Origin of the sequence: Baia soyae (assembly GCF_004341445.1) — a bacterium.
GTDB classification, from domain to species: domain Bacteria; phylum Bacillota; class Bacilli; order Thermoactinomycetales; family Thermoactinomycetaceae; genus Baia; species Baia soyae.
In genome coordinates, this window is the sequence record NZ_SLXV01000010.1 from 1 (window position 1) to 57,671 (window position 57,671).

Below are 57,671 nucleotides of genomic sequence, written 5' to 3' on the forward strand. Positions count from 1 at the left end.
AGCTATCCCTCCATGTAGTCGATTCTATATAATTAGAATTCGACAAAAAAGACCGCAAACCTTGTCTATAAAATAGACTTTGTCTGCGGTCTGAAGTATGTAATACATAATACATTTTCGAGGAGGATTATGATGAGATCACTAAGCCTTGTAGAAGAAATAGTACTTTTCTGTTTGGATCGGAGAGCTCAGCGTTTTAAAGGAAATGATCAAACATATAAAGAGCTGTATACGATAGGTAGTGTTTTTATTGAATTATGGTTAAAAGAGCTGATCCAAATCAATGAAGATGGAAAAGTTCGATTGGATCATTCCTACTCTACTGGAGTTGATTACCTAGATCAAGTCATCCAAGTGATTTCGGAATCTCCGAAAGAAAAAACAATCAAAAAGTGGATCACCTCCTTTTATTACAAGAGGAAGGATCGAAAAAAGATATATCAAACTATTTTAATGGATTTATGTCAAGTTGGAGTAGTGAGAGAGGAAAATGCTAGATTGCTGGGTGTTTTCTCGAGACAAATATTTGTCGGATCGGGGCAGGAGCAAGAACGAACGGTTCGACGAATTCGCGCTGAACTGTTGGGAAATAGCACTGTGGAGAAGCAGACGGTTGCTTTAAGCTTGTTTTTGAAAGAAATGAGAGTGCTAAAGGAATACTTTTCGAATCATGATATGAATCGATTGAAAGAAAAAATGAAGGAACTGAAACAGGACGAAGTTTTTCAATGGATCAAAGGAATTGAAAAGGCTATTACTGCAATTAAAGCCTCCGCTCATAGTCATACTCCTGTTATGTAGCTTCCTCGCGATGAGAGAGGTCGCATAAAAGAAAGAAACCGCCGATTAACTCAATCAGCGGTTTTTTTACATTAACGCTAGACTACCTTACTTCTTAAGGTTTACTTTCGTTTTGGTTTGGTTTCCAGCGTCATCTGTGGCGAGGATGGTCATGCTTGTCTTGCCTGAATCAAGCCATTCTTGCTTGATTTCGATCTCCATTTTTTCTTCATCAAGCGGAACGCGTACTCGATCGCTTGTTCCTTCAAGAATATACTCTACTTTTACGAGATCATCTTGGGCTAAGCCAAACATCTTGAAAAAGTAATTGTATTGCATTAAGAAATCTTCGATCTTCAGGTTCATCTTAGTGCCTTCTTCATTGAGGTTCGCTGTGATGACAGGTGCGGTCTTGTCCACTAGTACGAGAGCTGCAGTCGAGCTTTCTACCTCGTCATCGGAAGCTACTGCTTGCATTTCATAAATTCCCTCAGGTACTGCTTTTTTATCTACTGTGTTTCCTGTCCACTTCTGTCCATGCCATCCGGATCCAACATTTTCTGCTTGATGAATGAGGCTTACTTTACTTTCATCATCCAGATTTCGTAGATAGAAGTTTAGATGTTTGGCAACGGTCGGGACGTAGTAGGAAAGGGAAGTAGACTCTTCTTTACCGTCTCCATTTGGTGAGAAGATAAGGTCGCTTACACCTAGGTAGTTCACACGGTTGTAGCTGGCAGGGTCGATGCTAAATGTAAATGGAACTTTTAACTCTTCTTTACCTTCTGTTAAGTAGAGATAGCCGGAGTAGACGTCACGAGGCAGGGAGCTATCTACTGTGATTTTGACAGTAAGATCTTCCTGTCCATTTGCACTAACTTCTACTTGATTTGGAGCTTGAACTTGAATCCCTGTGTTTGTAGCCATTTCAACACGGCTTGTATAGGTTTTGCTCGCTCCACTTGTATTCTTAATGGTGAGTTTTTTCTCAAGCTTTGCTTCTCCACTGTTTGGTTTTACGAGGCCAAATGTGAAGTTATTTGGAGTGACGAGTGTAGTAGCCTGAATTGCTTTCGGAATATCAATTCGACCTGAACCTTGTGTCATCACATCATAGCGCTTTCCAGTTATGTCTGTTAAGGTCTTCGCTGTATTGGAAAGAGATGCTTTTACATCTTCAGGTGTCCAATCAGGGTGCATTTGACGGAGTAATGCGGCTGCTCCAGCTACTTGAGGGGCCGCCATGCTTGTCCCATCGTATTCTGCATATTTTTCTTCACCTGGCACGGTACTTTTAATAGCTACACCTGGAGCTACAACGTCAGGCTTAACGGCCCATGTTTCATGAACAGGTCCACGTGAACTAAACTCTGCCATAAATTCGTAAGGCTTATATTCTTTCAAGGATGCAATTGCTTTACCAGCTTTTAGTGACGCTTTTAGAGCTGTTGCATCTTTTGCTGCTAATTGTACGGCAGGAATTTTGTTTTCTAAGCTAGCCTCGATACTTTGTAGATCTGCTTGCTCCTGTCCTTTCGCATATAAAAGAACTCCTGTTGCGCCGGCTTTCTGGGCATTTGAAACGTAGATGTCTTGCTTGGCTGCTCCTTGTTGGACAATTACATATTTTCCTTTTACATTCACTTTCTTGTAATCAAGTGGGGAGCCAAATCCGACATCAACCATTTCAAACTGAGAGTTGCTAGGGAATTTCATCTTGGTGAGTTGAGCCCCATCAAAGGAGGTCTCCGTTCCTACCACTTCGAATTTTGGGAATTCTTTCTCCAGAGTGGAAGCACCTACAGAGATTACCTTATCGGCAGTTGCTGGAATCCCAACTGTCCATGCATCACTCCCCGAGTTTCCGTTTGCAACTGCCACAGAAACACCGATCTTAGCTGCATGATTTAGTGCCGATACGAGAGGATCATCAGGGTAGTTAGCATCTGCACCAAGTGAGAGGTTCATCACATCTGCACCGTCTCTGACTGCCATCTCAATCCCAGTTAAGATGTCGCTTGTCGTTCCACCTTGTTTTCCTAATACGCGATAAGCTAGGATAGAAGCTTCGGGTGCGACTCCTTTGATCTCACCGTTTGCGGCAATAATCCCTGCTACATGGGTACCATGGCCGGCCTCGTCCTGAGGGTCATTATCCCGATCTACTACATCATATCCTCCGATGTAATTGCTTTTTAAATCGGGATGTTTGGAATCGACTCCCGTGTCAATTACGGCTACTTTGATTCCTCTGCCATCAACAGGAAGGCCTTGTGCATCTTTCATTCTCCAGACTTCGGGTGCACCTACTGTAGAACTACCGTTACCTAAGGCTTTATACTTTAATGTAGGATAGACTGCTTTTACCTCAGGCATTGCGGCTAATTTATGGATTTGATTCGCAGGTACGGAAACAGCAAAACCAGAAAAGACGGTATCAAATCGCTGCTTCACTTTTACCTTTGAGTTTACTTTTGTGAGTTTCTTCTCAGCTTGATTAAGGGCTTCTTTCATCTGCATTTGATAGTCTTTAGCTGGTGAAGACTTCAATTGCTTGTGATTTTTCACCACTTCGCCAACTGGTTGTTGATTCATCTGAACGATTACATCAACGGGCTTGCTAGATTTCGTATCGATATATTTCGACACTTTGTTCTTTGCTAATTTGGCAATCTTTTCTTCCATTTGCTTAGGCAACTTTTTTGATGTAGCTGCCTGTGCGCCGGGAGAGAGCCATCCTAGGCTAGAAACAGAGACGGCAAGCAAGGTACTTAGCACAATGGTTCCTGTTTTTCTCAAAAGACTTCCTCCTCTAAATGCTTGAACTTAATTTAATACATGTAAATTGTAACATAATGAATTGTATATTTATATAAAATTTTCTATTTTATATGATTTTTTAGTTTTAATAGGAAATGTAACTGATAATTTCCTTACAATAGGTATTATTCGATAAATTTTAGCTAAATCACCTTGATAATATGGTTTTATTTGTTTCGTGATTTTATGGTAGTATGATTCTTTAGGTATTTATTATAATTTCACCTGTTAACGGAGAATGTATATGAAGGCAAAAGTGGAACGGCAGATTACGAAAATGATGATACCATTTGCCTACAACGCTCCTTATCAAGAATTAACAAAAGATTTGGAGGAAGAAGTTGGTAGGGAGACGGATGGGAAGGTATGGAGAGTAAAAAATATTTCGGGCAAGCGTTTGTTTCATCACATTGATCGACTGATACAGTCAGATCCAGGCGGTAATCAATCGATTGGATCTCGTTTTGTGTTAACACAGAACGGTTGCGCTGAATATGATCTTCCAAATAAAAATCAGATCATCTCTTTTGGACATAAGGATTATGAATACGAACTCTATATACATGAAGTAAGTCTAATTTTGTTTGAGACACAGATTGGGTTTTTAACTTTTTCGATTGCATACCCCAGAGGCCAGGATTTATCTGACCTCATTCAAAATAATTATTATGTAAAGCAATTTCTCCAAAACTCTGAACGGTTCGTACGAAAGCTACGGAAAAATAATCAATATCCAGTCCAATGTAATCTGGGTAGATGTATGCATCAGCTTTTTAAACAAGTACAGGTAGCAACCTTATTTGAATCCAGATACGGATCCACGAAAAATGTTCTGGTGTATAATGCGATTACATTGGAAGAAATGGATCAGCCTTCGGATCATCGGGAGTTTATGAAGAGCTTGTATTTGCTTAGCAGAACTTATCACGAGGTACATAATCCTCCACGAATCGAGTTACATGAAGATGAGGAGACGATGAGGATTTTTCAAAATAGCTACTGGCGCGTATCAGTAGAGGGAATTGCTCACGTGTGCCATTTAACAAATAATAAGGATTCAAATGAGTTCCTATTAGGAGAAAATCAACAAAATTTAAATAGTAATTACTTTTATATGTATGTATTAACGCTACACCAATTTTACTCGCTTCAATATTTTTCGATTCTAGCCTCGCATCTACCTCATCAATTGGATGGGCAGGAGAAGCAGGCTTTTGTGGAGGTACGGGAACTAAAGAAAAGAATGGTTTTCTTTACGCTGAGATGTTCCTTTAAGCAGGTAAGCCGAATTACACATATTGCTCGTCTGTATGAGATGGTTCGTCGTAGTTATCGAATAGAAGAACTAATGGATGAGCTTCATTTGGAACTAGATGCGATGACGACGATGTTAGAGATGGAAGAGAGTAAACGAAGATTAAAGTTAGAGCAGATGGTCCTTATTTTTAGCTTTTTCTATATTATGATTTCAACGATTGCGGATGGATGGGATATTGTTAAAAACACATTGGCCTTTCAAGTAATGGGGAATTATTGGATTGCATGGATTGAGGTTGGATTATTACTCGGAGTGATGGTAGCGGGAGTTTGGTCTATTCTGTCCTATTATGTACGGGAAAAGAAGCGAAGATAGTGATTTAGACTATCTCCCGAAGTTCTAAAACCCAAATAAAGTTGATATAGATGGACTATATAAAAATTTGTGGATCGAAGAGGAACTGGAGAGTAAATGTAGAATAGGATAAAGGTTGTTATTCTATCATTTACTCATATACGAACATGTTTTCTCAAATTCCTCGTACTATTGATCCTCTTATAAGGGGAGGATATATGGGTACGGTTTTTATTTTTCATGCACTTTCTTCCTTTGAACGATCGAAGTCTGTTGAAAAGGTGCTTCACAAATTTTTGGAGACATATCAGCTTGCATGCCCTGAAGATCAATTTATTTGGGGTCCTTCCACTTCTTCTGTAGTACACTCGCATGCTCTCCTTCAGTCAATTCCACACACCACAGATCAACCTGTTCACTTACTTGATCAAAAACCAGATGAATGGATTCATTCATTTTTAGAAGCAGATCGCTATCTTTTTGTGACAGATGAATATCATGTCGATCTCCAGGCGAGTCTTATGAAACTTGGTGCGGCTATTCATAACTTTTTTCAGGACGAACACCAAATTCAAAACTATTTTTCCGGGCGAGAAGTTGTCCATATTACAACGGGAAATCGTTATCACTTAGATCCATTTCAAGAGCCGTACACGGAGTCTAAAATGGATAATGCGTTATGGCGTTTTTTGCAATTATTAGGCTTTATCAATTATGAAGTGATTACCATTTGGAATGTTGATGATGAGGAAGAAGCGTATATCAGCTTGTATCAAGCGATTGAGCATGCTAAAACAGTTGCCCTTTCTTTCGCATGGGAAGGTCGAGTTTTGGAGCGCCGTTTTGGATTTCAATGGTTGTAAAGGTCGCGAAAGTTGTGAAAAGGGTTTGAGGGGGTTTTTTGACTTGGGTCACGTTTTGGATGTTTCTCAGTGTATGGCCATACAGGACTTGCTGGAGATTCAGTCTGGAAAGATTTCGTTGGAAGAGTTTAAAGAGAAGTGGTCAGAGTATGTCACGGATGATAGAAAGTCAGAGCGTAGTTTATGGTAAAGAAAGCTACTGGATCCACGGATGATCCAGTAGCTTTTTAATTTGCGTTCTTTTTGTGTGATTGATCTTTTAGTTCGTGTAAACATTTCTGACAAACCAATTGATTTGAACCGTTCATATACGTGCGGGCTTCATATTTTGCCGTTGAGTGACCACATTGTTCGCACAAGTACATATAGTTTTTCATAATGAATTCCTCCCTTTCTCAATAGATGTGTAAATCAAAAACGTTTTTCAAAATAGGATGAAGGTAGCCGGACGGGTAAGATGATATACATCATTATATACCCTGGTATATACATAGTAAACAGGTGGATCATGGAAATGAAGGGAGGAGTATTTGGGTCTGTTTTGAAATAAAAAATTGTCAAAATGGAATCTATTTGCTCTAATAAAATGGTAAGCATTATAACGTGAAGGAATGAAAGCAGATGAATCTTCGAATAGGGAAACTTCAAAATTGGTTACAAGAACAACAAATTGATTTTGCTTTTATTAATCATTCCCGAAATATCTATTACCTAACTGGCTATGACTCAGAGCCTCATGAGAGACTATTAGGTTTAGTCGTTCCAGCACTTCATGATCCAATTTTAATCTGTCCGAAATTAGATCAAGCAGCCGCTCAGCAATCAGGTTGGAGCGGAGAAATGGTTACTTATGATGATACGGAGGATCCATGGGTTATTCTGCAGGATTCTTTGTCAGAGAAATCTTTTACCGGGCCAGCTATGAAAGTGGCAATCGAGATGGATTCGATTTCCTATTCACGTGCTCTGCGAGTACAATCTCTCGGACAGGAGATATCGTTTACGGATCTTGAGGCACAAATTAACTTCATGCGCCAAGTAAAAGACGAACAAGAGCTACAAATTTTGCAAGAAGCGGCTAAGTTGGCTGATCTGGGTGTTGAAATAGGAGTAAAAGCGCTTCAAGTAGGAATCACTGAGACAGAGGTGGTTGCTAAAATCGAGTATGAGCTAAAGAAACAAGGAATTCAGGGCATGTCCTTCGATACCATGGTACTTTTTGGTGAGAAGTCGGCCTTGCCACACGGAACACCTGGAGATCGGAAGCTGAAAAAAGGAGACCTAGTCTTATTTGATCTAGGAGTGGTGTGGCGAGGGTACTGCTCTGACATTACCCGTACCATCGCATTTGGTTCCATTACATCTGAACAAGAGCGAATCTATCAGACTGTTTTAGAGGCAGAATTGACCGCTATTAGCCGAGTGAAGGCTGGCGTTCCATTAGGAGAGATCGATCGCGCTGCACGTGATGTCATTCGCCAAGCAGGATACGGCGATTACTTCCCACACCGCATTGGCCATGGACTGGGAATTAGTGTTCATGAATTTCCTTCCATCACCGAAACGAATCAAGATTTACTAGTAGAAGGCTTCGTATTTACGATTGAGCCTGGAATCTATCTACCTAATGTAGGTGGTGTACGGATCGAGGATGATATAGTAGTTGGAGCGGATGGTCCGGTGATTTTAACAGGCTTCCCAAAAGAATTATTAATAGTAGAAGAGTAAGAAAGCGGTAGTAAATGTGCTTATATTGGTCTCGTATCACGGGTTAATATAAGCACATATTTTTATCTATAAATTGTCCGAATAAACAGGGATTTAACCTCTCGGTTGGCGAATTGTAAAGGGATGGGTAAAGATGAAGGAGAGAAAAGAAAATGAGACATACAGAGATATCGTATGAAGGGTTGATAGGTGATTTTGTCATAGGCTGGTCTTATTGTCGATTTGTACCTGAGTCTCGTTTAGATAAGCTGGGGCCGATGAAGCATATCGTATTCGGATCTCCGGTTTGTAATCGAACAAATGAATTTTTTGTCACTCATTATGACTTAGCCGAGGGGCTTCAAATGCTTCATTCGAGTCAATTTTATGAGCCGCATCGGTTGACTGTTTTTGAGCAAGGAGAAGGATTTGATTTAGATTCATTTACAGAACAATATGGTTACACCTTTAAATATAAAGAGTACTTAATGACATTAGACTTATCCTCTATGAATGAACCAAAATCAGATTTAGTCTCTCTCATCCGAGAGCCTCGTGAAGTCGTATTGGTCAATGATAGTTTCCAAAAAGAGATTGTGGATCCAGAGAGAATTGAGGATAAGCAGTTGTTTACCTATTATGTAGAAAAAAATCGTCCGGTTACACATGGGCGTTTTTCCTTAATTGGAGATACAGCGTGTCTGGATCATGTGATTACATTGGAGGAATATAGAGGAAAGGGGCTCGCAAAGGCATTATGTAAGACGATGTTGATGGATGCGAAAGATTTTGGGGCTGGGACCAGTGTTTTAGCGGCAAGTTTGACAGGATATCCTCTCTATGTTTCCTTGGGTTATCGAGAGGTAGCAAATATGTATATTTTTGAAAAATAAGTTGTTTTGTCAACCTAGCGGGTAGACTTTGCGTCATCTTTTACAGATGTGTTATAGTTATGCCAAAAAGACTTGTAGGGTCGGTTGACCTTACTTGTTTTTGCTACAGATTGGACGGGATGTGAAGTATGTTTCGTCGATTGATACCGTATTCTTATGTTCCTTCGATTTACCATATCAATGTGGAAGAACTAAGAGGACACGGCGTAAAAGGGATGATTTTTGATTTGGATAATACGTTAGTCGAGTCAGATCGTCCAGATGCAACCCCGGAATTATTAGTATGGTTAAAAGAAATTACAGAACAAGGCATTCAAGTGATCATTGTGTCTAACAATAATCATGTAAGGGTGCGAAAGTTTGCTGAGCCGCTGGATATTCCGTTTATTCATGCTGCCCGCAAACCTTTTTCTAGGGCATTTGTTAAAGCGTTATCACTATTGAACACAAAGCGACATGAAACCGTCGTCGTAGGTGATCAATTGTTAACGGATGTGCTAGGTGGAAATCGAATGGGGCTAAAGACGATTTTAGTGGTCCCTGTGTCAAAGCGTGAGGGTTTCTTCACAAAGGTGAATCGCTTAATTGAACGAGGCGCATTTCGCTGGATGAGGAAACGTGGTTATCTAGGTTAGGAGGAACTTCGTTGATCGAGACAGAACAGCATCATTGTGAAGGTTGTGGGGTGCGCATCCAGACGGAAGATGAAAGCCGTCCTGGTTATGCGCCTTCTTCTGCGTTAAAGAGAGAACATATTGTTTGTAAGCGCTGCTATCGAATTCGCCACTATAATGATATTGCGCCAGTGGAGCAGGATCCAGGTGTCTATTTACAAAAGTTACAGGAGATCGCTCACACGGACAGTTTAGTGGTCCTGGTAGTGGATATCTTTGATCTAGCGGGTAGTTGGATTCAAGGGATCCATCGTCATATTGGGAAGAATCCACTTCTATTGTTGGCGAATAAAATTGATCTATTTCCCAAGTCTGTTAAGTGGGGGAGATTAAAAGATTGGGTGCGTGCAACGGCGAAAGAGCTGGGTGTGGATCCGATCGAAATCGCGCTAACTTCAGCTGCTAAGGGAGAATATTTCCGTCAAACGGTGGAAGCGATCGAGCATCATCGAAAAGGAAGAGATGTCTACATTATTGGCGTGACGAATGTAGGGAAGTCTACTTTTGTGAATCGCTTGTTAAAAGAGTTTGGTGAAGAGGATGAATATATCACAACTTCTCCGTACCCAGGTACGACGCTAGACTCGATCTATATTCCACTCGAGGATGGAAAAGCGATTATCGATACTCCAGGAATCGTGCGGAAAGATCGCATGAGTGAGTGGGTAACACCGAAAGAGCTACAGATCGTCATGCCTCAAACGGGAATTAAGCCGAAGGTATTCCAATTAAATGAGCAGCAAACGCTGTTTTTTGGTGGGTTAGTACGATTTGACTTCTTGGAGGGAGCGAAACAATCATTTGTTACCTACCTTTCGAATCGATTGTATATTCATCGGACAAAATTGGAAAAAGCGGATGAGATCCAAACCAAGCATCGTGGTAGCATCCTTACTCCTCCAGAAGATCCAGCTCAACTTCCTAAATGGCGGAAGCATCGGATTCAGCTAAACGGGAAGGAAAAGCAGGACATCGTGATTGCTGGATTGGGTTGGATTGCTTGTGGACAAGATCGAGCTGTGATTGATGTGTGGGCTCCGGAAGGTGTGCAGGTGGGGATTCGGCCGGCGATTATTTAGGTTGCTAGGGGTTTAACAGAGGGGTGAAGAGATTGAGATTGGGGTTGATTGGAGATCCGGTGGGTCATTCTCGTTCGCCACAGATGATGCGAGCGGCGTTTGCTCATATGGGCTTGGATGCTAGCTATGAAACGGTAGCAGTATTGAAAGAGGAGCTATTCCAGGATGTTGGTCAGGAGCCAATTAGCGGCTGGGATGGTTTTAATGTGACGATTCCGCATAAAGTGGGAATCATGGGTTTATTGGATGATGTAGATGAATCTGCGCGGACGATTGGTGCTGTTAATACGGTGGTTGTGCGAGATCGGAAGCGGATTGGATATAATACGGATGGTGTGGGATATCTTCGTTCATTGAAACAAGAGACGGGGATAAATGTGCCTGGTCAATCTGTTGTGATATTGGGGGCAGGAGGAGCCGCACGAGCTGTGGCTACGATTTTGGCTAAAGAGGGCGCTACCCGCATCCAGATCCTGAACCGTACTTACTCGAAAGCGGAGGAACTGGCTAATCATCTAGGCCGATGGACAACAGCAAAAGCTTGTTCATTGGGAGATGGGAAGGAAGCTATTAGCCAAGCTACCTTGCTAATCAATACCACATCCATCGGGATGCACCCACATGTAGACCAACTGCCCATTCCAGAAGAATGGATTTCGCCTCATCTGTTAGTAAGCGATCTAATATACAATCCCAAAGAGACTCCTCTGATCCAAAAGGCACGTCAAAAAGGTTGCGAAGTTCATTACGGCCTAGGCATGCTCGTCCATCAAGCGGCGTATGCACTCGAGCTATGGACAGGTCAAAAAGCGCCTGTTGAAGTGATGCGACGTGTATTAGAAGAATCATTGATTGTGCAAAATACATAAAACAAAAAAACAAGCTATTGGGTTATCGAGGGCAGGAGAATCCTAATTTATTTGTTAATCAATAGATCTGATATATGAGTAAATTTATCATGATCAAGCAAATGAATATGGAATAGGGGCAATGTGTCAGACCACTGCGATGTTAGTGAGTCTGCTTAGTGTAGTTCTTCGAAGCAAGGGCGTTTTGTGGCAATGTTTGAGCGTTCTTTGCGAGTTTTGCCACTTGCCCGAAGCTTCGATGGACGAAGCGGACATACCCTACATCTGTGTAGGCTCACTATTTGAGCTGTAGGCTGATACATGCCCCGAGCCCACTTAATAGCTGATCATTACAGCTTTGATAGTAATTCAGCTTTCGATTAACAAACCCGACACGAACAAACGAGGTGACATCGATGCGAATTGGTATCATGGGCGGAACCTTTGATCCGATACATCATGGACATCTTTTAATCGCTGAACAAGCGAGAGAAGGAATGAACTTAGACCAAGTATGGTTTATCCCTGCCGGTGACCCACCGCACAAAAGGCATAAAACCATTACTTCAGCAAAACATCGCCTACATATGGTGCAGCTAGCAACTGAAAATCATCCATACTTTCAAGTCAAAGATATCGAAATCAAAAGATCTGGTCCTTCCTATACCCTATTAACCATTCAGGAATTTACGGAACAATATCCCGATGCCCAATTTTTTCTGATAATGGGTGAGGATATGGTGAAAAATTTACCCGAGTGGTATAAAATAGAGGAAATACTACAATATGTGCAGATTATTGGACTACATCGACCAGGCACGAAGGCAGACGATATACCAGACTACGTAGATAAGCATGTTTGTTGGATAGAAGATGCGGTTGAAATCAGATTGTCTTCTACTTTCGTTCAAAAACAAGTGCGTTTGGGAAAATCAGTTCGTTACATGGTACCTGATTTGGTGGACCAATATATAAAGGAGCAAGGCTTGTATGGATCTTGATGTTTTATTGCAAGCTACCAAAAAGCAGTTAAAACCAGAACGCTTTGAACATACTTTGCGTGTAGTGGATACCGCAGTTGAATTGGCCAAGCGGTTTGGTGCAGATCCACCTAAAGCAAAGATTGCCTCCATTCTCCACGATTATTGTAAGTTTTGGTCTCGTGAACAGCTAACACAATGGATCAAGCGGTGCCAATTGCCACTCGATTTGCTGGAGTATCATAAGGAGATTTGGCATGCTCCTGTTGGTGCAGAAGTGGCCCGAGAAGAATTTGGCATAGTGGATGAAGATATTTTGCAATCGATTCGATCACACACGGTTGGAAGGCCTGGGATGTCCACTCTTGAAAAAGTGGTCTATCTGGCTGATTACATCGAGCCGGGAAGAAGGTTTCCGGGGGTAGATGAAGTGCGTAGATTGGCCGAGATCGATTTAGATGTAGCTGTATTACAAGCAATGGATAATACGATACTGTTTTTACAATCACAACAACAACCGATTTATCCACTGGCGATTGCCGCCCGTGATGAGTTGAAACGAATGTTGTCTGGAAAGAGACTAAGGGAGGAATCTGTTTGAATTTGTTGCATCTAGCACAACTAGCAGCCACAGTTGCTGAGGATAAAAAAGCTCATGGTGTTACCATTTTGGATATTCGCGGCCTTTCCGTTTTTGCCGACTACTTTGTGGTCTGCCACGGTAACTCTCAAACTCAAGTTCAAGCAATTGTAACTGGCATAAAAGAAAAAATGAATGAAGAAGGAATTCACATCCGTGGAGTCGAGGGCTTCCAAGATGCACGTTGGGTGCTTGTGGACCTTGGTGATGTAGTGGTTCATGTGTTTCACAGAGACGAAAGGGATTTCTACGATCTCGAACGCCTCTGGGGAGATGCTCCAAAAATCGATCTAGCTCAATAATGTTGCGGGCCAAGTAGATTGACAATCCGAGTAAGGTTGCCTATAATGGCAGATAACTATTTATAGACGAAAGCTATGATAAAGAGTAGTAGTAAGAACGTTTGTGTCTTTAGAGAATTGGCGGTTGGTGCAAGCCAATATGCAAACCCTTATGAACTCGCTTTATCGCTCTGTAGGTGAACCTTTAGTAGCTTATGGCGTCTGTCCGCGTTACGGACAATGAAGTGAGGATTGTTTTTGTAATCCTAACTAGGGTGGTACCGCGAGAAGAGAACAAACCTCTCGTCCCTAGCTTAATCAAGCTAGGGACGAGAGGTTTTTTGGTGCAGAAAGAAATCAGTGAAGGGAGACTTAAAAATGGACTACATAGCAAGAGAGATTGAGCCTAAGTGGCAAGAGAAATGGAAAGATGCGCAGTTATATAAAACGGATGAGAATCTATCGAAGCCGAAGTACTACGCTTTAGAGCAATTTCCGTATCCTTCAGGTGAGGGGCTTCATATGGGGCATATGCGGGTTTATTCGATTGGCGATGTAGTGGCTCGTTTCCGTCGCATGAATGGATACCGTGTGTTGCACCCTATGGGAGCGGATGCATTTGGCTTACCAGCAGAAAATGCAGCTATTGAACGGGGAGTTAATCCAAGAGAACTAACCATCCGCAATATGGAGAAAATCCGACGTGAGCAGGAATTAGTAGGCGTTTCATATGATTGGGATCGTTATCTAGGTTCCTGTCTGCCTGACTACTATCAGTTTACGCAATGGCTATTCTTGTTGTTTTATGAGCGGGGCTTGGCTTATCGCAAAAAAGCATCTGTCAACTGGTGTCCAAAATGTGCGACCGTACTTGCCAATGAGCAGGTTGAGGATGGTTGCTGTTGGCGTTGTGATTCAGAAGTGACGAAGAAGGATTTGGAGCAATGGTTCTTACGCATCACAGACTACTCTGATCGTCTGATAGAAGGATTAGATCGTCTGCCAAAGTGGCCTGAACGGGTCCGTACCATGCAACGAAATTGGATTGGGAAGAGCGAAGGAACACATGTTACGTTTACCATTCCAGAACTGAATGAGGAACCCGTTACGGTATTTACCACACGATCGGATACCTTATATGGCGTTTCGTATATCGTACTTGCTCCAGAACATTCGTTAGTAGAGAAGTTAGTAGCAGGAAAGCCGCAAGAAGCGGAGATCCAAGACTTTGCCCAGCAGATGAAGAAGGCAACGGAAATCGAGCGTACTTCTACGGATGCAGAGAAGACGGGATACTTTACAGGATCGTATGCGATTCATCCGCTAACTGGAAAACAGGTACCGATTTGGGTGGCCAACTATGTGTTGATGGATTACGGCACAGGAGCAGTTATGGGTGTACCTGCACATGATGAACGCGATTTTTCGTTTGCGAAGAAGTATGATCTGCCGATTCAAGTCGTCATTGAACCAGCAAAAGAGAAATGGGAGCTTCCTCTGCAAGAAGCATTTACAGAAGATGGTTTGCTAGTGAACTCCGATCAATTTGATGGTATGGCGAATCGTGATGCGATTAAGGCGATTGCCGATCATTTGGAAGAAAAATCATTGGGTGGATCGACTGTAAACTATCGTTTGCGCGATTGGTTGATCTCACGTCAACGTTACTGGGGAACACCGATTCCGATTGTATATTGTGATGATTGTGGAGCTGTTCCGGTACCGAAAGATCAACTACCAGTCGTATTACCAGAGGATGTAGTATTCGATGGGAAACGAAATCCGCTAACCACATCAGAGACGTTTGCCCATACGAATTGTCCGAAGTGTGGGCATGAGAAGGCACGACGTGAAACGGATACGATGGATACGTTTATGGACTCCTCTTGGTACTATTTGCGGTTTACTGATTCAGCTAATGACATGCTTCCGTTTGACTCGAAAAAGGCAAACGAATGGATGGGTGTGGACGAGTATATTGGCGGTATTGAACATGCAGTGCTTCACTTGTTATATTCTCGCTTCTTTACCAAAGTATTATTTGATGCGGGAATGGTGGATCAGGATGAGCCGTTCCACAGCTTGTTGACACAGGGGATGGTGTTAAAAGGCGGCTTCAAGATGTCGAAATCCAAGGGGAACGGAGTTAGCCCATTGGAAATCATTGATAAGTATGGTGCAGATACGGCTCGCCTCTTTATCCTGTTTGCTGCCCCACCTGAACGTGACTTGGAGTGGAGTGATAGCGGAGTAGAAGGGAGTTATCGTTTCTTAAACCGTGTGTGGCGTCTGGTTGTTCAGCATCTTGATTTGTTTAAGCAAGAGATTGCGGTTTCTCCTGAGCTAAGCGGACAGGCAAAAGAACTGCGACGTTTGTTACATGCGACGATTAAGAAAGTAACTCATGAGATTGGGGAACGGAGCCATTTTAATACAGCAGTTAGCTCCATTATGGAACTTGTGAATGGCATCAACGCATACCCGGCTGATGCGGATCGTGCTGTATTGAAGGAGTCGTTGGAGGCTATGGTGGTCTTGTTGGCACCATTTGTCCCGCATATTACGGAAGAGTTATGGCGATTGATCGGGCATAGCGATAGTGTGCATCTAGCCACATGGCCGAAAGCAGATGAATCGGCACTCGTTCAAGATGAGGTCGAGATCGTCGTTCAGATTAATGGCAAAATGCGTGGCAAGATTGTGGTTCCAGCTGGAGCGGATCGTACAGAGATCGAGAAACAAGCGATGGAGCATCAAACGATTCAGATGTGGTTGGAAGAAACAACGGTACGAAAAGTGATCGTCGTGCCTGGAAAATTGATTAATATTGTAGCCAATTAACAACAATAGACCTAGAGGGAATTTCTCTAGGTCTATTTTAGTATGGTTAACAACTCTTTCTAAAGTGTTGACCATAAAACCACCAAATTTCATCTGTACAATGGGATTATGAAAAATAAAGGATGTGTTTCTCATGCAACATTCTATTTTAGTTGTTGATGATGAACAGAAGGTACTTGATATTATCTGCCCATATTTAGAACAAGAAGGATTTCGCGTCTCTTCGGCTACGACTGGAAATGAGGCGATTCAAAAAGTAGAGGAGATCAAACCCGATTTAGTGGTGCTAGATTGGATGCTCCCAGAGAAGAGTGGCCTTGATATTTGTCGAGAAATTCGAGGGATTTCTGGCATCGCGGTGATTATGCTGACGGCGAAAACCGAGGAGATGGACCGGGTACTAGGCCTGGAGATGGGCGCCGATGATTATATGACGAAGCCATTTAGCCTGAGGGAGCTTTCGGCACGGATTCGCTCTGTTCTTCGGCGCGTAAGTAGCAAAAAATCAGAGGAAGAGATTTTGCAACGTGGTGATCTATTCATTGATGTGGAAAAAGTGCGTGTGTGGAAGAATGAAGAAGAGGTTTTTTTAACAGCTGGCGAGTTTCAAATCCTATATACATTGGCTAAACGTCCGGGAGTGGTGTATAGTCGACTTCAATTATTACAAGCAACGACAGGGGATGCCTACATCAACTACGAACGAAGTATTGATAGTCACGTTAGCCACTTGCGTAAAAAAATCGGTGATGGAGAGAGCGGTGTCCGCTATATTCAGACGGTTCATGGGCTAGGCTACCGTTTCCGAGATGACCGATGAAAGTACGAACAAAGTTACTCGTTTCGTTATTAGCTCTCATCGTTTTTATGGGAACTGTTTATTATGGGATTTCCTATCTATATTCTAAAAATCTATTTTCCCAGTATGTGCAGGAGAGTCAGAAGGATTACGCAAAGCAACTTGCCAACTACTACAAGAAGAATGAATCATGGGCGGGCATTGAAAATTACATCAATAAAAAGCTCTTAGGTGAGAAGCAAAAAAGTTCATCTGAATGGGTTCGTGATATTAAAATTTATGATGCCCATGATCATTTGCTGGTATCGACAAATGTACCAAACCGTTCGGTGGAGGGTAAAGTACAAACAGATCAATATCCCATTCTTTATGAAGGAACACAAGTCGGGGTTGTAGAGATTACAGGGACGACACCAATAGGTCTTTTAATGGCGGAACAACAGGTCTTTCGTACGATCTCATTTGGAACACTGACCGGAATCATATGTACTTCGATGATTGCTTTGTTACTTGGAGCTTGGCTCACCAAAATTTTCACGAGACCTCTTGGGACGATTTTGCAAGGGATTCAAAGGGTGAAAGAAGGAGACTTGCAAACGCAATTAAAGCTGGATACACAGGATGAATTTGGAGAGGTGGCCAATTCATTTGATCTAATGACACAAAAGCTATATAAAACGGAGCAGGCAAGGACTCACCTCGTGGCGGATGTGGCTCATGAGCTTCGGACTCCCCTAACGATTATCCAAGGACAGCTTGAATTGATCCAACAAGGAATTAAGCCAGCCGAGCCTTCTACCTTGCTACCTATTCAAGATGAAGTGGCTCGCTTAACCAGGCTAGTTCAAGATTTGCATCAACTATCGTTGGCAGAAGTTGGAAAGCTACCACTGGAGAAAAAGACTGTATCGTTGCGCCAATTACTTGAGCAGATTACGAGTATGTATCAATTTGAAGCAGAAGAGCGGAAGATTCAATTACGATTTGAAACAGAGCTAGAAGATGTATCAACATTTGTACAGATTGATCCAAATCGAATTACGCAAGTGATTGTCAATCTATTGTCCAATGCGTTTACCTACACCCCAGAAGAAGGAGAAATCATCGTTACGCTAGAGAAATCTTTAGCAGGAGGACTTCTCATGAGGGTGATGGATACGGGTTCGGGGATAGATGCGGAACACCTGCCCCATCTATTTGATCGCTTTTATCGAGCGGATACGAATCGATCTAGGCAAGAGGGTGGGACAGGTCTTGGGCTTGCGATTGCGAAGGAGTTTGTAGAGGCACATGGTGGTACGATCACGGTAGCCAGCAAAAAAGGTAAAGGTACTTGCTTTACCATTCATATTCCTATAGGGGGATAGAAATGATTCCAGTAGACAAATGCTACTGGAATTTTTTATTTTTTTAAAAATTGAAACAAAACCGCTTTTTTGGTAGGATAAGGAAAGATGTTGTCTAGTGTCTCTTTATCTGCACGTTCATATATCACATTTTTGCGAAAGAGTGGGTAAATATGTCCGAGATAAAGTTTTGGTATGATGAGTCGATTGAACGGCTTATCGTCCTCAACTTAGATAACCAGAAGCGAGTGGTGTATCGCAGTAAGAAGAGGATTGAAAAATTCTTAAGCACATATGATCTAGCTCTATCTAGCTGCAAAGGCGTATTTCTAGATGTGGATCGGGCAGGGGTCTTTAAGGCTGGGGAACGGGAATTTACCCCATTTAAGTGGTTTAGAAGAAAAGAGAATACGTGTAGTGAATCGGTTGAATAAAGAAGCTGGGACAAACCTTTTGCAGGGTTTGTCCTTTTGTATAAGGAAATATATGGATATAGGAGGTGTGCGGTATGTTATCCAGATGGACAGATCGAGAGAAAAAACTAGTAGTAGCGTTAAGTGTAGCGGTTTTGTGCTTGTTGTCAGTTCTTCTGTTTAAAGGGGAGGGTTGGTTTAGTGCAGGGGGGCCTCAAGTGAAAAATGCAGAGAACCCCCAAAATTGGATGGATCAAAATGAAAAAATGGCGTTGGTTCCCCCGAACCGAGAGGGTGTACAGCTATTAGTTGTAGATGTAAAGGGTGCAGTCAAAAAGCCAGGGATTTACCAGTTTAAAAAAGCAACTAGGCTATATGAAGTGATTGAAACAGCGGGTGGAAGTACAGAGGATGCAGATTTAAAAAAACTAAACTTGGCTCAAGAAATCGCGGATGGTTCGGTACTCTATATCCCGCGGAAGGGTGAGGAGGGTCAGCCGTTAGTGGGTCAAACGGATCCAAGTAGTAAAAATGGAACTGGCAAGATTGCGATTAATTCGGCTAGTAGTAAAGAATTAGAAGATCTACCGGGGGTTGGAGCGGCAAAAGCGGAAGCAATCATTCAATATCGGGAGAAAAATGGTCCCTTTAAACGAGCGGCAGATATTGCGAAGGTGCCAGGGATTGGAGAGAAGTTATTAGCACGTTTTAAGGATAAAATTACGGTTCCATAAAAAGAAGCTCTAGCCAATCGTTTGGCGAGAGCTTCTTTGGTAGCTAGTTATGATTAGGCCATGATTTTACGTACTTTTTCTAATGCAAGGTCTAGCTCTTCCTTCGTAATCGTGAGTGGTGGTGCAAATCGGATGGTGTTATCATGCGTTTCTTTACAAAGAAGTCCTTCTGCCATTAATGCTTCACAGTATGGACGAGCTTTTTCGTGTAGTTCCATTCCGATAAACAAGCCTTTTCCGCGCACCTCTTTTACAACTGGATTTTGAATCTTTTCCAGTTCTTGTTTAAAGTATTCGCCTAGTTCACGAGAACGCTTTGGAAGTTCATCCTCAGCTAATACATCTAGAGCGGCGATGGCAACAGCACAAGCGAGTGGGTTGCCGCCAAAAGTAGAACCATGAGAGCCCGGCTCAAATACGCCAAGGATATCGTTATTTGCAGCTACAGCAGAGATTGGCATTACACCCCCACCGAGCGCTTTCCCCATGATATACATATCAGGATGTACTTCTTCCCAATCACATGCAAACGCCTGTCCCGTACGACCAAATCCAGTTTGGATCTCATCGGCTACAAACAATACGTTGTTTTCTCGGCAGATTTGGAGAGCTGATTTTAGATAACCAGCAGGAGGAACGATTACGCCTGCTTCTCCTTGGATCGGTTCTAAGATAAAGGCAGCTGTATTTGGAGTGATAGCAGCTTTCAAAGCTTCTAAATCTCCATAAGGCACGATTTTAAAGCCCGGAGTAAGTGGACCAAATCCACGTGTGTATTCAGGATTTGAAGAGAGAGAGACGGTTGTTACAGTACGCCCGTGGAAGTTATCTTCACATACGATGATTTCTGCTTGATTATCGGGTACTTTTTTTACATCATAAGCCCAGCGACGAACGGTTTTGATAGCGGTTTCAACAGCTTCTGCACCTGTATTCATAGGCAAGATCATTTCCTTGCCTGTTAACTCGGATAGTTTTTCATAAAATGTGCCTAATTGAGCATTATGAAAGGCACGAGAAGTTAACGTGATTTGATCCGCTTGATCTTTTAATGCTTGAATCAAACGTGGATGGCGATGTCCATGGTTTAATGCAGAATAAGCGGAAAGCATGTCCATATAGCGATTTCCATCTGCATCTTCTACCCAAACACCTTCTCCGTGGGTGAGAACAATCGGCAGTGGATGATAATTTCTTGCACCATATTTTTCAGTTAAATCGATTAGATCTTTGTTCTTAGACATAACGAACCCCCTGTTCAAAACTTACTATTCCCCTATATTGTATGGAACTTACTTGCTAAGATCAATCAAATGTATGTTCACTCATAGGGGTGCATAAAGTTTAGGATTTTTATGTCTATTAGTGATGAAAATTGCATAAAAAGAATGTCAAAAGAAGGAAAAATTTAGGTAATAGAGAAGAGGAATAGAGTAGAGATGATACAGAAAGTGGCGAAGTAGATGAATCGCCCTCTTGTCAAAGTGGTGATTGGCTGGTTAATGGGGGTCCTGTGTGTTCAGTTAACAGGTGGCCAATGGCTTTTGTATACATGCGGGTTTATGGTTGTTCTGATTTCGGGAGTTACGTTTATAAATAGTGAGGTTCGGGGTTCTTATTTGCTAGTAGCCTTGACGTGTATGGTGAGTGGATTTGTTTATTCCTATACCATGCTACAAAATGTTTCTGAACTTCGGATTGCCTCTGATGAGGATATCCATGTGACGGGCACCATCGAGTCAAAACCCATTCGTGATGGTGACCAATTACGCTTTGATTTACAACTAGCTCAAATATGGCATCAAAGCAAGTGGATTCATACAAAGGAACGCATAAAGGTTGTCATCAAAATAGAGTCAATGAAGCAATGGGAACAGTCTCAGCAAGTACGAAGAGGGTGGGTGATCCAAGCTCCTCTGCATATGGAGCGTCCTTCGTTACCTAGAAACCCTGGAGCGTTTCACTATCGAGATTATTTGCAACAACAATCGATTTTCTGGATTGGCAAAAGTACAGGCTTACAAAGCCTCAAACAGATCGGAACGGAAAGCTCTCTGATGACATGGATTGATCGAGTTCATCAGTTGTTTACCGACCAGATGGCGCATCTCTATTCCGATACAGAGGTTCAGGGATTTATGAAAGGGCTTCTTCTGGGAGATCGTTATGATGTTCCAATGGAGTGGGAGGAACAATATCAAACTCTTGGCCTTGTTCATATTCTCTCCATTTCGGGGTTTCATGTAAGTTTACTGGTTGGAGCGCTTTTCTTGATGCTTCGATATGTAGGAATGACTCGTGAGAAATCGGCATGGCTAATGCTTTGCTTTTTACCTTTCTATGTACTGCTTACAGGGGCTGAATCACCGATTGTGAGGGCGGGTCTCGTATCAGGGATGATGTGTCTCGCGATAGCTTGGCGAAAGGAGAAGGATATCCTTTCCTTTTTATGCCTGGCTGCCCTCATCCAACTTTGCTTTGAACCGTTTTTGATTTTTAACCCTGGTTTTCAACTGAGTTATGTAGTAACAGCCGCGTTAATCGTGGGAACAACCCCACTTGCCAATCGTTTTCCATATGGGTATGAGTGGTTTCGATATACCCTTGCAGGGGCTTGTGTGGCACAGGCGGCATCGTTTCCTTTGTTGGTTTATTATTTTCACGAAAGTTCACTTTTTTCGTTGATGGCCAATGTTTTGTTTGCCCCCTTTTTTAGCGTAGTTGTCTTGCCGATTGGATATGGAAGCTTACTCGTATCTTTCTTAGTGCTTCCAATCGGAATCTGGCTTACTCAAGGTTTGACTTGGATCATTCAATTTAGTCAAAACGGGATCGAATGGGTACAGCAGGTTAGTGGACATCTATTTTCATTTGCCCATCCGAATTGGATCTGGTTGTCTGTCTATATCCTACTGATGGTAGGAAGCTGGTGGACTTGGGTAAGTGTTCGTTATGTTCATTCCAAGATTCCGTGGCTGATCAGTAGCGTTTGGATTTGTTGGATTGGAGTAGGGATCTGGGGAACTTTTTGGCCTGCTTCCCATCATGAGATTACGATGATTGATGTAGGACAAGGGGACGCTTTTTTGATCCGAACCAAGCTCGGAAAAACCATATTAATTGATGGTGGTGGCAGACTACCCTATCCTCAAAAAGAATGGCAAAAAAGGAGAAATCCGTTTGATGTGGGTGAGGATGTCGTGGTTCCGTTTCTCACATATCAGGGTGTGAATCAGATTGATTTACTTGTCTCCACACATGGCGATGCGGACCATCTTCAAGGATTAGGTGCTGTGGTCAAGCGCTTCCCGATCGAAAAAATTATCCGGAACCCATTACCAACCATCTCGAAATTGGAAAAAGAGTGGACCCGAGAAGTAAGAGGGCGCGATATTCCGATTCACATAGCTCCGATAGGACAGATATGGGGGATCGAGCCGGGTGTCTCGATTACGTTTCTATATCCCGATTTCAGAGATGAGGCGTTATATGGGGGAACGTCCAATAATGCAGGACTGGTACTCCTGTTTACGATAGATCAGAAACATATTTTATTTACAGGTGATATTGAACAGCATGCTGAGGAAAAAATTCTTCAGGCATGGAATCTACCAAAGATTGATATATATAAAGTAGCCCATCATGGTAGTAAGACTTCCAGTACAGAGGCATTTATTCACCAGATGCGGCCGCGATATGCGCTCATTTCGGTTGGAGAGAAGAATCTTTACGGCCATCCATCCCCTGAAGTGGTAGGTAGATTACAAAAAGCCGGCACGCAAATCTATCGAACCGATCAGATGGGTGCGGTCACGGTTCGTATTAATCAAGAAGAGGTCCAGTTTTCATCCATGTTGCAGGAGAAAGGGAGAGAGTGATTTGATAGAGTTGTTTCAAAAGGCACAAGGTGGTTGTCGAGAATCGTTAAAAGATTTCTTACATCATTTAGAAGAGACTTTCTACCAAACTGCCTACTATGTAACCGAGAGGCAACAAGATGCGATGGACGCTACACAGAAGGCCTTGGTTTATGTATATAGACATGTGAAAGAGATTCAAGTGAGTGATCTAGAAGTGAAGCAACAGGTGTGGGAACAAAAGCTAATTGTACAAGCATGTTTTGATTTATCAAAGGAACGCTCTAAAGTCGTTTCGATGTTGCCTCATCTTACAAGAGATAGTTTAGTGAAAAAGCTCCCCGGAAATGTGAGCTTTGTTGCTAGTCTGAAGAGAGCCGTATATGATCTTCCCGAGCGTCCCCGGTTCATCTTAGTCCTACGTTACATTCAGAATCTAACGATTCACGAGATCGCAGAAGTCTTAGGGATTCCGGTAGAATCGGTGAAAAAGCAACTATACCGTGCTCGTAAACAGCTACAAGAATGGCTCAGTGACTATCAAGAAGGGGGACTTTTTCAATGGCAAATCCACAAATCATAGATCTTCTACAAAAGGATCTAGATCAAGAATTGACAAGTACAGATCAACAATATTTAGACGTTTATCTTGCTAATTCTCCTGAAGATGCAGCCATGGCAAGTCGATTCCAACAATTAGTCTTCGAACTATCGAATCTATGTAAAGTAACCCCGGTGCTTCCATTGACAGAAATGGTGTTTGAACAAATGGAAGAGGAAGAGCGACAACAGCAACGCGCACGAGTTTTAAAGCGATGGAAGGTAGCAAGCATTGGGATTGGGATTGTGGTCATATTGCTGACAGCGGTGATCGCTTTTGTGCCGATTGGAACGACATCTTGGCCGATGAAAATACTATCGAATCCGCGTCTTTATACGGAGAGCGTAAAGAAAGGTGGAATACTCTCACCTGATAAAGATTTAGTGGCACTATGGGACGAAAAAAATCAAATACAAGTTTATGATAAAAAGGGCAATGAAGCGATTCCCAAACAAAGTATGGTAAGTGCGAAAGATCCGAAGATAGAGTGGCTTAATAACGATCGGCTCATTGTTAAGTTCACCGATTCAGTAGGAGGGCTTGTTGCATTTGAGTTTCCAGTAGAAACGGATGCTAAGAAGCGATAAACTAAAGGGATGAAGAGGTGAATGGAAATGGATCGTAAAATACTACAAGACATCAAGAAAAACCAAATTCATCCTGTTTATTTTTTGTATGGGGAAGAGGAGTTTCTACTAGAAGAAACGTTAGACTGGATCAGGCAGCAATTATGTGAGCGTAGTACAGGGGATCGGGAATGGAATGAGATTGTTTTTGATCTTGACGAGACACCGATTCAATCTGTGCTACAAGAACTAGAGACTCCTTCTTTCTTTGGGGATCGTAGGTGGATTATAGCAAAGAATGCGCAGTTTTTTGGTAATCATAAAAGTAAAGTGGAGCATGATATTGATTTATTCCTCGAATATGTAAAAGATCCCTACCCTGATAATATACTCATCTTGACCATGGCAGGGTCTACTCTAGATAAACGAAAGAAAGTAGTTAAGCAGATAGAGAAGGTAGCTAAAATCTTGAAATTTGATTTTTTAGAAGGGCAGGAGTTACAGAGATTTGTCGCAAAGAGGTTTCAGTTATTGCAAGTGCAAGCTGGTATGGAAGTGATCAATCGGTTAATAGAATTGGTTGGAAATCATTTGCGGCTACTTGCTCAAGAATGTCAAAAGGTAGCTTTATTCGCAGGAAAACAAGGTGTCATCACGTTGGAGCAAATTGATCAACAAGTGGTACGAACGTTAGAACAGGATGTATTTCGTCTAACGGATCAGATGGGGAAACAGAATAAAGAAAATGCGATCCAAATCTATCGTGATCTTGTCTTTCAAAAAGAAGATCCAATTAAAATCTTGGCTTTGATCACAAGACAATTTCGCATCATGTTACAAGTAAAACTACTAGCACAAACGGGGAAAAATGAAAAAGAGATAGCGAGTCTATTAAAACTTCACCCCTATCCAGTGAAACTTGCTCTACAACGGGGGAATTCGTATTCAGAAGAGCAACTTCAGACGCTACTGGAACAGGCGATTGAAGCAGATCAAGCTATCAAATCGAATCGAATCATTGATAAAGAATTTGCTGTGGAGCGTATACTCATTCTATTATAGCAGTGGGTACTCCAGTTCATATTTATAATCCTGATTGTTTAATCAGATCTTGAATGTGTATATCTCTGTGGAAGTTCTTAGGAAGGATGATACCAAGTCCATGATTTGTAAGCGCACGATGAAAAGAGAGCTGAAAATCTGTCTCTTTTAAATAATCTTCAACGGCTGTTAAAATACCATTTCTCTCTCCGTGCTCGTAGGTCGCTTTGTGAAAACCAGACAAAAAACCTCCTTCAGGTGCTAGCATAGAAATACCTTGTATGACACCTCCAGCTGTATCATAAGGCTGTCGAAATTCTTCAGGTATTGTCTCAGGGTTATAGTACATATCTCGCCTGCCAAAAGGCCATTCTGTATCATGTAAAAAAATAATGGGGTATTTTTTGTTATTTTTCGCCTTCTCCTCTATGAGCTTTAATTCATGATAGACTGTATACCAGTTATGATCTCCATCTAGGAAAATGGCATCAAACTGACTAATTTTAGGTAGGGCAGAAAGACTGAGATCGAAAAACATTTGCAGCGTATCACCAAATCTTTTTTGTAATTCACCTGAATCAAACCCAGGAGCTGGATCAATAATATATAATTTGCCGTTTTTCTCTTTACAATACGGAAGAAGATTGTTTGTATTTGCGCCTCTTTCCGCGCCAACTTCTACAATTGTCTCTACCTCCTCTGCAATGCAGATGGGCTTAATGATTTTCTCCCAAAAAACATGCATTCTCATCAACCTCTCATCAACTAAGGTTTAAAACATTAAATAAATCAAGGATGTCTATGTATATTCAAATTTTCAATTAGTTAGACTGAGAATTTTGTTAATGATTCAATACAAACAGAATGTGATATGATGAACATGTTAGATTAATAGAAGGGACAAATGACTATGGAAGATACACAACTTCGCTCCCTGCGACAAAAAGAGTTGTTATACACAAACATTCTTTTTGTCGTTTATGCTGTAATCGTATTTGGACTTATTTTTAGTCGAGCTTCTACCCCTTTGGTTTATGCGGTATTAGCAATCATTTTTGCAATTTCACCACTTAGCATGGTGTTGGCTCGTAAGTCTAATATTCTCTATCTTATGTTTCCAGGAATGAATGAGCTTCTTCGTTATGAGCAAGAGAAGCTAGGAGATCAATGGTTACGTTATCAGTTGTCCAATGTATATTTGCAAGTGGCAGTTTCACTTTTTTTTGTGATTCAAGCTATTATTCGTCCCGCTCATCCCTTTAGTAATGGTTTACCTCTATGGTATTTTCTTGTGGTTCCAGCTGTTTTGTTGATATTAGGCAATCTAAATGTTCGAAGCCAAGCTCGTAGAATTGATCAGTCTAATTATGAACAGTTAAAGATTTATACGGGTGATCGCGTTTTATTTACTTCTATTTTTGCGATTGTGGCACTTGTGATAACAGGTGTTGTATTTGTAGCTTATAAAATATTAGAGAAGTCTTGGTCGCATATTGGCCCATTTTAAAATGTAGCCTGCGATTAGCAATATTGCCCCAAGCCTGTTCCTATTTATTGGTTAATTAATAGGCCTTTCGGTTGTATATATAATAAAACCCCCTGATCTCTTATAGCGGATCAGGGGGTTTATGCTTACTTCGCTTCTGCTAGGTTTTCTTTTGGATGTGTTTTGCTATGTTTTAAAATGCGGCTTGTGACTTCGTAGGCGGAGGTGAAGGATAGCTCGGAGAGTTGGCCTTCTCCTTGGCACCAGTCGCCGGCAAACGATGCATTTGGTAAGCTGTAGAATTTTACTGGCATGAGGCGTTGGTCGTTGATACATTTGATTTCTTGTACGGTAGCTTTTTTGGATAGACGTTTGGCTACTAAGAGATCACGCCAGCCAGCGTAGTGCTTGTCGTACACGGTTTCGATGGCGGCAACTTTTTCATCGGCCCTGCCTTCAGCAATTTCGTCTTCGTTTAGATAGGCAATAGCTTGCAGAAGTTGCCCGCCCTCAGGAACGCAAGTGTGGTCATAATGCGAAATATCCGTGATAAAGACTCGTTCTTGCTTGTGGTAGATGTAGGTATATGGACTCGAAATCCGCTTGCTTAAGCCGAGGTCATATACAACCACTTGTGTCGGTTTATACTGATTGTACTCATCAAATAACGATGCGTATTTGGTTTCGGCAAACAAAGTCGCCAGATCCTTAGGTGGGATGCAGAAAATGATCTGATCAGCGATATACTTGGCGCCTTCTTTGCCAATTAGTTTTGTGACTCGATTGCCTTCCATCTCTATCTTCGAAACCTTTTCTTTGGTGATAATCTGTCCACCATTTGATTCGATAATGTTCGCAAATCCTTCTACGATTGACTGCCAGCCGCCACCGATATAGGCAACAGCACGGTTGGTAGAGAATAAACGTTTATAGTATTGGAAGAAGAGGGGTGATGGAATTTTTTCGGATTCATTGGTAAAGAAATTGGATGATGCTACAGTAAGTAACAAATCCCGAATTTGAGCGGGTTGGTTTTCTAAATATTCCCCGATCAGAACACCATCTTCTCCGCGTTCAATGGAAGAAAGAGTTTTTGCGATTTCATAAGCAAAACGCACCTTATTGTTAGCATCTAATATTTTGGTTTTATACAAGCCTTCCAATGTGGCGGGCATAGGCGTAGTAAAAGACCCTAAATCATAGTAAGCTTTCGAAGGTGTAAAGTCTTTCCAATCCACTTGAAGGTGAATTTCGCTTTCAAATTTTCGTAAGATGGATCGATCTCTTGCGTAGATAGCATGGGCTCCAAAGTTAAAGTTAAACCCTTTCATGGGAATCGTGATGGCACGACCGCCAAGCTTAGGTGCTTTTTCGAGTAAGGTAACTTGATATCCGTGATGTGCGAGTCGCGCAGCTGCAGAAAGGCCAGCTAGACCTCCTCCAACTACTATTACTTTCTCCGGCACAACAAACACTCTCCTCTATTAAAAGCGATTACACTTTTTGTTTTCATTTGAAGATATATACAAAATTCATTTTTTCATCATCTTCTATTGTAACAATTTGTGAGTCAATGAGGTAGTGTTCATGGTATGTTCGAAAATTTCTCTTTATTTTATTATATGTGCTATTTCCAATCAGGATACTATATTTTAAGTTTTCTTATATTTACTACTCTTTGATGTGGCTCTTTTTCATGTAAGTAATCATTTATAAAATCATATGACATAACATTCATTCTATATATTTATTTATGAATAAATTGATTTTTAAACAATATATTTACAAATAAAAAATATAAATATTAATTTTTATTCACTAAAAATTATAAAATAGTCTTGAAAATGAAAATAGAATATGTATAATTTTTATTAAATCAATTTACATAATGTATGAAAACAACTTGTTGGCTTATGGAGTCAATTTGGAGGGATGATTTAAATCAATTTATTTTCTTTGAAGTTATTTCTATCTACTTGAGAGAGATAAAAAATCAAGTTAAATAAGGAGAATTTTTATATGAACGAGATATATTATCCTTTAAGTCATCCGCAGAAGCGGATATGGTACACAGAAGCGATTTATGCAGATAAGGGAATATGCAATCTAAGATTCTTGGTAAGAATGCCCAGCGAAATGAACTATTTGCTATTGAATCGGGCTATAAACCGAATGATTAGTGAAAATGATAGTTTCGGTATCCGACTCAAAGAAAATAAGCATCAGGAGCCGGAGCAATATTTTGTCAAACATCAAGAAAGGAAATTTGACTTTTTTGACTTCAGTGCTGAAGAGGATTCAACTCGATTAGATCAGTGGTTTGACCAAAAGAGAAACGAAAAGTTTACGTTATTTGATTCCGATCTATATGATTTCTCCATCATAAAGGCAAGTGAGAATGAATGTATTGTCTATGGTGAAGCGCATCACATCATGATAGATGGTATATCGATTGAGAAATGTTTAAATCAAATTTCCTGTTTTTACTACTCTTTTCTAAATGGAGAAGATTTTATAATAAATTCTAAAAATTCATATGTCCAATTTTTAGAGAATGAACAGGCTTACTTGAAGAGCAATCGATTTGAAAAGGATGAGCAATTTTGGCTAGAGGAGTTCGAAACCGTTCCGTCTGTAACGGGATTAAAAGAGTATAATCCCTATCTAGTAAGTACGAAAGCATCACGGGAGACGTTTACACTACCAGAAAGCTTGATGAAAAAGATTGATGGATTTTCGAAAGAACATGATTTTAGTATCTTTACGCTGTTTGTTTCAGCTCTTTCCCTTTCGATGTATCAATGGATGTCATCGCCTGATATTGTTTTAGAAATGTCCTATGGGAACCGTACGAATAAGCAAGAGAAAGAGCTTATGGGGATGATGGTGAGTACAGTCCCTTTAAGAATAAGCATGGATCCTAATGAGGAAGTTCTTACTTTCATTAGGCGCATATCGAGAAAGCAACGAAAAATATTACGGCATCAGAAATACCCGTTTAATTTATTATCAAAGCATATTAGTCAAAAGAACGGCGGTAGCAACCGTTTGTGTGGTATCTCAATCGATTATAGAGAAATGGATAATAGTGATGTAACTTGGATCTCTCCGAATGAAGAACCAAATGATTTTGCTATCCATTTAGAACGGCTAACGACTTCAGGAATTCTACGTGTGCATGTAGATTACCGGAATGAATTATTTACCAAAGAAGAAATGAATCGCTTTTTTACATCGATGTTGAATCAACTGTTAAACACAGTAGAAGGTCCAAGTCGGAAGGTTAAGGAGATAGAGATTCTTTCAGAAGAGGAAAAAGAGAAGATCTTAGTAGGGTTTAATCATACACAAGTAGATTTCCCATCGGATAAAACCATTCACGAATTCTTTGAACAGCAGGTGGCACGGGATCCCGAAGCGATCGCAGTAGTCTATCAAGATCAGAAACTTACTTATCAGGAGCTGAACGAGAAAGCAAACCAGCTGGCTCACTACCTTCAGAAAAAAGGTGTCAAACCTGAGACGTTAGTGGGAATCTGTGTGGATCGCTCGCTTGAGATGATTATCGGTCTTTTGGGAATTTTAAAAGCCGGAGGGGCATATGTTCCGCTTGATCCCACTTATCCAGATCAGCGACTTCAATACATAGTAGACGATGCTGGAATTCAGTTACTCGTCACTCAAGAAAGGTTACAGGAAAAAAAGGAGTTATTTAGAAACATTGAATCCATTTGTCTTGATCGAGACTATGATGAGATTACACAAGAAGATGTTACACTGCCTTTCTCTGGTGCTCTTGCCAATTCTCTTGCTTATGTGATCTATACTTCAGGCTCAACTGGAAATCCAAAGGGTGTTATGGTCGAACATCGACAGTATGTAAACGTGGCATTAGGATGGCGAAAAGAGTTTGCATTGGATCGGATTCCCGTTCGTTTATTGCAAATGGCGAGCTTTTCATTTGATGTTTTTGCAGGAGATGTTGCGAAAGCATTGCTAAATGGTGGCGAGTTGATCTTATGCCCTGAAGAAATCCGCTTTGATCCAACGAAACTCTATCAACTTTGTAGAGAAAATCGGATCACCATTTTGGACTTAACCCCTGCCATGGCCGCTCCTTTTATGGATTATATTTATGAAAATCAATTTAGTTTACCTGACCTAGAGTTATTTATATTGGGTTCGGATAGTTGTTCTGTAGAGGAGTATAAAAAGCTTTTATCTCGTTTTGGAAATCAATTCCGAATTGTCAACTGCTATGGAGTGACAGAGGCGAGTATTGATACAAGTTACTTTGAAGCGTCTAGAGATTTGTTGCCGGATGCAGGGCATGTTCCGATCGGGAAGCCATTGCCTAATATGCAAATGTATATTGTGAATCAGCAGTTGCAATTACAACCGATCGGTGTTGCTGGGGAATTATGCATAGGCGGAAGCAGTGTTGCAAGAGGGTATTACAACCGACGAGAGTTAACAGCTGAGAAGTTTGTTGATAATCCATTTATGCTTGGCGAGCGCCTATATAGAACAGGAGACTTAGCTCGCTGGTTACCTGATGGGACAGTAGAATTTTTAGGAAGAATGGATCATCAAGTTAAAATTCGTGGATATCGAATCGAGCTAGGTGAGGTTGAATCTGGATTGGTCCAAACTCCACCTATAAAAGAGGCAGTTGTCATGGCTCGGGACGTTTCAGGTAATCAAAGTGAGTTATGTGCCTATATTGTATCAGAAGAAAGTTGGTCTAAAGATTCTCTGCGAGATCAGTTATCTAGTTTGTTGCCATCTTACATGATCCCCACACATTTCGTTCAACTGGATCAAATCCCACTAACTCCAAATGGAAAAGTGGATCGTAAAAATCTTCCTGCGCCTAAGGGAGTTTCAAAAGATGTGCCATTTGAAGCCCCAGAGACCGAAATGGAGAAAACCTTAGCTACCATTTGGAAAGACATTCTGGATGTAGAAAAAGTAGGGAGATTGGATAACTTCTTTGATTTGGGTGGGGATTCCATAAAGGCGATTCAAGTTTCAGCGCGTCTTCATGCAGTCAAGCTAAAGTTAGAAATGAAATATTTACTTGGTGCCCCACAATTAGCAGAGGCAGCACTACGAATGGTCAGAACAGAAAAACAGAATTCACAATCAAAGGTGGAAGGAACTATACCCTTAACGCCAATTCAAAAGTGGTTTTTCAGCCAATCGTTTGTGGATTCCAGCCATTGGAATCAGTCCATGATGCTGTATAGTCGGGATGGTTTTGATGAACAAAAAACGAGTCAAGTTTGGACTTCTCTTGTTGAACATCACGATGTCTTACGATCCACCTTTCTCAAAGAAGCAGAGGGCATGGTTGGCTTTATTCAAGAAGGATTGGAAACAACAACACCATTATTTAATATGACAGTCTTTGATCTAACGAATGATAAAAATCCAAAAATGAAGATGGATCATGGAGTAAATGATTTGCAAGCGGGTTTCAATTTGGAAGAGGGCCCCTTAGTTCACCTAGCTTTATTCCGAACAATAGAGGGTGATCATTTGTATATGATCATTCATCATCTGGTTGTGGATGGTGTTTCTTGGCGGATTCTTTTAGAAGATTTTGCTACTGGCTATATGCAGTTGACAGAAGGAAAAAAGATCGAGCTACAACCAAAAACAAGCTCCTATCAAATGTGGGCAAATGGTTTACAAAAATATGCACGAAGTGAACGGATAAAGAAAGAATCATTATATTGGGAAAAAATACAAATGACAGAGTCTGTAGAATTGCCAAAATGCAGGAAAGTTCCTGATAGGATGACGCAGGATCTGAACCATATCATGGTTACTCTTCAGGAAGAAGATACATTACACCTTGTGAAAAAAGCACATCAAGCTCACCAGACAGAATTGAATGATTTGTTACTGACAGCATTGGCATTAACGCTCCAATCATGGACAGGCCAATCCAACGTACTCATTGAATTAGAAGGGCATGGTCGAGAGCCAGTTGTAAAAGATTTGGATATTTCTCGTACAGTAGGGTGGTTTACGACGACATATCCTGTTTTATTACATGTACCAGGTTCAAATAAATTGGGTGAGACCATAATCAATGTCAAGGAGACGCTCCGTAACGTTCCACATAAAGGAATTGGATTTGGTATTTTGAAATATTTAGCACCAGAGGTAGCAGAGTTGCCATTTACCAAACAACCTGAAGTGATCTTCAATTACCTTGGGGAATTTGATAAACAGATGGGAGAATGGGAAATGTCATCATTTTCTTCTGAGAATCGAGACATTGGACCAAGGAACCATGAACTGTTCCCTTTAAGTATCAATGGTATTCGCGTAGGAAACCAGATGAATTTTTATTGGTCGTTTCATCCAGAGGAGTTTGCAGTAGAGACGATACAGGAAATCGCGAATCAGTTTGTTCAGCATTTGAAACAAATCGTTCAATACTGTACTTCTGTAGAAGAGACAGAAAAAACTCCATCCGATTATGGATATACAGGGATGAGTGTAGATCGTTTTCGTCAATTACGTCAAAAGATCCAATTGAAACTAAAATAGTCGTTAGTCAAGTGGAGGAGATATATATATGGTAGATATTCAGAGTATGTATCCGTTATCACCAATGCAGCAAGGCATGTATTTTCATGCCTTGCTAGATCCAGAGTCAACTGCCTATTTTGAACAAACCATCTTTACGATCGCGGGTGAGTTTGATGCCAAATGTTTCGCGGATAGCTTTCAACAGTTAGTGGATCGTCACGATATTTTACGAACGATTTTTATTCAAGAAGGAACGGAGGAACCGGTTCAGGTTGTTTTACAAGGGCTACAAGCGCCAGTAGAAATCAAAGACATAACAGGTTTAAGTGAAAAGGAGCAAAATGAATTTCTTAATCAATGGATATATGGAGATCGAAAGAAAGGGTTTAAGCTCTCAGAGGAATGCTTGACACGTCTCATGATTTTTCAAACCACCCAGGATGAGTATAGAGTGATTTGGAGTTGTCATCATCTCTTAATCGATGGATGGTGTACGCCAATCCTGCTTCAAGAATGGCTCGAGATCTATGATGCACAAAGAGAGAATCGGAGTGCGAACCTGTCTTCAACCGTTCCGTACCAATTATACATAGAGTGGTTGGAACAACAAGATCAAGAAGAATCTCTTGCGTTTTGGAAAAATTCCTTAACCGGATATAACGAACAAGTTGACTTACCTCATCGTTCGAGTTGGGAGGAAGCAAGCCAATATTCATTTAAAGAAATCATTTTTGATTTAGACGAAGATACTACCAAAAAATTAGATATGTTATCTAAATCTCAACAAGTGACGTTAAATACAGCATTGCAAGGGATCTGGGGACTTTTATTAGGTAAATACAATCAATCGCAAGATGTGATTTTTGGTAATGTCGTTTCTGGTAGGCCTTCTGAAATCCCTGGAGTCGAAAATATAGTCGGTTTATTCATTAATACGATTCCCCTACGTGTTCAATGGGAGAAAGAGCAAACTGTTTTAGAGTTTCTTCAGTCATTGCAAAAGCATGCAATTCTGTCCCAAGGCTATGAGTACTGTTCACTTGCAGATATTCAAACGCAAAGTGAATTAAAACAAGAGCTAATTCAGCATTTATGGGTTTTTGAAAATTACCCAATGGAGGTAGGAGGTAAGTCGATTGCGAATAATCTTACGATCAAGGATATAGTTGCATTTGAAGAAACCAACTATCATTTAAATTTGATTGTGATGCCTGGCTCGCAATTGCGTATTCACTTTAAGTTTAATGAAAACAAATATGATCCACACATGATTGAACAAGTAAAAAAGCATCTGCAAACCCTAATACATGCCGTTTTACAAAATCCTGATCAACCCATATCGCAACTTGACTTTTTAACAGAAGCTGACCAAAAACAGCTTCTGGTCGATTTTAATGCGACAAAAAGCATATTTCCAAAGGATAAAACGATTCCACAATTGTTTGAAGAGCAAGCTGTGCAAACTCCTGATCAGATTGCAGTGGTTTGTAAAGATCAAAATGTAACTTTTTATGAGTTGAATCAACAAGCAGAAAAAGTGGCTCATCTTCTAGCTGAAAGAGGAGTTGGAGCGAATCAGATTGTTGGTTTATTAGTACCTCCTTCGATCGAAATGATGATTGGCTTGGTAGGGATTTTAAAGTCTGGGGGCGCATTTTTACCTATTGATCCGGATACTCCGATGGATCGCATAGAGTATATGGTTCAGAATAGCGCTGTCAAACAAATTTTAACAATCGCTGATTTTTTTAATCGGGTACCTGATACGGTTGAAAAGATCGATTTACATAAGCTTTGGTTGGAACCTCCTTCTAATGGGAATGTATGCGCATTAAAAGGAGGAGAATCAACTGATCTTGCCTATGTGATTTATACTTCGGGTACGACAGGTTTGCCAAAGGGAGTCCAAGTGACTCACCGCAATGTGATTCATTATATAACATCTGTTGTGACTCAAACATCTGTTTCATCCGCTGATAAAAGCATGCTTCTGTCTTCATATGCTTTTGATTTGGGCTATACCCCTATTTTTCTAACGTTACTTTCTGGTAGTCAACTACATCTTGTTCCAAGAGAAGATTATACGGAACCAGAAGTTCTTTTGGAATATATAAGGCAATCAAACATTACATTCATCAAGTTAACTCCGTCTTTGTTTAGTATGATGGTTGGAAGTGTTTCGTTTGCTAAAACCAATCCGTGTGAAACCATTCGGCAAATTATATTAGGTGGAGAGGAAATTAAATATTCGGATGTCATTTCCTACTTTAAGCAAAATCCGTCTGTTCATATTATGGATGAGTATGGTCCCACAGAAACAACGATTGGTTGTATTTCTTCTATGCTCACTCATAATCAGATTCCAAATATGCAAATGCAATCGCTTCCAAACATAGGTCGGCCGATTGCTAATACACAAGTGTTTATTTTGAATGAAGATAATGGTCTTCTTCCTATTGGTGTAGCAGGTCAGTTGTGTATTGGCGGTGAAGGGATCTCGGCAGGCTATCAAAATTTGCCCGAGTTGACTTCTGAGAAGTTTATTGCCAATCCATTTTTGCCAGATGAACGTATCTATAAAACAGGGGATTTAGCTCGTTGGTTACCGGACGGAACCATCGAATACTTGGGAAGGATAGACAATCAAGTAAAAATCCGCGGATATCGCATCGAACTTGGTGAAATCGAATCACAGTTATTACAGATTTCCTTTATAAAAGAGGCCGTCGTCATCGCGAGTACCATGGATGATGGTCATAAGGCACTTTGTGCTTATATTGTATCTGAGCAGGAGTTGGTTACGTCTGAACTAAAAGCATTATTAGCGAAAACGTTACCGAACTATATGGTTCCGAACTATTTTATCAAGGTAAAGAGTATCCCATTAACAGCAAATGGGAAAGTGGATAAAAAGTCATTGCCGCATCATGATGTTTTCAATGAGACAGGAGTAGAGTTTGTTGCTCCAAGAACTGAAATTGAAGGTCAGCTTGTTCAAATTTGGCAAGATGTATTAGGTGTTAAGAAGATTGGTGTTTATGATGACTTTTTTGAGCTCGGAGGTCATTCTTTGAAAGCTACCATGCTGGTAGCTAAAGTTCATCAGGTTTTAAATCAAATGATCCCACTACGCTATGTATTTACTTATCCAACCATTGCAGCAATGGCATGTGAGTTGGATCAACTTGAGGAGAAGGCATTTACAGCGATTTCACCTGTAGAACAAAGTGACCATTATCCGGTATCTTCAGCACAAAAAAGGATTTACCTCGTGCAACAATTGCAAGATACGAGTATCAGCTACAATATGCCATGGGCCATCAAGATCGAAGGTCCTTTACAAAAGGATCGATTTAAAAAAGCATGGAAAGCTGTGATCGAACGTCATGAAATGCTCCGAACCTCTTTTGTGATGGAAAAGGGGGAGATTGTACAACGCATTCACGATCAAGTGCAATTTGAAGTAGAGGAATCGGATTGGAACGGGGCCGGGATCGATTCGTGTATGCGTTCTTTTATACGTCCATTCGATCTTGGACAAGCTCCGCTTATACGGGTGGGTCTCATTAACTTGAGCAACAATGGCTATGTCATGTTATGCGATATGCATCATATTATTGCAGATGGAGTTTCACTTGAAATTCTGTTAGAAGAATGGATGATCTTTTATACGGAAGGTACTCTACCCGAACAACGCATTCAATATAAAGATTTTGCGGCTTGGCAAAATTCATCTTTCCATAGTGAAGAGTATCAAGCTAGGCAGGAATTTTGGTTGAACCAATTCCAAACCATCCCGCCGGTATTATCACTGCCGACTGATTATACCCGGCCCGCTGTACAAGGTTTTGGTGGCGATCGCTTCCATCTCACATTAGATTCTGGACTCACTAAAAAATTATACCGTCTTACCAGAGAAACAGGAACGACATTGTACATGGTTTTGCTTGCCTCGTATCAAGTTTTGCTTCACAAATATACAGGACAAGAAGACATCGTCGTAGGAACACCGACTGCAGGTAGGCCACATGCGGAAGTTCAGTCAATGATTGGAATGTTTGTCAATATGTTGGCGATAAGGAACTATCCGGAGGAGCAAAAAACAATCCGTCACTTTTTGGAAGAGGTTAAACATAACTCCCTCCAAGTCTTTGAAAATCAAGACTACCCGTTTGAACAGCTAGTGGAACAGCTGGAGGTCCAACGGGAGCTAAGTCGTCACCCATTGTTTGATACCCTAATGGTCTTACAAAATACGGGGAGTAAACAATTGGATTTACCTTCTCTTCACTGTACACCTTTGGATGTTCCATTCGACATTGCTAAGTTTGATCTAACTCTCGAGATTGCAGAGAATGAGAATGAGATTGGCTGTGATTGGGAGTATAACACTTCTTTATTTAAACGCGAAACGATTGAACGTATGGCGACACACTGGATAAAAGTGTTACAGCAATTCGTCGAAAATGTAGATCAAGAAATTGGTGATGTGGAATGTTTATCAGAGGATGAGAAGCACAAGATCCTGGTTGAATGGAATGATACGAAAAGCGACTACCCGTATGAGAAAACGATCCAGCAGCTTTTTGAAGAACAGGTAGAAAAAACACCGAATCATATTGCAGTCCAGTTTGGCAATCAAAAAATAAGCTATCTAAAGCTAAATGAGACGGCTAATCGATGGGCACGAATATTACGGAAACAAGGTGTAGAAAGAGAGAGTCGAGTAGGTTTAATCATGGATCGTTCTTCTGAAATGATCATCGGAATTCTCTCTATTCTTAAAGCCGGCGGAAGCTATGTTCCCATGGATCCTAGCTATCCGGAAGATCGAAAGCAGTATATTTTAGAAGACAGCAAAGCCTCACTTCTCATAGTCCAAGATGCTTCTATGATCCCGCAAGGGTATGTAGGGGAAGTTCTTGTATTAGCCGAAATAGATCAGATAGATGAAGAGAGTTCAAATCTTGAACCAATCAGTCTAGCTGAAAATGTAGCCTATATCGTTTATACATCGGGATCAACAGGAAAACCAAAAGGCATTTTAACCACGCATCGAAATATAGTGAAAACCATTTTAAATAATGGTTATATTGACATCCATGAAAGTGATCGCATCTTACAGTTGTCCAACTATGCTTTTGATGGATCGACATTTGATATCTACGGCGCGTTGTTACATGGAGCTGGCTTAGTATTGGCTTCGAAAGAGGTAGCTACCAATCCGGATGCACTAGCGTCTTTTATTCAGGATGAGAAGATTACGGTCTCCTTTATGACGACTGCTTTATTTAACACACTTGTAGATCTGAACTCTGTATGCCTCTTAGGTGTTAGAAAGATTCTTTTTGGTGGTGAAAAGGTTTCTGTCAAACATGTGCAAAAGGCACTCAAGGTTTTAGGTGATGGTCGATTGATCCATGTGTATGGACCTACTGAGACGACTGTTTTTGCCACCTACTATGTTATCAATCAATCTGTGCTTGAAACAGGAACGGTTCCGATTGGAAAACCATTGAATAATACTCAGGTATACGTTTTGGACCAGAATCATGGTGTCCAACCAATAGGGGTTCCAGGTGAGTTATGTATCGCAGGAGATGGTGTTGCTAGTGGCTATCTGAATCGCCCGGAACTAACAGCAGCGAGTTTTATTGAAAATCCATTCTCAGAAGGGAAAATGTATCGAACAGGAGATTTGGTCCGCCTTTTACCTGATGGGAATATTGAATATCTGGAAAGATTGGATCATCAAGTCAAAATTCGTGGATATCGGATTGAGTTAGGAGAAATACAAGAACAATTAATTCAAATTCCGATTGTGAAAGATGCGATTGCGATAGCCACGGAGATGGAAAATAGTCATCATAAAGAGCTCTGTGCCTATATCGTGGCCAATGAAGAGTTAACAACAGCACAACTAAGGTTTGAATTAGCAAAATCATTACCTAGCTATATGATCCCTAGTTATTTTGTGCAAATGGATTATCTCCCCCTAACACCAAATGGGAAAGTGGACCGCAAGGCTTTACCTGCTCCGACAGGGGAAATGAAGTCTGGATACGATTACGTGGCACCTCGAAATTTATTGGAGGAGATCCTCGTAGATATTTGGCAAGAGGTATTAAAAGTAGATCGAGTGGGTGTGGAGGACGATTTCTTTGAATTAGGAGGCCATTCCCTAAAGGCTACTCAGTTGGTAGCCCTCATCTATAAAAAGTTAAACGTAAATATTCCCATACACCATATTTTCCAATCTCCTACTATTGATGCATTAGCCAAGGTACTAGAGGATATGGAAAAAGGCACATATACATCGATTTCGAGTGTGCAGAAAATGGAGTATTACCCAGTCTCATCTGCTCAAAAAAGAATGTATCTGTTACGAGAGCTAGAAAAAGAGGCATTAAACTATAATATGCCGTGGGCGTACTTGCTAGAGGGAGTATTCAATACAGAGAAGATGGTGGAAGCGTGGAAAACCGTGGTCAATCGACATGAGGCACTACGGACTTCGTTTGGTTTGCACAAAGGGGAAATCGTTCAACTTATCGATGATACGATTTTATTCGAAGTGGAAAGATACGAGGTTGAAAGTGAAGCGGAAATTCAGGCAACCATTGATCAATTTATACGTCCATTCGACCTGAGTAAGGCACCGCTATTAAGAGTAGGTCTAATCAAGGTTTCGGAAAACAAACATGTTTTGATGATGGATATGCACCATATTATTTCAGATGGGACTTCTGTGGATATTCTGGTAAGAGAGTTAATAAGTTCTTACTCTTCTCAGACATTGGACAAGGTAGGAATTCAGTATAAAGACTATGCGGTATGGCAAAACACGTTCCAACAGAGTGAAGCGTTTAAAGCTCAAGAAACGTACTGGAAAGAAATATTCCAGACTATGCCGGAGGCGTTGCAACTCCCAACAGATTCCACCCGTCCTGCAGTACCATCATTTGCTGGAGAACATCATAGCTTTATATTGGATCCAGAACTCAGCTGTAGGTTAAATCAACTCAGCAAAGAAACAGGAACCTCTTTATATATGTTGTTACTAGCAGCATATAATGTTCTTTTGCATAAATACACGGGTGAATCGGATATCGTTGTGGGCTCCCCGATCGCAGGTAGATCACATCCTGATGTACAGTCTGTTGTCGGCATGTTTGTAAATACCCTTGCTATGCGAAACCATCCAGAGGGTCATAAGTCGTTTCGAACGTTTTTAAATGAGGTGCGAGAAAGCTCTTTAGGTGCTTTTGATAATCAAGATTATCCGTTTGAAAAACTAGTAGAAGGCTTAGATATGACAAGAGATTTAAGCCGTCATCCTTTGTTTGATACCATGTTTCTGGTTCAAAATATGGATTGGACGGAGTTAGAATTACCTAATCTACGGATTCATCCGTATGACTTGGAATCCCAAATTGCCAAGCTAGATCTCATGTTAGAGGTAATGGAACAAGGAGAAGAAATCAAATTCCATTGGGAGTATAGTACAGCCTTGTTTAAACCTGAGACGATCATTCGGATGTCTGAACACTGGAAACACCTGTTACACCAGATCGTGGAGTCTCCTGACCAGCCTATAGCTGAGTTTCGTATGGTTACAGAGCCAGAAGCGCATCAGTTATTGGTTGAGTTTAATGACACGAGTCAAGATTACCCAGAAGATAAGACTGTTCATCAATTATTTGAAGAACAAGTGATGCGGACACCAGACAATGTGGCACTTATCTATAAAGAACAGACTTTGACGTATCAAGATGTGAATGTGCGGGCAAATAAGTTAGCTAAGAAATTACAAAGTCTGGGTGTTCAGTCTGAAAGTCTCGTTGCCATGATGGTTGAGCGATCACCGGAAATGATGATCGGGATCTTAGCCATTTTAAAATCAGGTGGAGCTTATGTTCCAATTGATCCTGATTATCCGGAAGATCGTATTCAATACATGTTACAGGATAGTGGTTCGGATATCCTACTTACTCAAAGAAAGCTCGTAGCTCTTGTTGATATGCCTCATGTCCTTTGTATAGATGAAGAGGATCGTTACCAGGATGGATATGGCTCAGAGAATTTAGACATACATGTAGATCCGAAGCAATTAGCTTATGTCATTTATACTTCAGGTTCCACAGGAATGCCTAAAGGTGTAATGATTGAACATCAATCGGTTGTCTCCCGTCTACATTGGATGCAAACAGAGTATCCATTAACCGAATCGGATGTTGTGTTACAAAAAACCTTGTTTTCATTTGATCTATCCGTTTGGGAGATATTTTCGTGGTTTATGGGAGGATCTAGTCTTTGTTTACTGCCTACGAAGATGGAAAAAGATCCTGAAATGGTCGTACAAGCGATTGAAAAGTATCGAGTTACCTCCATGTACTTTGTCCCATCCATGTTATCTATTATCCTACATCATGTCGATCGCCAGTCACGCAAAGTAGATCTATCCTCCGTGAAGAGAATCTTTACATGTGGCGAGGTATTAAGTGCTGAACAAGTGAAGATGTTCTATCAAACGTTCCAGTTTGAGCAAACGAAGCTAATCAATATGTATGGTCCAACGGAAGCAACGGTCAATGTTACCATCTATGATTGCTATCCAGATAGTGAGCAAACCATGATCCCGATCGGAGTCCCGATTCATAATGCGAAACTATACATTGTGAATGAACATCATCAACCTCAGCCTGTAGGAGTGATCGGAGAATTGTGCATTGGGGGGATCGGGATTGCTAGAGGATATCACGGTAAACAGGAGTTAACCGATGAAAAGTTTGTAGCAAATCCATTCTCTAGTGGTGAGAAAATGTATAAAACGGGGGATTTAGCTCGTTATCTATCAGATGGAAATATTGAGTATGTCGGACGGACAGACCATCAAGTAAAAGTACGTGGTTTCCGAATTGAGCTAGGCGAGATCGAATCTCAATTATTACAGATTCCAATAGTGAGAGAAGCAGTGGTGATTACTCGCCCCAATGTCCAAGATCAATTAGAACTTTGTGCGTATTTTGTTGCTGAACAAGAGTGCTCAGTATCTGATTTAAGAGCGAAGCTATCTCAAGTGTTGCCTCACTATATGGTTCCATCCTACCTTGTACAATTAGAAAACATGCCACTCACGTCAAACGGGAAAGTAGACCGAAAAACGCTACCTGCACCTGAAGGACTGCAAAAGGCAGCCATGGAGTATATGGCTCCTAGAAATGAGCTTGAGAGGAAATTAGTTGCAATTTGGTCGGATGTTCTGGGTGTCGAACAAATGGGAATTGATGATCGTTTCTTTGAAATGGGAGGGAACTCACTCAAGATACTAGAAGTAGGATACAGAGTAAACGAGCTTTACCAATCAACACACTTCAGTATCCCACTCAGTTTCTTTTATGAGAATCAGACGATCCGTAGCATTTGTCATCAATTAAGTGAAATGCTTAATCTCGCTTCGCAACCATCGGTCATGAACTTGTTAAATGCAAAGGGTCAAAAAAATGTATTTGGCTTTCCACCTGTATTTGGTTATGGAATTGTTTATAAGCCCTTAGCAGAACAAATGGATGGAGAAATGAGTTTGTATGTGGCAGATTTTATTGAGTCAGATGATCGGATTGAACGCTATGTAGAAAGTATTACCCAGATTCAGCCGTTGGGGACGATTACCTTAATTGGTTATTCAGCAGGAGGGAATTTGGCCTTTGAAGTAGCGAAAGTATTAGAAGGAAAAGGTCGAGAAGTCTCTCAAGTGATTCTTTTTGATTCGATAAGAAAAGAATCTCATTTGGAAGGAAAGAAAATTGAAGAGGAGAATATGGAAGACATACGGAGAGTAATCGGAGAAACAACGGATCTGTCTCTGCTTAGTCAAAAGTATAAAGCTTACGTATCCTACTTTCTATCACTCGTAAACACTGGAAATATTCATGGGGAAATTCATCAAATCTTAGCTGACGTAGATCCTACTAACACGGTGCATGACTTTACATCTTGGTCAACGACGACGGAAAATTATCGATTACATCAAGGACATGGCACTCATTTTGAAATGCTGAGTCACCCTAATGTAGAGAAAAATGCCGTCTTGTTAAGAGAGATTGTAAAAGAACTTTGTGTACTTGTCGCACATTAAGTGTAAATGATTTGAAACAAACAGCACTAAAAATCATGACCATCCGTTCAACGGATGGTCATGATTTTTTTCAAAGCAATAGGAAGGTTGAATAACACAATGCCCACATTTTGACCACGCACTAATGTAGTGGGTTTATGTTAAGATTGATCTTGATATTCCGTACTTAAGTAGAGAAAGGATGATTTGGATGAATCTGTCTTCCACGGAGGAACCGAAAGTAATCGCCCTCTATTTACCTCAATTTCATCGTGTGATAGAAAATGATAAGTGGTGGGGTGAAGGTTTTACGGAGTGGACGAATACCCGTAAGGCGACTCCATTATTTCCCGGGCATTACCAACCGAGAGAACCACTTCATGACTTTTACTACGACTTAACAGATCCAGATGCGCGAAAATGGCAAGCAGATATAGCAAAAGAACATGGAGTATTTGGCTTCTGTTATTATCATTATTGGTTTAAAGGAAAAATGTTACTAGAGACCCCGTTAAATGAAGTGCTACGTTTAGGAGAACCGGATTTTCCTTTCTGTCTTTCATGGGCCAATGAAACATGGAGCCGTAGGTGGAATGGGGCGGATCAAGATATATTAATGGCTCAGGAGTATGGGGATGAAGAAGACTGGAAGGAGCATTTTGATTATTTAGTACAAGCTTTTAAAGACCCAAGATACATCTGTATCGATCAGAAGCCCCTTTTCACTATCTATCGTGCAGGAGATATCCCGCGCTATCGTGAGATGTTATCCTATTGGACCGATCTGGCGAAGCAACACGGATTTGAAGGTATTTACTTTGTAGAAACGGTATCGGGGAGGCCGCCGTTTAAGGAATTGGATGGCTTTGATGCTACATTTGAATTTGAGCCTACCTATACGTTGGCATGGGATCGAGCGAATCGGAGTGAAATCGTTAGGCAAGTTCCATCCGACCAAAATCCAAATAAATCCTTCCGCTTGTACGATTATGATGGGATGTGGGAGCGGATTCTGAAACGTAACCCGGACAGGGGAGAGAAGAAAACGATTTTAGGCGCATTTGTGGATTGGGATAATTCTGCGAGGGTAGGAGAGCGTGCTTCTGCATTTACGATTTCAGATAGTACACCCGAAAAGTTTGGGAACCATATGGCTGAGCAATTAGAGAGAGCGGAGCAAATGAGGAGTCCTTTTGTTTTTGTAAACGCGTGGAATGAGTGGGCAGAGGGTACTTATCTCGAACCAGATAAGAAGCATGGGCTTAGGTATCTGGAGGAACTAAAACGAGCAGTAGAACAGGCAAGTGGAAAGAAAAAACAGCCTAGATAACTTACTCTAGGCTGAGGGATGGAACGGTGATGGAAGAAGAGTCCGAAAGATTTTTTTCCACCTTCTTATACTTTCGATACATCGCAATCCGCCAAGGGAGTAACATCCCAAATGCGAGGATGAAGAAAACGCCAGCTGTTTGAGGGATGCTGATGTGTTGTTCGATGTAATTATGTAGCGAGAGTCGGATGATTAATAATGTAACGATAATGACTAAAAATGCTTTCGATCGCTTCAAGTAGATTTCGTTGTTTTGAATTTGAAAGTTAGACGTGAGAATGAGTGGGATGGCGAGAAAGATAAAACCACACACAAAAGCGATCAGCGCCCAACTCCATGGAATTCTGGTAAATGGAAATAAAAACATAGCAAATCCAGTACTCATCCCAAGCGGGGGGATCAGGATTTTCTTTGCTGATGTAGGTTTTTTCGTGGCACGAATTCTGATGATCATCACGGTACATGCCATTACAATCAGAACAATGGTCGTAATGATATGTACATTAAAAGGAATGAACTGTTCCATGACTAAAGCCCTCCTTCGTTACAGGAAAACGCTAACACAAATATTTTTGAAAGTAAACCGCTTGACTATAGCATATCGTTACATCATAATGGCTATACCTATATTGTAAGTGTTAATTTGACATCTTAAACCTATTCTACATATAAATAATAAAATGCGATGAAGAAGAAGAGTATCTAAGGAAGAATTGTGCAGAGAGTTGATGGTCGGTGCAAATCAACCAATTCCCTTGGTGAATGGGCTTCTGAGCAGTGCTGTGAACAGGTAACCTCATTAGCAGATAACCGGCGGAATCCGTTATGATTCATTGAGAGCACAATGTTTGTTAGTCATGCATTGTGAACTAGGGTGGTACCGCGACAAAAGCTCGTCCCTTTGAGGATGGGCTTTTTGTGTATTTAAAAAGGAGATGATTTGAGTTGAAGTGTGTATTTAGTGGTGTGAAACCTACAGGGATTATCACATTAGGTAACTATCTAGGTGCCATTAAGCGATTTGTGGATGTTCAAGACCAAGCGGAGCAAAATTTCTATTCGGTAGTGGATCTTCATGCGCTGACTGTCGCACAAGATCCGAAAGAAATGTACGAGAACACATTAAATATTGCTGCTGTCTATCTGGCGGTAGGATTAGATCCTCGCAAAGCAACCCTTTTTGTTCAATCTCATGTTCCTGCTCATGCTGAAGCTTCATGGATGCTAACATGCTTGTCCCGGATGGGTGAGTTAAATCGTATGACCCAGTTTAAAGATAAGGGAAGAGGATCTGATAGTGCAGGAGTTGGCTTATTTACGTATCCAGTGCTAATGGCTGCTGATGTTTTACTATATCAGACGACTCATGTACCGGTAGGAGAAGACCAAAAACAACATCTTGAGTTAACTCGCGATCTAGCTGAGCGTTTTAACCGTGATTATGGAGAAATATTTGTTATGCCGGAGCCACTAATCGCAGAAGTAGGCGCTCGTATTATGGGGCTACAAAATCCAGAGAATAAGATGTCTAAGAGCGATGATAGCGATGCTAACTACATCACTTTGATGGATACTCCTAAAGAGATTGAGAAGAAAATTAAGCGGGCGGTAACCGACTCCGAAAATGCGATTTACTTTGATGAAGAGAACAAACCAGGAGTAAGCAATCTGCTCTCCATTCAAAGTGTGCTTACAGGCCAGAACATGGACAATATTGTCCAATCGTATGAGGGTCTGGGATATGGAGCGTTAAAGAAAAATCTCATTGAAATCACAGTGGATCACCTAACTCCAATTCAGCAGCGCTACCAAGAAATTCGCCATTCAGAGGAGCTAACGAATATCTTGCGCCACGGAGCCGAACATGCGGAAGCAGTAGCCGGTGAGACGTTAAAGAAAATAAAAGATGCTCTCGGTTTAGTACGTTTGTAACTCGATATAGAGAAAACCCCACTCTTTTGAAGACGTGGGGTTTTTTATATAACAAAAAAGCCTTCCCACAATTCAGAGGGTCGGCTGGTTGCCTACTTACGCTTGAAGCGCTTGTAGTCTTTTCGCTAGACGGGACTTCTTACGAGCTGCTGCGTTTTTGTGCAATAAACCTTTGCTTACTGCTTTATCCAAAGAACGGCTAGCCTCTTGTAAAGCTTGAACAGCTAGGTCTTTGTTGGAAGCATCAACTGCAGTGATATACTTTTTCACAGAAGTACGAACAGCGGATTTTTGAGCCGCATTGCGTTCGCGACGTACCTCGTTGGTTTTAGCGCGTTTAATAGCAGATTTAATGTTAGCCAATGAATTCACCTCCAGAGAAAACGTTACGCATCTCATTACGTGCAACATGCAACATTTTAACATGCGTATTGGTAAAAAGCAATCAAATACAGAGAATTAGAAGATCCATCCTGGGTCAAAATACCTATAGAGAAGAAAAGGATGAAAGTAGGTATAGATTATTATGAACCAAGAGCATCAAATTCAGCTACCCCCTTTTTCGATTCGAACCGATCTTGCTCGTGAGGCGCATGAAATGGCGGTTCAAAAGCATCAAGAAAAAGGACAGAGTCAGATCTCAGGTGTTCGAATCGAAGAGACAGAAGATCAAGGAATCACGACTAGCTGGATTTGGATTGACAATCAAGCTGGCGCACAAGAACTGGGGAAAATGCCCGGAACTTATCTTACGATTGAAGTTCCTGCACTACGAGGCAAAGATTCCGTTCTCCAACAGAGAGTAGCGCAACACTTTGCTAAGGAATTTTCGCGCTTTCTTCAGGAAATTGGCATTGGTCCCGATGCTTCTTGTTTGTTAGTGGGCTTAGGGAATCGTAATGTAACAGCGGATGCACTAGGGCCTTTAGTAGTGGAGCACTCTATGATTACCAGACATCTATTTTTATTAGCCCCGGATCAAGTGGCGGAAGGGTATCGCTCGGTAGGTGGAATCGCTCCTGGAGTACTCGGAACGACAGGAATGGAGACGAGTGAAATTATTAATGGAGTTGTGCAACATGCGAAACCTGATTTTATCATCGTGTTTGACTCCTTAGCGGCACGTGCGCTAAATCGTGTAAATACAACGATTCAAGTGGCAGATACGGGGATTCATCCCGGGTCAGGAGTAGGTAATAATCGTAAAGCATTAAACAAAGAGACACTAGGAATTCCTGTTATAGCAATAGGAATTCCGACCGTCGTAGACGCTGTTACGATCGCTCACGATGCGATTGATTATGTGTTATCTCATGTGAGTCGTGAGATGCAGGGTGTTCGAAATAATCCGCTGGATCCTTATAATCGTCCGACGGTTCGTGATCTACAATCGCATGAGGTTCCATTGGAGACACGGAATCGTATGATGGGGATGATCGGGAAGTTAAGCCCGGAGGATAAGCGGGGGTTAATTAAAGAAGTGTTACAGCCACTGGGACAAAATTTGATTGTAACGCCAAAGGAAGTGGATGAGTTTATCGGTGATATGGCAAAGCTTGTTGCGCTTGGGGTGAACTGTGCGTTGCATCCTGCGGTTAATAATGAGAATGCTTCGATGCATATGCACTAGGAATGATTGAGAGGAAAGATGAGGGCGGGGGCTACTATTGACTGGATCGGTATTGGATGCACCAGGGCAATATATCTGCCCACAGCTCAAATAGTAAGCCTGCGAGGATGTGAAAAGCAAGTCCGCTCCGTCCTTCTCCGCTTCGGGCAAGTGGCAAAACTCGCAAAGAACGCTCAAACATTGCCACAAAACGCCCTAGCTACGAAGAACTACGCTAAGCAGGCTTACTAACATCGCAGTGGTCAGATACATTTCCCCTATTCCATCTTCATTTACTGATCAACAAATAGAACTTTTGGAAAAAAGATACAGTGCTTGTCTTTCGGGTTTTTCCGATGAGTTATATAAAAATGAGTGATTTTCTTAATTAAAGGATCGCTCATTTTTTATTTGCTATTCAATTTTACTTACAACCATATAACGATTGCAGATAAGAAACGGCAAACTCATGCGCAGGCTGAACGGGAAATAGGTAGCATTCTCCTTTGCCAATGAGTCCACTTACACAATCAACTTCCTTTTTCCACTTCTCCCCCATCGCTACAAACGGTTCTGCATCGACTTCTATATGTGAAAATGTCTTCCAAACTCTTGTGCCATCTTCAATCATGGCGCATGCATATGTAGTTGTAGCAACGTTGCATTCATACTCAGCACGATGCCAAAAGGTGGTCGTGTCTAAAGTAGATCCTAGATGAAGGACATAACCTCTTTTTGCTAATAGTTGATCTAAGGGTGAATTGGGACCGAATCCGATGTCAATGGTGTGATTAGCGACAATCTCATCGGCATCTTTTCCCCAAGCGGCAAATGACCATGTAGGGTGCTCACTTCGTACGACCCTAGGAAGTGTGCGAAATAGCTCGGGGACAACTCCCATTCCCATGGTTGGTGTATAGGTTGATTCATAAGGAGGCATATGTTCTCGAATGGATTCCCACCAATCTTCAGGTGCTGGAGGGGCTACCCAATGGGCTGGATCGGAATTACCGGCAGTTTGTGTGGGCATGATGATCGTTCCCTGATTCGTTACGATTTCCATTAGTGCACGACATACTACTGCTGCACCACCGCATACCCAACCTAGCTTGGATAAAGAGGAATGGACAATCAGTGTCATTCCTTCGCATACTCCGAGATTTCGTAGATCTTCTTTTAGCGATTCGAGGGTAATCATAGGTCCTTTTAGTGGTTTCATTATTTTTGCTCCGTTTCTTTTCCTATTAATAATCGTTTCAATACCCTCATCTCTAGTAGAAAAAACAATCTCATAATCTAGTTCTATCAACTTCAACTCTCTCATATTGTGTTAGAGAAACCACAACTGTGGGAGGAATAGAGTTGAAAAAATGGAAATTTGCTAGTTTCACTTCGGTCAATATGTCTGGACAACGTGTCCGTCGAAATTTTGTCATTTTAATGTTGTGTACGGCGGTGATCTTTGCGATCGCAGGGGGCTTTGCGGTGCTGCAAGCGAAGGTTACGACTCATACAACAGACGGGAACCCTCTCACCTCCCATGTATCAAATCAGACTCTTGTCTCTCTATTAGGAGGAAATATTCCTTACTTAAATGAGAGTGTCCAAACGCCTAGTAAAGATAGTTTGGTCTCTAGGCTAGTCCTCGAACTTATGATGAGCATCGATATAAAGGATCCGCGTACCTTTCTCGGTCATGAGTTGCCAAGCTTTGCGCTATTTGATACTGAGATTTATCTAGCAAGTGAGGATGTTACCTTTGATTCGATTCCGATTGATACGCCTCCGGATGCGAAGATTGAAGACCAGATAGCGAAGGCGATAGAAAAGGCAGTGCAGAGTGGGGAGTTATCAGATGATCCGAAGCGTTTGGTAGGGGCGGGCCCTGGTATTAAGAAAGTGTTTATCTATCACTCTCATTTCTCGGAGTCGTTTCTACCAGAGATAGGGAGTACGAATCCTAATTCGGCCAGTCATATGAGCAAGAATATCACAATGGTCGGAAAGAAACTCCAGGAAGACCTAGCTAAGATGAATATCGGTTCGATTGCATCCAATAAACCATATCCCTATACCACTGCTTATGCGATGTCAAAGCAAACGGTAGTTGCTGCGATGAAACAAGAGAAAGAGTTAGAGTATTTTATCGACATTCACCGAGATTCGCAGAGAAGGGACCATACTACTAAGGATTTTAATGGGAAACCGTATGCTAGATTTGCTTTTGTAGTGGGAAAAGCTAGTAAAAACTATGCCGAGAATTTAAAACTAGCGGAGTATTTGCATAAAGAAATTAATCGTCTCTACCCGGGATTATCGAGAGGTGTGTTCCAAAAGCCGAAGACGAGTGGGACGAATGGCGAGTACAATCAATCCCTCTCGCCTAATTCGATGCTTGTCGAAGTGGGTGGGGTTGATAATAATTTTGAAGAAACGTATCGAGCGATAGATGTTTTGGCAAAAGTGTTAGGTGAGAGGATTGTGGACGCTACTCCTGCCAAAGGGACCGTCCCCTCCACCAAGGAGAAGAAGTGAGGTGTCTTCTATGCGCTGGATGATTCAATCAGTCAGCTTACTGGTCATGTTAATCTTAGGTATTTTCCTTGGGATTGATTCTGCAGAGAAGAACATGCAGAAGATACAGGGAACAGAAGGTGCTCCCCGGGCGGTTCAAGTTACGCCGACAGATGGGAAAGTACAAATTCAAGTACTGGGGAAAGATGTAATTCTAAACAAAAATGATTCCTTGTTTGAGGATCCATCTTCTTCACCAGCACCTTCGACTCCGACCCCAGCTCCAGAATCGGCGAAACCGAAAGGGCAGACGTCTTCTCCGCCACCATCCAAAGTGAATGCCGCTACGGGTAGTGGAAGTGGCCTAGCTCAGTTTGGAAATGAACTAGGTGGGGGATTAAAGACGACGACTCGTAAGGTGTTAGACTTCATGTTTGGTTGGGCAAGTAATGATGGAGCGAACCAATCTGAACCCCATATACAGGGCTCAGATTCGAATACAACTCTTCCATGATGAGGAGTTGTATTTTTTATGTTTTCTTTCACCTAGCAAAAGCCAATCCCCCTCTGTTATAATAAGAAAATGCAATTCGTGCGCCTAAGTAAGCAGGAGGTAACGGGATGGATAGAAAAGAACGTCAGCAACACACCCGTAACTTTTCCATTATTGCTCATATTGACCACGGAAAGTCGACTTTAGCAGATCGCATTCTCGACTTTACAGGGGCTTTGAGTGAACGGGAAAAACAAAATCAATTCCTAGATAAAATGGATTTGGAACGTGAACGTGGAATTACGATTAAATTACAATCAGTTCGGCTTCCCTATAAAGCAAAAGACGGAAACGAATATATCTTGAACCTAATTGATACACCAGGACACGTAGACTTCTCCTATGAAGTATCGCGTAGTTTGCAAGCGTGCGAGGGAGCTTTGCTTGTGGTGGATGCGGCTCAAGGGGTAGAAGCACAAACCCTCGCTAACGTATATCTAGCTTTGGAAAATGAGCTAGAGATCGTGCCGGTTATTAATAAGATTGATTTACCCGCTGCCGATCCAGAGCGTGTAAAACAAGAGGTAGAAGATGTGATCGGTCTGGATGCGAGTGATGCGGTTTTAGCATCCGCGAAAGCTGGAATCGGGATCGAAGAGATCTTAGAACAGATCGTAGAGAAAGTGCCAGCACCAGAAGGGGACCCAGATGCTTCTCTGCAAGCACTCATTTTCGATTCTTTTTACGATGCCTACAAAGGTGTTATCGTCTACATGCGTGTCGTGAATGGTTCGGTACGTAAAGGTACAAAGATTAAAATGATGGCAACAGAAACTGTGTTTGAAGTGATCGAGGTGGGGGCTTATACGCCTCATCCGGTAGCATTGGATGAGCTTTCGGTTGGCGATGTTGGATTTATTGTAGCTAACATTAAAAACGTGAAAGATACCCGCGTCGGGGATACGATCACAGAAGCAAATCGACCAGCCGCGGAGCCACTACCAGGTTATCGAAAAACCAATCCAATGGTATTCTGCGGATTATATCCAGTAGAATCCAATGAGTATGAGGATCTCCGTGAGGCATTGGAGAAATTAGAATTAAATGATGCGTCACTTGCTTACGAGCCTGAGACTTCCAATGCACTTGGTTTCGGCTTCCGTTGCGGATTCTTGGGGCTCCTTCATATGGAAATCATCCAAGAGCGTATCGAGCGTGAGTTTAATATTAACTTGATTACAACGGCTCCAAGTGTTGTGTATCGAGTTCATCATACAGATGGCACGATAATCGATATTGAGAACCCATCTTTATTCCCGCCACAACAAAAGCTAGATCGTGTCGAGGAACCTTATGTCAAAGCAACGGTACTGGTTCCTAATGACTATGTAGGAACCGTCATGGAGCTTTGTCAGAATAAGCGTGGTAACTACATGGATATGAGCTATCTGGATACGAACCGGGTGCAGATTGTCTATGAATTACCACTTGCTGAGATCGTGTATGACTTCTTTGATCAACTGAAGTCGAGCACCAAAGGCTATGCGTCGTTTGATTACGAGATGATTGGTTATAAAGAATCCAGCTTAGTGAAGATGGATATCTTGCTAAACGGAGAATCAGTGGATGCTTTATCCTTTATCGTTCACCGTGATCGTGCATACCATCGTGGGCGGATTTTGGTAGAGAAGTTACGTAAACTGATCCCCCGCCAGATGTTTGAAGTGCCAATTCAAGCCACGATTGGACAAAAAGTAGTCGCACGTGAGACGATTAGTGCCATTCGAAAAAATGTATTGGCCAAATGTTACGGTGGAGATATCAGTCGGAAGCGGAAATTGCTAGATAAGCAAAAAGAAGGGAAAAAGCGGATGAAAGCAGTTGGTTCCGTAGAGGTTCCACAAGAAGCATTCATGGCTGTCCTTCAGGTAGATGACGATAAATAGATAAATATACCGTGATGTGGAGTTTTCTCGCCACACACGGTTTTTTCTATGGAGGAATTAAAATGGCTCCAAAAGCAATTTACTTGCACATACCTTTCTGTACTCATAAATGTTTCTACTGCGATTTTACTGCTTATGTGGTCGAGGGACAGCCAGTAGAAGAGTACTTGACTGCGATCGATCACGAGATGGAGCTCACGGTGAATCAAGTTCCTCCCAAAGAAATCGATGCGATTTTCATCGGCGGAGGTACCCCCACTGTGCTAACTCCAGCGCAGATGAAACGATTTTTAACAAGTATTCGTCAAAAATTCCCTAATTGGTCACCACATATTGAGTATACGATAGAAGCCAATCCAGGTACGACCACTCCAGAACTTCTTGATGTAATGAGAGAAGGTGGGATTAATCGGATTAGCTTTGGTGCTCAAACATTTCGCGCGGATCTACTAAAAGATATTGGGCGCATTCATGGAGTGTCTGATATTGAGCGAAGTGTGCGGCAGGCGCGGGAAGCTGGATTCGATAATCTCTCACTGGATTTGATGTTTGGATTACCTAAGCAGACGGTCGAAGATGTACAAGATACATTGGAAAGAGCAGTTGCACTTCAACCTGACCACTTTTCTGCATATAGTTTAAAGGTAGAGGAAGGAACGCTTTTCCATCATCTCTATGAACGAAAAAAATTGCCTCTACCAAATGAAGATGATGAAGCGCAGATGTATCTATTAACCCGACAATATCTAGGTCAGCATGGTTACGATCAATACGAAGTAAGTAATTTTGCCAAACCAGGACGAGCGAGTCGGCATAATAAAACGTATTGGTATAACGAAGAGTATTATGGTCTGGGAGCAGGTGCTCATGGTTACATGGATGGAGTGCGTTTTGCGAACATCAAAGGGGTAAAGGAATATAATGCCCGCTTGCAAAAAGGGGAGCGCCCTGTAGCAGAGTCCTATCAAGTGGATCGCAATGAAGATATCGAAAACTTCATGATTCTGGGTCTTCGTCTCATGGAAGGGGTAAGCAAAGATCTATTTCTGGAACGTTATGGATTGGAGATGGAGCAGGTCTTCGGACATGTAATCATGCCATGGATAGAGAAAGGTTTATTACATTGGCAAGGAGATCGACTTATCTTAACCGAGCAGGGATTGATGTTTGGCAACGATGTTTTTGCTTCATTTTTAGAAAATGCTCGAATTGATTAGGTTTGTTCGTTGACATCTATTTAGACATTTTGGTAAGTTAAATGTAGTATTTTAGCACTCAACCAACTAGAGTGCTAACGAGGGGGGAGGCAGATGTTAACAGAGCGGCAAAAACGTATTCTCTGGGCGATTTGTGAAGATTACATTGAGTCAGCGGAGCCTGTTGGTTCTCGTTCTGTATCGAAGAAGGACGACGTAGGTTTTAGCGCAGCAACAGTTCGGAATGAAATGGCTGATTTAGAAGAGATGGGTTTTTTAGAGCAACCGCATACATCTGCCGGTCGGATTCCTTCACAGCAAGGATACCGATTCTATGTCGATCATCTTCTGACCCCGCAGATTTGGGGAGATGAGGAGATTCATGCGATCCATAATCTCTTTCAAAAAGATACTACACATATTGAGCAAGCAATTGAGCATACTTCTGAACTGTTGTCTCAACTAACCAACTACACATCTGTCGTCATTGGCCCTAAGCTTCAAGACCATCGGCTGAGGCACTTGCAGATGATCCCTCTTACAGAACACAGTGCAGTATTGATCATCGTTACGGATTTAGGTCATGTGAACCAACAACGGGTCTTGCTCCCAGAAGGTATGTCTATTTCTGTGATGGAGCGCTTAGTAAACTTACTAAACAAACGCCTACAGGGAATCTCTTTGTCCAAGTTACGTCTCGTGGTAGAGCGGGATCTTGCAGATGAGCTAACTCGGTATGTAGCTGAGTATGGTAGCATGGTTTTTCTGCTTGATCAGATGTTAGCCCCGCAACCAGAAAGCCGTATTTATACGAGCGGCACTACCAAAATGTTGGATCAACCTGAATTCCGAGATTTACACAAAATGAAATCGTTGCTAGACTTGCTAGATGGGAAAAATCAATCGATTATTCAGTTACTAAACTCATCACCTTCAAGTGGTGTACAGGTGAAAATAGGGAATGAAATTTCGATTGAAGGTGCTAATCATATTAGTTTTATTATCGCTTCCTTTTCCCTCGATTCAGAGTCCATTGGCGCGATCGGAGTCTTAGGACCCACTCGTATGGAATATGCCAAAGTAATTGGCCTGATGGATGTTATCTCAAAAGATATTTCCAAACGCCTCACAGAATTCTATGAAAAATAATCCTTTTTTCCGTATAATCAAAGGTGTTCATGAACAGGGAAGGAAGTAAGCCAACGTGCCTGACAACAAAGAGCATGTAAGAATCGAGTCTGGTGAGAATCGCCAATTACAAGCACTACAATCAAATGCAACGGCTGTAAAGGCAGTGGCTTCGGCAGTTGAGTCTACAATTGGTCCTAAAGGTTTGGATACGATGCTAGTCAATGAAGCTGGAGAAGTGATCATTACAAACGATGGAGTTACGATTTTAGATCGTATGGAAGTGAGCCATCCAGCGGCGAAGATGATTGTCAATGTAGCCAAAGCACAACAGGCTGAAGTAGGAGACGGTACCACCACGGCTACCCTCCTAGCCACAGCAATTGTGGATGAAGGTGTGAAACAGGTAGCTCGTGGTGTGCCAGTAGTTAAGGTGATTGCAGGTATTCAGCGCGGGGTTCGATATGCCCTACATAAAATGAAAGAAAAAGCTCGTCCTATCAGGGAGCTAGAGGATGACTGGTTACAACGTATTGCATTTACAGCGAGCCGTGAAAACGAAGATATTACAGTGGCTGTCATGGAAGCTGTTCATCTAGTAGGCCGTGATAAGTTACTGGAAAACAATTTCAGACTTTCGCAAGCTGTAGTAGCTCATCCGAGGGCAACAAGTGCTGTATTCTCCGGCATTCTCCTTAACAAAACGAGAGCGAATCTCCAGATGCCAAGATATCTAGAAAATGCTCAAGTTCTTGTGCTCGCTGATTCACTTGAATCAGAGTGGGTAGATGATGAGTCACTAAGTACCGAAGCTGGTTTTAACAAACAAGAGCATCTTCGTAAGCAATTTCTTGCTGCTCTTGAATCCTTGATGGGGCTCGGTGTAAAGTTAGTTGTTACCTCAAGAGGATTAGATTCGCTAGCTGAGGATATTTTGACCGATTCTGGAATAATGGTTATTCAAAGAGTAGCACCAGATGAGCTTCAAAAAGTAGCTGAACATACAAACGCAAAGATATTAAAGCGTAATGGCCTCTATAAACCAATAGAAGAAATCAAATCTTATCTTGGTCTTGCTGAAGAAGTAGAAGATAACGAAGTATTAGAGAGAGTTCGGATCAGTGGCGGTAAAGGAAAGCCATTTGCCACCATTTTGGTTAGTGCCGCTACCGATGAAGTAGTAGAAGAACGGGAGCGAATTACGAAAGATGCCGCTTCTGCTGTGCAAGCCGCTGTTCGAGGAGGCTATCTACCGGGTGGTGGAGCACTTGAACTTTCTCTAGCAAGAGATGTAGAAAAGTTCCGCGAAACCGTGCAGGGAATGGAACGATTTGGTGTGGGTGTTGTCTCAGAGGCATTGCTAAGACCGATGACACAAGTAGTTGCCAATGCTGGATTTAATCCATTAGAAAAAATTGAAATGGTAAAGGCATTGCAACTCAAAAGAGAATCGGATTCTTTAGGCATTGACTGCGATCGTGGTGTCGTGGTAGACATGGTCGAGATGGGAGTAGTAGACCCATTATTAATTAAGTTTCATGCATTAGGAGCGGCTGGAGAAGTAGCTACAGCTATATTGCGAATTCATTCTATTGTTCGGATGAAGAATTATTAGAAGAGGAGGGGGACTATGTCAAAAGAACATTTAGACCCTTCGCAAGTAGAAAACACAACTCATGAAGATGTAACCCAGGAGGATGTCACAGAGGAATCCGTCCAAGAGGAAGAATTGACACCTGAAGAGATGCTTCTAAATCAATTAGAGCAAGCTCAGATTCACATGCAAGAGTTACATCAAAAGGCAGAAGAACATCAGCAAAACTATCTTCGTGCTCTTGCTGATTTAGAGAATTATCGTCGTCGTGCTCGTAAAGAGAAGGAAGACGTACTCAAATATGCAAGCGTTCCTTTGGTTGAGTCTCTCCTTCCTGTGCTTGATAACTTCGAGCGGGCACTAGATGCTGCTGATGGAAATCAAGATGTAAAAGTGTTACAAGAA

The 57,671-nt window shown here is 41.5% G+C and carries 42 protein-coding genes and 2 other annotated features (1 of these 44 running past the window's edge); of the genes, 34 read left to right on the plus strand and 8 right to left on the minus strand.

What is annotated here, in order from left to right; all coding sequences use genetic code 11:
* Window positions 1–132 precede the first annotated feature (132 nt).
* The gene (locus tag EDD57_RS04850) at window positions 133–801 is read left to right on the plus strand and encodes a GOLPH3/VPS74 family protein (protein WP_165873674.1); all 669 of its coding nucleotides are present in this window, start codon (window positions 133–135) and stop codon (window positions 799–801) included.
* An 87-nt stretch (window positions 802–888) separates the two neighbouring features.
* On the opposite strand, the gene EDD57_RS14930 is transcribed toward EDD57_RS04850, so the two are convergent.
* A complete protein-coding gene (locus tag EDD57_RS14930) occupies window positions 889–3,579 on the minus strand; it encodes a S8 family serine peptidase (RefSeq protein ID WP_131848358.1) in 2,691 nt (896 codons plus the stop codon).
* 265 nt (window positions 3,580–3,844) lie between these two features.
* Here EDD57_RS14930 and EDD57_RS04860 point away from each other — a divergent pair, with 265 nt between their 5' ends.
* From EDD57_RS04860 to EDD57_RS04930, 16 genes are all read left to right on the plus strand, one after another.
* Complete coding sequence (locus EDD57_RS04860; protein WP_131848359.1) at window positions 3,845–5,233, plus strand: hypothetical protein; 1,389 nt, start codon at window positions 3,845–3,847, stop codon at window positions 5,231–5,233.
* Between the two features lie 197 nt (window positions 5,234–5,430).
* On the plus strand, window positions 5,431–6,075 hold the full coding sequence (locus EDD57_RS04865; RefSeq protein WP_131848360.1) for a hypothetical protein: 645 nt from the start codon (window positions 5,431–5,433) through the stop codon (window positions 6,073–6,075).
* A 43-nt stretch (window positions 6,076–6,118) separates the two neighbouring features.
* Window positions 6,119–6,265, plus strand: a complete 147-nt coding sequence (locus tag EDD57_RS14325) for a hypothetical protein (protein ID WP_165873675.1) — start codon at window positions 6,119–6,121, stop codon at window positions 6,263–6,265.
* 431 nt (window positions 6,266–6,696) lie between these two features.
* On the plus strand, window positions 6,697–7,803 hold the full coding sequence (locus tag EDD57_RS04870; protein ID WP_131848361.1) for a M24 family metallopeptidase: 1,107 nt from the start codon (window positions 6,697–6,699) through the stop codon (window positions 7,801–7,803).
* 152 nt (window positions 7,804–7,955) lie between these two features.
* Complete coding sequence (locus tag EDD57_RS04875) at window positions 7,956–8,675, plus strand: GNAT family N-acetyltransferase (RefSeq protein WP_131848362.1); 720 nt, start codon at window positions 7,956–7,958, stop codon at window positions 8,673–8,675.
* 128 nt (window positions 8,676–8,803) lie between these two features.
* Entirely contained in the window at window positions 8,804–9,310 is a 507-nt protein-coding gene (locus tag EDD57_RS04880) for a YqeG family HAD IIIA-type phosphatase (protein WP_131848363.1), read from the plus strand.
* Window positions 9,311–9,321: 11 nt separating this feature from the next.
* The gene (yqeH, locus tag EDD57_RS04885; protein WP_424205389.1) at window positions 9,322–10,428 is read left to right on the plus strand and encodes a ribosome biogenesis GTPase YqeH; all 1,107 of its coding nucleotides are present in this window, start codon (window positions 9,322–9,324) and stop codon (window positions 10,426–10,428) included.
* 23 nt (window positions 10,429–10,451) lie between these two features.
* A complete protein-coding gene (aroE, locus tag EDD57_RS04890) occupies window positions 10,452–11,297 on the plus strand; it encodes a shikimate dehydrogenase (protein WP_131848364.1) in 846 nt (281 codons plus the stop codon).
* 395 nt (window positions 11,298–11,692) lie between these two features.
* On the plus strand, window positions 11,693–12,277 hold the full coding sequence (locus tag EDD57_RS04895; RefSeq protein WP_131848365.1) for a nicotinate-nucleotide adenylyltransferase: 585 nt from the start codon (window positions 11,693–11,695) through the stop codon (window positions 12,275–12,277).
* Window positions 12,267–12,857, plus strand: a complete 591-nt coding sequence (yqeK, locus tag EDD57_RS04900; protein WP_131848366.1) for a bis(5'-nucleosyl)-tetraphosphatase (symmetrical) YqeK — start codon at window positions 12,267–12,269, stop codon at window positions 12,855–12,857. The genes EDD57_RS04895 and yqeK overlap by 11 nt, the downstream gene beginning before the upstream one ends.
* On the plus strand, window positions 12,854–13,198 hold the full coding sequence (gene rsfS / locus EDD57_RS04905) for a ribosome silencing factor (protein ID WP_131848367.1): 345 nt from the start codon (window positions 12,854–12,856) through the stop codon (window positions 13,196–13,198). Before yqeK ends, rsfS begins: the two co-directional genes overlap by 4 nt.
* A gap of 66 nt (window positions 13,199–13,264) precedes the next feature.
* Window positions 13,265–13,491: a binding site (T-box leader), on the plus strand.
* Between the two features lie 64 nt (window positions 13,492–13,555).
* Window positions 13,556–16,018: a leucine--tRNA ligase gene (gene leuS, locus EDD57_RS04910; RefSeq protein WP_131848368.1), complete on the plus strand. Its 2,463-nt coding sequence runs from the start codon at window positions 13,556–13,558 to the stop codon at window positions 16,016–16,018.
* Window positions 16,019–16,151: 133 nt separating this feature from the next.
* Complete coding sequence (locus tag EDD57_RS04915; RefSeq protein WP_131848369.1) at window positions 16,152–16,838, plus strand: response regulator transcription factor; 687 nt, start codon at window positions 16,152–16,154, stop codon at window positions 16,836–16,838.
* The gene (locus tag EDD57_RS04920; RefSeq protein ID WP_131848370.1) at window positions 16,835–18,184 is read left to right on the plus strand and encodes a HAMP domain-containing sensor histidine kinase; all 1,350 of its coding nucleotides are present in this window, start codon (window positions 16,835–16,837) and stop codon (window positions 18,182–18,184) included. Before EDD57_RS04915 ends, EDD57_RS04920 begins: the two co-directional genes overlap by 4 nt.
* A gap of 152 nt (window positions 18,185–18,336) precedes the next feature.
* Window positions 18,337–18,597, plus strand: a complete 261-nt coding sequence (locus EDD57_RS04925; RefSeq protein ID WP_131848371.1) for a hypothetical protein — start codon at window positions 18,337–18,339, stop codon at window positions 18,595–18,597.
* A gap of 74 nt (window positions 18,598–18,671) precedes the next feature.
* The gene (locus EDD57_RS04930) at window positions 18,672–19,310 is read left to right on the plus strand and encodes a helix-hairpin-helix domain-containing protein (RefSeq protein WP_131848372.1); all 639 of its coding nucleotides are present in this window, start codon (window positions 18,672–18,674) and stop codon (window positions 19,308–19,310) included.
* Window positions 19,311–19,363: 53 nt separating this feature from the next.
* On the opposite strand, the gene EDD57_RS04935 is transcribed toward EDD57_RS04930, so the two are convergent.
* The gene (locus EDD57_RS04935) at window positions 19,364–20,554 is read right to left on the minus strand and encodes an ornithine--oxo-acid transaminase (RefSeq protein ID WP_131848373.1); all 1,191 of its coding nucleotides are present in this window, start codon (window positions 20,552–20,554) and stop codon (window positions 19,364–19,366) included.
* Window positions 20,555–20,773: 219 nt separating this feature from the next.
* Between EDD57_RS04935 and EDD57_RS04940 the strand changes: the two genes are divergently transcribed.
* Genes EDD57_RS04940 through holA form a run of 4 tightly spaced genes read left to right on the plus strand, consistent with a single transcriptional unit; the run spans window position 20,774 to window position 25,396 of the window.
* Window positions 20,774–23,188 carry a DNA internalization-related competence protein ComEC/Rec2 gene (locus EDD57_RS04940; protein WP_131848374.1) on the plus strand — a complete coding sequence of 805 codons (2,415 nt, stop codon included), beginning with the start codon at window positions 20,774–20,776 and terminating at the stop codon, window positions 23,186–23,188.
* Between the two features lies 1 nt (window position 23,189).
* Complete coding sequence (locus EDD57_RS04945) at window positions 23,190–23,750, plus strand: RNA polymerase sigma factor (protein ID WP_165873676.1); 561 nt, start codon at window positions 23,190–23,192, stop codon at window positions 23,748–23,750.
* Window positions 23,729–24,355: a hypothetical protein gene (locus EDD57_RS04950; protein WP_131848376.1), complete on the plus strand. Its 627-nt coding sequence runs from the start codon at window positions 23,729–23,731 to the stop codon at window positions 24,353–24,355. Before EDD57_RS04945 ends, EDD57_RS04950 begins: the two co-directional genes overlap by 22 nt.
* A 27-nt stretch (window positions 24,356–24,382) precedes the next feature.
* Window positions 24,383–25,396, plus strand: a complete 1,014-nt coding sequence (gene holA / locus EDD57_RS04955; RefSeq protein WP_165873677.1) for a DNA polymerase III subunit delta — start codon at window positions 24,383–24,385, stop codon at window positions 25,394–25,396.
* Window positions 25,397–25,418: 22 nt separating this feature from the next.
* On the opposite strand, the gene EDD57_RS04960 is transcribed toward holA, so the two are convergent.
* Window positions 25,419–26,120: a class I SAM-dependent methyltransferase gene (locus EDD57_RS04960; RefSeq protein WP_131848378.1), complete on the minus strand. Its 702-nt coding sequence runs from the start codon at window positions 26,118–26,120 to the stop codon at window positions 25,419–25,421.
* A gap of 165 nt (window positions 26,121–26,285) precedes the next feature.
* On the opposite strand from EDD57_RS04960, the gene EDD57_RS04965 reads away from it, so the two are divergent.
* Entirely contained in the window at window positions 26,286–26,882 is a 597-nt protein-coding gene (locus EDD57_RS04965) for a hypothetical protein (protein ID WP_131848379.1), read from the plus strand.
* Window positions 26,883–27,007: 125 nt separating this feature from the next.
* On the opposite strand, the gene EDD57_RS04970 is transcribed toward EDD57_RS04965, so the two are convergent.
* Window positions 27,008–28,327, minus strand: coding sequence for a phytoene desaturase family protein (locus EDD57_RS04970; RefSeq protein WP_131848380.1), 1,320 nt, complete (start codon window positions 28,325–28,327; stop codon window positions 27,008–27,010).
* A gap of 553 nt (window positions 28,328–28,880) precedes the next feature.
* On the opposite strand from EDD57_RS04970, the gene EDD57_RS04975 reads away from it, so the two are divergent.
* From EDD57_RS04975 to EDD57_RS04985, 3 genes are all read left to right on the plus strand, one after another.
* Complete coding sequence (locus EDD57_RS04975) at window positions 28,881–33,425, plus strand: non-ribosomal peptide synthetase (protein WP_131848381.1); 4,545 nt, start codon at window positions 28,881–28,883, stop codon at window positions 33,423–33,425.
* Between the two features lie 28 nt (window positions 33,426–33,453).
* A complete protein-coding gene (locus EDD57_RS04980) occupies window positions 33,454–43,545 on the plus strand; it encodes a non-ribosomal peptide synthetase (protein ID WP_131848382.1) in 10,092 nt (3,363 codons plus the stop codon).
* Window positions 43,546–43,735: 190 nt separating this feature from the next.
* Window positions 43,736–44,854: a glycosyltransferase WbsX family protein gene (locus EDD57_RS04985; RefSeq protein ID WP_131848383.1), complete on the plus strand. Its 1,119-nt coding sequence runs from the start codon at window positions 43,736–43,738 to the stop codon at window positions 44,852–44,854.
* 1 nt (window position 44,855) lies between these two features.
* Here EDD57_RS04985 and EDD57_RS04990 read toward each other — a convergent pair whose 3' ends face one another.
* Complete coding sequence (locus tag EDD57_RS04990; RefSeq protein ID WP_207896800.1) at window positions 44,856–45,380, minus strand: CcdC family protein; 525 nt, start codon at window positions 45,378–45,380, stop codon at window positions 44,856–44,858.
* Window positions 45,381–45,530: 150 nt separating this feature from the next.
* Window positions 45,531–45,758, plus strand: a binding site (T-box leader).
* Between the two features lie 41 nt (window positions 45,759–45,799).
* Between EDD57_RS04990 and trpS the strand changes: the two genes are divergently transcribed.
* Window positions 45,800–46,786 carry a tryptophan--tRNA ligase gene (gene trpS, locus EDD57_RS04995; protein WP_131848384.1) on the plus strand — a complete coding sequence of 329 codons (987 nt, stop codon included), beginning with the start codon at window positions 45,800–45,802 and terminating at the stop codon, window positions 46,784–46,786.
* Window positions 46,787–46,882: 96 nt separating this feature from the next.
* Here the strand turns inward: trpS and rpsT are convergent, their stop codons facing one another.
* Window positions 46,883–47,149, minus strand: coding sequence for a 30S ribosomal protein S20 (rpsT, locus tag EDD57_RS05000; protein WP_131848385.1), 267 nt, complete (start codon window positions 47,147–47,149; stop codon window positions 46,883–46,885).
* 163 nt (window positions 47,150–47,312) lie between these two features.
* Between rpsT and gpr the strand changes: the two genes are divergently transcribed.
* Entirely contained in the window at window positions 47,313–48,416 is a 1,104-nt protein-coding gene (gpr, locus tag EDD57_RS05005) for a GPR endopeptidase (RefSeq protein ID WP_131848386.1), read from the plus strand.
* Between the two features lie 34 nt (window positions 48,417–48,450).
* Here gpr and EDD57_RS14330 read toward each other — a convergent pair whose 3' ends face one another.
* Window positions 48,451–48,597 carry a hypothetical protein gene (locus EDD57_RS14330; protein ID WP_165873678.1) on the minus strand — a complete coding sequence of 49 codons (147 nt, stop codon included), beginning with the start codon at window positions 48,595–48,597 and terminating at the stop codon, window positions 48,451–48,453.
* Window positions 48,598–48,819: 222 nt separating this feature from the next.
* Entirely contained in the window at window positions 48,820–49,614 is a 795-nt protein-coding gene (locus tag EDD57_RS05010; RefSeq protein WP_165873679.1) for an AAC(3) family N-acetyltransferase, read from the minus strand.
* A gap of 143 nt (window positions 49,615–49,757) precedes the next feature.
* Here EDD57_RS05010 and EDD57_RS05015 point away from each other — a divergent pair, with 143 nt between their 5' ends.
* From EDD57_RS05015 to grpE, 7 genes are all read left to right on the plus strand, one after another.
* The gene (locus EDD57_RS05015; protein WP_131848388.1) at window positions 49,758–50,930 is read left to right on the plus strand and encodes a stage II sporulation protein P; all 1,173 of its coding nucleotides are present in this window, start codon (window positions 49,758–49,760) and stop codon (window positions 50,928–50,930) included.
* 10 nt (window positions 50,931–50,940) lie between these two features.
* Window positions 50,941–51,423 (plus strand): DUF3679 domain-containing protein, encoded by a 483-nt coding sequence (locus tag EDD57_RS05020; protein WP_243649443.1) that lies wholly within the window; start codon window positions 50,941–50,943, stop codon window positions 51,421–51,423.
* 107 nt (window positions 51,424–51,530) lie between these two features.
* Complete coding sequence (gene lepA / locus EDD57_RS05025) at window positions 51,531–53,348, plus strand: translation elongation factor 4 (RefSeq protein WP_131848390.1); 1,818 nt, start codon at window positions 51,531–51,533, stop codon at window positions 53,346–53,348.
* Between the two features lie 62 nt (window positions 53,349–53,410).
* Entirely contained in the window at window positions 53,411–54,565 is a 1,155-nt protein-coding gene (gene hemW / locus EDD57_RS05030) for a radical SAM family heme chaperone HemW (RefSeq protein ID WP_131848391.1), read from the plus strand.
* Between the two features lie 93 nt (window positions 54,566–54,658).
* On the plus strand, window positions 54,659–55,693 hold the full coding sequence (hrcA, locus tag EDD57_RS05035; protein ID WP_131848392.1) for a heat-inducible transcriptional repressor HrcA: 1,035 nt from the start codon (window positions 54,659–54,661) through the stop codon (window positions 55,691–55,693).
* A gap of 55 nt (window positions 55,694–55,748) precedes the next feature.
* Window positions 55,749–57,287, plus strand: coding sequence for a TCP-1/cpn60 chaperonin family protein (locus tag EDD57_RS05040; protein WP_243649442.1), 1,539 nt, complete (start codon window positions 55,749–55,751; stop codon window positions 57,285–57,287).
* Between the two features lie 15 nt (window positions 57,288–57,302).
* A protein-coding gene (grpE, locus tag EDD57_RS05045; RefSeq protein WP_131848393.1) for a nucleotide exchange factor GrpE crosses the window boundary here: on the plus strand, window positions 57,303–57,671 show its 5' portion. It continues 222 nt past the right edge of the window; 369 of the gene's 591 nt are visible here — the first part of the coding sequence; the start codon lies at window positions 57,303–57,305; its stop codon lies off the right edge, out of view.

Coding starts and splice junctions, on each gene's coding strand:
- EDD57_RS04990 (WP_207896800.1), bottom strand. CDS start 45,380: ATGGAACAGTTCATTCCTTTTAATGTACATATCATTACGACCATTGTT.
- EDD57_RS05020 (WP_243649443.1), top strand. CDS start 50,941: ATGCGCTGGATGATTCAATCAGTCAGCTTACTGGTCATGTTAATCTTA.
- EDD57_RS04950 (WP_131848376.1), top strand. CDS start 23,729: ATGGCAAATCCACAAATCATAGATCTTCTACAAAAGGATCTAGATCAA.
- EDD57_RS04935 (WP_131848373.1), bottom strand. CDS start 20,554: ATGTCTAAGAACAAAGATCTAATCGATTTAACTGAAAAATATGGTGCA.
- lepA (WP_131848390.1), top strand. CDS start 51,531: ATGGATAGAAAAGAACGTCAGCAACACACCCGTAACTTTTCCATTATT.
- EDD57_RS04975 (WP_131848381.1), top strand. CDS start 28,881: ATGAACGAGATATATTATCCTTTAAGTCATCCGCAGAAGCGGATATGG.
- leuS (WP_131848368.1), top strand. CDS start 13,556: ATGGACTACATAGCAAGAGAGATTGAGCCTAAGTGGCAAGAGAAATGG.
- EDD57_RS04870 (WP_131848361.1), top strand. CDS start 6,697: ATGAATCTTCGAATAGGGAAACTTCAAAATTGGTTACAAGAACAACAA.
- EDD57_RS04925 (WP_131848371.1), top strand. CDS start 18,337: ATGTCCGAGATAAAGTTTTGGTATGATGAGTCGATTGAACGGCTTATC.
- EDD57_RS04980 (WP_131848382.1), top strand. CDS start 33,454: ATGGTAGATATTCAGAGTATGTATCCGTTATCACCAATGCAGCAAGGC.
- EDD57_RS04985 (WP_131848383.1), top strand. CDS start 43,736: ATGAATCTGTCTTCCACGGAGGAACCGAAAGTAATCGCCCTCTATTTA.
- gpr (WP_131848386.1), top strand. CDS start 47,313: ATGAACCAAGAGCATCAAATTCAGCTACCCCCTTTTTCGATTCGAACC.
- EDD57_RS04940 (WP_131848374.1), top strand. CDS start 20,774: ATGAATCGCCCTCTTGTCAAAGTGGTGATTGGCTGGTTAATGGGGGTC.
- EDD57_RS04915 (WP_131848369.1), top strand. CDS start 16,152: ATGCAACATTCTATTTTAGTTGTTGATGATGAACAGAAGGTACTTGAT.
- EDD57_RS04850 (WP_165873674.1), top strand. CDS start 133: ATGAGATCACTAAGCCTTGTAGAAGAAATAGTACTTTTCTGTTTGGAT.
- hrcA (WP_131848392.1), top strand. CDS start 54,659: ATGTTAACAGAGCGGCAAAAACGTATTCTCTGGGCGATTTGTGAAGAT.
- EDD57_RS04875 (WP_131848362.1), top strand. CDS start 7,956: ATGAGACATACAGAGATATCGTATGAAGGGTTGATAGGTGATTTTGTC.
- EDD57_RS04920 (WP_131848370.1), top strand. CDS start 16,835: ATGAAAGTACGAACAAAGTTACTCGTTTCGTTATTAGCTCTCATCGTT.
- hemW (WP_131848391.1), top strand. CDS start 53,411: ATGGCTCCAAAAGCAATTTACTTGCACATACCTTTCTGTACTCATAAA.
- EDD57_RS14330 (WP_165873678.1), bottom strand. CDS start 48,597: ATGTTTGAGCGTTCTTTGCGAGTTTTGCCACTTGCCCGAAGCGGAGAA.
- EDD57_RS04860 (WP_131848359.1), top strand. CDS start 3,845: ATGAAGGCAAAAGTGGAACGGCAGATTACGAAAATGATGATACCATTT.
- EDD57_RS05010 (WP_165873679.1), bottom strand. CDS start 49,614: ATGAAACCACTAAAAGGACCTATGATTACCCTCGAATCGCTAAAAGAA.
- holA (WP_165873677.1), top strand. CDS start 24,383: ATGGATCGTAAAATACTACAAGACATCAAGAAAAACCAAATTCATCCT.
- EDD57_RS04965 (WP_131848379.1), top strand. CDS start 26,286: ATGGAAGATACACAACTTCGCTCCCTGCGACAAAAAGAGTTGTTATAC.
- EDD57_RS04895 (WP_131848365.1), top strand. CDS start 11,693: ATGCGAATTGGTATCATGGGCGGAACCTTTGATCCGATACATCATGGA.
- EDD57_RS04880 (WP_131848363.1), top strand. CDS start 8,804: ATGTTTCGTCGATTGATACCGTATTCTTATGTTCCTTCGATTTACCAT.
- EDD57_RS04865 (WP_131848360.1), top strand. CDS start 5,431: ATGGGTACGGTTTTTATTTTTCATGCACTTTCTTCCTTTGAACGATCG.
- EDD57_RS04960 (WP_131848378.1), bottom strand. CDS start 26,120: ATGCATGTTTTTTGGGAGAAAATCATTAAGCCCATCTGCATTGCAGAG.
- EDD57_RS04930 (WP_131848372.1), top strand. CDS start 18,672: ATGTTATCCAGATGGACAGATCGAGAGAAAAAACTAGTAGTAGCGTTA.
- yqeK (WP_131848366.1), top strand. CDS start 12,267: ATGGATCTTGATGTTTTATTGCAAGCTACCAAAAAGCAGTTAAAACCA.